The following is a 57,671-nucleotide window of genomic DNA, read 5'->3' on the forward strand; positions in this document are numbered from 1 at the left end:
CCGTGCTAAAAGAAGAAAAAACAGCAGAATAGGGCTTGTTCTAAATGTCCCGCCTGTCACATACAATGCAGTAACAATGCAAGTATGAGATATGGGGGATGTATAAATGAATCAATATTATAATCAACCTCAAGGCACGAAGTTGTCATCAGAAGCCGAGCATCATGTCACAATGCGCAACAGAAAGCATTTAGATATTACCGGGGTCAAACAAGTCGAGAGCTTTGATAATGAAGAATTTCTGCTTGAGACTGTCATGGGAGTCCTCGCCATTCGCGGAGAAAATCTGCAAATGAAAAATTTAGATGTAGAAAAGGGCGTTGTGTCCATTAAAGGGCGTGTCTTTGACTTAATCTATGTAGATGAGCAGCACGGGGAGAAAGCTAAAGGATTTTTTAGCAAGCTGTTTAAATGACACTGACGGTCCAGTTTTATACGATGCTTTCGATGGCGGCGATGGGCATCTGGCTGGGCGCATCGCTGGATACGTACAAGCTGTTTGTGAACCGGGAAAAAACAGCAAAATGGCTGCTGGTCATTCACGACCTCCTTTTTTGGGTAGTGCAGGGTCTCTTATTCTTTTATGTCCTGCTACTGACCAATGAGGGAGAATTCAGGCTTTATATTTTTCTAGCTGTTGCTTTAGGTTTCTCGATGTATCAGGCATTGATGAAACAGCTGTATATGAACATCCTCAAGTTTGTGATGAGGTGTATTTATCAGACTGTTCTCTTCCTGAAAAGGCTGATCATGTCGATGGTTTTCCAGCCCATTCGCTGGATCGTCGGTTTGATCATAAGTGCTCTTCTGTTCTTGTTCCACTCGCTCTTACGCCTTGTTCGTTTTGCGTTTCGACTCGTGTGGAAGGTGCTGTATATTGTTTGTTATCCGCTTATTTGGTTACTCAATGTGACCATTATTCATCGAATTCCCGAAAAATGGCGAACATCAATGAGGTTGTTTTTCTCAAAAGGAGCAGGAATTTTACAAGGGATCAAGAAATTATCTCGTACCATGAAAACGAAATGGAAACAATTCTGGACAAAGTAAGAGAGGAGGCCTTCATCCTTGAACGAGAGAAAAAGAAATATCGCACAAATTCAAAATGATTATCAAAAACAAATGGAACAGCAAGCGCAGCGCCTAAAACGCAAACGCCGGGGACTCCTTAGAAGGCTTACCGTGTTTGGAGTCATTGTGCTCATGTTTGCTGTTTTGGTAACAAGTGCCCTATGGTCGCAATCGTCTGCATTGAAAGAAAAAGAAGAGAAGAAGGTTGCGCTTGAAAAAGAATTGAAGCAATTACAAACAAAGCAGGAAGATATTTCTGATGAAATCAAAAAGCTGAAAAGCAAAGAATACGTACTCGAACTGGCACGACGGGACTATTATATGTCTAAAAAAGGCGAAAAAATCTTTGATGTGGGCAATAAGAGCGATTAGCCTTGTTGACACTTAAAATTCAGTTTATGTATAATTGAACAAATGAGATTTTTTTATAAGTCTAAGGAGGAGCACTTTTTTTATGTCGATTGAAGTTGGCAGCAAGTTACAAGGGAAAGTTACGGGCATTACAAATTTTGGAGCTTTTGTGGAGTTGCCAGGCGGTTCAACTGGTCTCGTTCATATCAGTGAGGTAGCCGATAACTATGTAAAAGATATTAATGAGCATTTAAAAGTCGGTGAACAAGTTGAAGTGAAAGTGATTAACGTTGAAAAAGACGGTAAAATCGGCTTGTCCATTAAAAAAGCAAAAGATCGTCCTCAACAACAACAATCAAGACCGAGCAGAAATGATTTCCGTCCGAAGGAATCGTTTGAGCAAAAAATGAACAAATTCTTAAAAGATAGCGAAGATCGCTTAACATCTTTAAAACGTAACACGGAATCAAAACGTGGGGGGCGCGGAGCAAGAAGAGGTTAACTTGTTGCTGCTTTCTATACATTTTTCACAACAAAGCATCTGCTGTTTAGCGGGTGCTTTTTTTAATACAAATTCAACGTTTTTTGTGCATTTGCCATTTAATTTAAAACTTTCTATTGACGGACAAGCGAATCCTTTGTATTATAGTTCTTGTGCTTCTTAGCGCATTTTATATTATGGCGGTGTAGCTCAGCTGGCTAGAGCGTACGGTTCATACCCGTGAGGTCGGGGGTTCGATCCCCTCCGCCGCTATCCTTTTAAAAAGAACAATAAGCAAGGCCCGTTGGTCAAGCGGTTAAGACACCGCCCTTTCACGGCGGTAACACGGGTTCGAATCCCGTACGGGTCATCTTCAAAACAGCTTTCTATAGGAAAGCTGTTTTTTTGTGCTTTCGTAAAACTCTGATGAAAGATATCGACTTTCAAGAAAGTATGCCTTTTTGGCAAATAAAGCGTCGAACGTTTTATGGAAACGACAACTTCTTTTGACAAAATTTCTTTTTCACCTTCGCTATAATGACAAGCAACGAATATCAGGTGGGGGATGAAAAGATGGAAAAACTAGAAAGAAGAACTGATTTAACGGGAGCCGGGTTTGAAAGAATCAGTGCAGGGTTAAAAAAGATGAAAAACCTGTTTCTTCATCATACGCATTCTCTTTTTTTCTATAAAGGGTTTATTTATGTTGTTTTAGGCTTTTTATTGGGACGAGCCTTTATCTTATCTGAAATTATGCCGTTTGCATTGCCATTCTTTGGGTCTATGCTGCTCATTAAAAGGGATAAGGCGATGCTTGCTTGTCTTGCTTTACTCGCTGGAGCGATGACGATATCACCTCAAAATGCATTATTCGTATTTGCGTCATTGATCGTGTTCCTCCTCATGTCAAAGGTCGTTTCATTTATCATCAAAGACCCAGTGAAAACATTACCAGTTGTGATTGTGCTCTCAATGCTGATAACCAGGGGAGCTTTTGTATACCGCGAGCAGGGTGTGGTTCAAAGCTATGACTATGTGATGGCAGGGGTTGAAGCTGGACTTGCCTTCATTTTGACACTGATTTTTCTTCAAAGTTTGCCGATTTTTACAGTCAGGAAAATCAAACACTCCTTAAAGGTTGAAGAAATTATTTGCTTTATGATATTAATCGCTTCAGTTTTAACAGGTCTGGCTGGGATCACATTTCAAGGAATGCAGGCAGAGCATATTTTGTCACGATATGTAGTGCTGAGCTTTGCCTTTATTGGAGGAGCGAGTATTGGTTGTACAGTGGGTGTTGTAACTGGATTAATTCTTGGTCTCGCCAACATCGGCAACCTTTATCAGATGAGTCTGCTTGCCTTTTCGGGCTTATTAGGCGGATTACTAAAAGAGGGGAAAAAAGCAGGAGCAGCCATCGGCTTGATTGTGGGTTCTTTACTAATCTCCCTCTACGGTGAAGGGTCAGCAGGGCTAATGACAACGCTATATGAATCACTCATCGCAGTTGCACTGTTTTTGCTCACGCCACAGTCAGTAACGTCCAAGGTGGCAAAATATATTCCTGGTACGGTAGAGCATGTACAGGAACAGCAGCAATATGCCAGAAAAGTACGAGACGTGACAGCAAAAAAGGTAGATCAATTCTCTAATGTATTTCATGCGCTGTCTGAGAGTTTTGCGACATTTTACGAATCCATTCCTGAGGAGAAGAAGCAGGAAGAGGATGTAGATCTTTTTTTAAGTACGATCACAGAACGTTCCTGTCAAACGTGCTATAAGAAAAATAAATGCTGGGTGCAGAACTTTGATACAACCTATGAACTCATGAAACAAGTTATGCATGAATCTGATGAAAAAACGTACGAGCATAACCGGAAGTTGAAAAAGAAATTCAGTCAGCACTGCTCAAAATCAAAGCATGTAGAAGAATTGATTGAAGAGGAGATAGCTTACTATAAAGCAAATCAGACCTTAAAGAAAAAGGTCCAAGACAGCAGGCGCCTTGTGGCCGAACAACTTATGGGTGTCTCACAAGTCATGGAGGATTTTTCCCGGGAAATAAAACGAGAAAGAGAGCAGCATTTTATTCAGGAAGAGCAGATGATAGAAGCACTTCAGAACTTTGGAATTGAAATTCAGCAAGTTGAAATTTATAGCTTAGAACAGGGAAATGTTGATATAGAGATGAGAATTCCCTATTGCCAAGGTCATGGGGAATGCGAAAAAATCATCGCTCCAATGCTCTCAGATATTTTAGAAGAACAGGTTTTAGTCAAAGCAGAGCAGTGTGCGGAGCATCCAACAGGTTATTGTCATGTTGTATTCGGTTCTGCAAAATCGTATCGAGTGTCTACAGGTGTAGCACATGCAGCGAAAGGTGGAGGATTAGTATCTGGAGACAGCTACAGCATGATGGAACTGGGTGCAGGTAAATATGCCGCAGCTATTAGTGATGGAATGGGAAATGGAGCAAGAGCCCATTTTGAAAGCAATGAAACGATCAAGCTGTTAGAAAAAATCTTGGCATCTGGTATTGATGAAAAAGTAGCGATTAAAACGATTAATAGCATTTTATCTTTACGGACAACAGATGAAGTCTACTCCACATTAGACTTATCCATTATTGATTTACAGGATGCGAGTTGTAAGTTCCTCAAGATTGGCTCCACCCCAAGTTTTATTAAACGTGGTGATCAAGTGATGAAAGTACAGGCCAGCAATTTGCCTATTGGCATTATTGATGAATTTGAAGTAGAAGTGGTGAGTGAACAGATGAAGGCAGGAGACCTCCTTATCATGATGAGCGACGGTATCTTTGAAGGTCCAAAACATATCGAAAATCATGATTTGTGGGTCAAACGAAAAATGAAGAGCTTTAAAACAGAAGATCCGCAAGAGATTGCTGATTTATTAATGGAGGAGGTCATTCGCACAAGAGCAGGTCAAATTGATGACGATATGACGGTTGTTGTCATTAGGCTCGACCACAATACACCAAAATGGGCATCCATTCCGACAGGTACATTTTATCTTCAGAAACAAGAGATTTCTTGAAATATCGTATAATATGAATTTCTTCTGGCGATGATGAGGATATAAGCATTCAGTTACAATCCCAGGAGGAATGAAGATGCGAAAAGGTCACGTAAACCAAATCTTACTGATTACAGATGGCTGCTCAAATCATGGGGAAGACCCACTTGCGATTGCCGCATTGGCAAAGGAGCAAGGAATCACAGTCAATGTCATTGGCATTATGGAAGAGAACAGACACGATCATGAAGCGATGAAAGAAGTAGAGGGGATTGCTCTAGCAGGCGGAGGCATTCATCAGGTTGTCTATGTTCAGCAATTGTCTCAAACCGTACAAATGGTGACAAAAAAGGCGATGACGCAAACGTTACAAGGTGTTGTGAATAAAGAATTGCAGCAAATTCTTGGCAAAGATACTGAAATTGAAGAACTTTCCCCAGATAAGCGTGGAGAAGTGATGGAGGTTGTGGACGAGCTAGGTGAGACGGTTCACCTTCAAGTGCTTGTGCTTGTGGATACAAGTGCAAGTATGAAACCGAAGCTGCCAACCGTCAAAGAAGCACTTATCGATCTCTCTATTAGTCTAAATTCGAGAATTGGTGAAAATCAGTTTGGGATGTGTGTATTTCCCGGGAAAAACTCAGATGCAGAAATTGTGTTGAACTGGACGCCTCGGTTTGATTCGTTATCATCAATTTTCCCGAAGTTAACAACAGGAGGAATTACACCAACTGGACCAGCAATTCGAGAAGCACTCCAGCATTTCAAATCAGTTCGTTCACGAAAAGGGCTGCTTGAAGCGAAGGAAGAACATGATGAATTCGGCTTCTAACATCCCATTAGGTACAATGATAAAAGGAAAATGGCATCACCAACATTACCGCATTGTAAAAGAGCTGGGAAAAGGGGCGAACGGTGTGGTCTATCTGGCCGAATCGCCAAAGGGGCAAGTGGCCCTTAAAGTGAGTGATGACAGTATGCTCATTGCATCTGAAGTCAATGTATTAAAATCCTTTTCAAAGGCTCCTGTGAAAACCATGGGGCCTTCTTTTTATGATATGGATGATGCTCTTTATCCTGGTATGTCAGAGAAACGGTCGTTTTATGTCATGGAGTATGTCAGAGGACCATTGCTGCTTGAATTTGTGAAACAAAAAGGCGATGAATGGATCGTCGTTCTCATGATTCAACTGTTGTCTAACCTTGCTCACTTACATAAGGAATGCTGGATCTTCGGTGACTTGAAGCCTGATAATCTCATCGTTTCAGGTCCCCCAGCTACGATTCGATGTATTGATGTTGGAGGAACAACGAAGGCAGGAAGGGCGATTAAGGAATACACCGAGTTTTTTGACCGTGGCTACTGGGGCTTTGGTACAAGAAAAGCAGAACCTTCTTATGATTTATTTGCTTTAAGTATGGTCATGGTGAACTGTGCCTATAAAAAAGAATTTAAAAAAGGGGCAGAACCAGAAAAGCAGCTTTATCGAGCGATTGAAGGACATCCTTTATTAAAGCGATATGAGAGGGTGTTAAAAGCGGCTCTCCAAGGCAAATATCAATCAGCGGCAGACATGAAAAGCGCGATGCTGAAAGAAGGACAATTGCTTGCTTCAAGAAAATCACGACAAAAGAAGCCATCACAGCAAAATAGGCAAAAGCCAGCTGTTCCCCAACATCAACAGGCCGCACCTTCACGATCAAGAGTTGTTGCTGCGAAAAGAACATCAGTACGCAAAAAATCAGGCGGGCTTTTTGAAACCATTCTCATCTTATGCAGTGTGCTCGCTCTTTACTGTGCCTATGTGGTTTTATTCCTATTATAGAGCTGTAAAAAAGCAGGCTTCTTCTTTGCTTGGAGCTAATGAAAGTGATAGGATATGTATATCTTTAAATTACCTGCTCTTTGTGAGGAGGAAGTTGTGAATAGAATTGAATCTTTTTTGAAAAAACATGATGTTTTCCTTGAAAATACGACAGTCATTGTCGGGGTTTCTGGCGGACCAGATTCTATGCTCTTGCTGCATGAACTAAACAAACGTCGAAAAGGTTCCTTTCAGCTGATTGCAGCCCATGTAGATCACATGTTCAGAGGAGAAGAATCCTTTGCTGATTTGGCATTTGTTGAAGCGTACTGTAAAGAGCATGAGATCCTTTTTGAATCGGCTCGTATACAGGTCACCCAATATGCAAAAGAAAACCGCTTAAACAAACAGGCAGCTGCAAGAGAGTGCAGATATGCTTTCTTTCGTCAATTGATGGAACAGTACAACGCTCAATTTATAGCGCTTGCACATCATGGAGACGATCAAGTAGAAACAATGGTGATGAGGCTGACAAGAGGGACTGTTGGAATAGGACTCGCAGGTATGCAAGCAAAGCGCCCTTTTCAAGAAGGGTGGCTGATTCGTCCGCTGATTGGATATTCTAAGGATGATGTACTCACTGCTTGCGAAAAAGAACAAGTTCCTTATGTCATTGATCAAAGCAATCACACCGATGACTACTTGAGAAACCGGATCAGAAGACACGTTCTTCCCGTGTTAAAAGAAGAGGCACCTCATGTGCATGAAAGCTTTCAGTTTGTAAGTGACATGCTGACTGAGGATGAGCAGTACTTGCAGGCATTAACAAAGGATCAAATGCATCAAGTCATTACGAATCAAACGCCTAAGCAAATTGAGATCAAAACGAAGCCTTTGCTTGACCTGCCTTTGCCTTTACAAAGAAGAGGCATTCAACTAATATTAAACTATCTTTATGAAAACACTCAATCAGCGTTTTCAAACCAGCATATTCTAGGGACTTTGGACTGGTTATCTCATACTGATCAACCGTCTGGATCATTAGATTTGCCAAAAGGTTTACAAGCTGTCAAATCTTATGATCACTGTATGTTTACCTTTGAACGATCGTTTGTCATAGATCAGTCATATACTCATCATTTAAAAGGTGAGCTTGGCGAGGAACTTTTTCTCCCAAATGGACAGTCTATCTTGGTATCAAATCATGTTCCGAAGGATGCACGGAACGGAAACCATTTTTTCTTGCTTCAAAAAGATCATGTTCGTCTTCCTTTGATCATTCGCTCACGAAAAAACGGTGATCGAATCAAACTTAAAGGGATGAATGGATCAAAAAAGGTGAAAGATATATTTATTGATAAAAAAGTGCCTCTTGCAGAAAGAGACAGCTGGCCGATCGTCACTGACTCGGATCATCAAATCATCTGGATCCCAGGTCTGAAAAAATCCGTTTTTGAAGAAATTGATATGACAAACAGCGATCTCATTGTATTACAATATAGACAGCACGAAAATTTGTAGGGGGCAAGCAAAAGCATGAAACAAGATATTGAAAAGATTTTGATCTCAGAAGAAGAGATCCAGCTAAAAGTGAAGGAACTGGGTGCAACATTAACCAGCGATTATGATGGTAAATTTCCCCTGGCTATTGGTGTTTTGAAAGGGGCTCTTCCATTCATGGCAGACCTGATCAAACACATTGATACATATTTAGAGCTTGATTTTATGGATGTATCTAGCTACGGAAAGTCTACCGTATCTTCTGGAGAAGTGAAGATCATCAAAGATCTAGATACTTCTGTTGAAGGAAGAGATATTCTAATTATGGAAGATATCATCGACAGTGGGTTAACTTTGAGTTATCTGGTAGAGCTTTTCCGATACCGTAAAGCAAACTCCATTAAAATTGTGACATTGCTTGATAAACCAAGCGGCCGCAAAGCAGACATCAAAGCAGATTATGTTGGGTTTGAAGTACCAGATGCATTTGTTGTTGGCTATGGATTGGATTTTGCCGAACGTTACCGAAACCTCCCGTATATTGGAGTGTTAAAACCATCTGTTTACGAAGGCTAATGAGCACACGTTTACATGAGGTTATTGGTTGTATTGGAATGATTTTCTATGATACTATTGAACATAGTTGTGCTTACTGTGGGAGGAGGTAAGGAATGAATCGGGTTTTTCGTAATACGATTTTTTATATACTTATTTTATTACTTGTGATAGGGGTTGTCAGTTGGTTAGGATCCCCTAATCAAAAGCCTGAGAACATGTCTTACAGCAAATTTTCGCAAAATTTAAGTGCGGGAAAAGTGGAGAGTATCTCCATCCAGCCTGTAAGAGGGGTTTATGAAATTCGTGGTCAATTAGATGGCGCGAAGAAAGATGAATACTTCATTACCCACGTTCCAGACGGTCAAGGAGTTGACCAAATTTACAGTGCACTGAAGAATACAGATGTAAAAGTAGAACCAGCACCTGAAACAAATGGATGGCTGCAAGTTTTGACAACCATCATTCCATTCATCATCATCTTTATCCTGTTCTTCTTCTTATTGAACCAAGCTCAAGGCGGTGGAAGCCGTGTCATGAACTTTGGTAAGAGTAAGGCGAAGCTTTACACAGAAGAGAAGAAACGTGTGAAATTTAAAGATGTTGCCGGTGCTGATGAAGAAAAACAAGAGCTCGTAGAAGTGGTTGAATTCTTAAAAGATCCACGGAAATTTGCGGAGCTTGGCGCAAGAATCCCTAAAGGGGTTTTACTAGTAGGACCTCCAGGTACAGGTAAAACATTGCTTGCGAGAGCATCTGCAGGAGAAGCAGGCGTTCCTTTCTTCAGCATCAGTGGTTCTGACTTCGTCGAGATGTTCGTCGGTGTCGGTGCATCACGTGTACGTGATTTGTTTGAAAATGCGAAAAAGAATGCACCTTGCTTAATCTTTATTGATGAGATTGATGCAGTGGGTCGTCAGCGTGGAGCAGGTCTTGGCGGTGGTCATGATGAGCGTGAACAAACGCTTAACCAGCTTCTTGTTGAAATGGATGGTTTTAGTGCCAACGAAGGGATTATCATCATTGCTGCAACGAACCGTGCAGATATTCTAGATCCTGCATTGCTGCGTCCGGGACGTTTTGACCGTCAAATTACGGTTGACCGCCCAGATGTCATTGGCCGTGAAGAAGTACTGAAGGTTCATGCGAAAAACAAACCGCTTGATGATACAGTCAACTTGAAAGCCATTGCAAGCAGAACACCAGGTTTCTCTGGGGCAGATCTTGAGAACTTACTAAACGAAGCAGCACTTGTTGCTGCCCGTCAAAACAAAAAGAAAATTGATATGCGTGATATCGACGAAGCAACTGACCGTGTCATTGCTGGACCGGCTAAGAAAAGCCGTGTCATTTCGAAGAAAGAACGCAATATCGTGGCGTACCATGAAGCAGGTCATACCGTCATTGGGCTTATCCTTGACGAAGCAGACATGGTGCATAAAGTAACGATCGTTCCTCGTGGTCAGGCAGGCGGATATGCGGTCATGCTTCCAAGAGAAGATCGTTACTTCCAAACGAAGCCAGAGCTTCTTGATAAAATCGTCGGCTTGCTCGGCGGTCGTGTTGCAGAGGAAATTACGTTTGGTGAAGTAAGTACAGGCGCTCACAACGACTTCCAGCGTGCAACAGGTATTGCAAGAAGAATGGTCACAGAGTTCGGTATGTCTGAAAAACTTGGTCCGCTTCAATTCGGTCAAGCACAAGGAGGTCAAGTATTCCTTGGCCGTGATTTCAACAATGAGCCGAATTATAGTGAAGCGATCGCTTACGAAATTGACCAAGAAGTTCAGCGTTTCATTAAAGAGAGCTATGAACGTGCGAAACAAATTCTCACTGAGAATAAAGATAAGCTAGAAATCATCGCACAAGCTCTTCTAGAAGTGGAAACATTAGACGCTGAACAAATTAAATCTCTTTACGAAACTGGAAAGCTTCCAGAGCGTGTATACGCAGATGACGAAGAGAAAAACGATGATGTGAAAGTGAACATCAAGAAAAAAGAAGAAGATGAGGAGATCTAATCTCCCTCTAAAGCTGTCGGGCTCACCGGCAGCTTTTTTTATTTCGATTCATGAATGGATCGGTTTCGAATTGTTTACAAATGGAACTCAATTCGTGTATGGTATGATAGAAAGTCGAAAAATGCTCTTTTTGAGACACTATTCAAAGTGGTGATGAAGTTGTTACTCGTGATAGATGTAGGAAACACAAATACCGTTTTAGGTGTTTATCATAATGGCGATTTGAACTACCATTGGCGGATTGAAACAAGCCGTCATAAAACAGAAGATGAGTTTGGTATGGCAATCCGATCCTTATTTGACTATGTAGGGCTGATGTTTGACCAGATAGAAGGGATTATCATTTCCTCTGTTGTCCCGCCAATGATGTTTGCTCTGGAAAGAATGTGCGAAAAGTATTTTCACATTAGTCCTCAAATCGTTGGGCCTGGCATGAAGACTGGACTAAACATTATGTGTGACAATCCAAAGGAAGTCGGCGCTGATCGAATTGTGAACGCAGTGGCGGCCATTCACCTGTATGGGGCGCCTCTCATTGTGGTAGACTTTGGAACAGCCACAACCTACTGCTATATCAATGAACAAAAACAGTACATGGGTGGCGCAATTGCACCGGGTATTACCATCTCAACAGAGGCTTTATATACAAGAGCGGCTAAGCTGCCAAGGATTGAAATCGTTCGTCCGGATCATATCGTAGGGAAAAACACGATTAGTGCGATGCAATCAGGTATTCTGTATGGATATGTTGGCCAAGTCGAGGGAATAGTGAAACGGATGAAGCAGCAAGCCAAACAAACACCGAAAGTCATTGCAACAGGCGGTTTGTCTACATTAATTGGTAATGAATCAGACTGTATTGATATTGTCGATCCGTTCCTCACATTAAAAGGACTCCAATTAATTTATGAACGCAATCGTGTCGGTGTATTATAGGAGGGTTTAATCAAAATGGATTATTTAGTTAAAGCGTTAGCATATGACGGGAAAGTCCGTGCGTATGCTGCGAACACAACAGATACAATCAACGAAGCGCAGAGAAGACACCATACGTGGCCAACTGCTTCAGCTGCAATCGGCAGAACCATGACAGCGACTGTCATGATGGGAGCCATGCTGAAAGGCGAGAATAAATTAACTGTTAAAATTGAAGGCGGTGGGCCGATCGGAGCCATCATTGCGGATGGAAACGCAAAAGGTCAGGTGCGCGGATATGTCTCAAACCCACAAGTTCACTTTGATTTAAATGAACATGGGAAGCTGGACGTTAGACGTGCTGTTGGAACATCTGGAACGTTAAGTGTTGTCAAAGATATCGGACTGAAAGACCATTTTACAGGGCAAACAGAAATTGTCTCAGGTGAAATTGGAGATGACTTTACTTATTACCTCGTCTCTTCTGAACAAGTGCCATCTTCTGTAGGTGTGGGTGTTCTTGTCAATCCAGATAACTCGATCCTTGCAGCAGGCGGTTTCATCATTCAATTGCTGCCTGGAACAGAAGATGCAGTCATCGAAAGACTCGAAAAGAGATTATCAACCATTGAACCGATCTCTAAACTGATTGAAAAAGGGATGACTCCTGAAGAAATTTTAGAAGAAGTGCTCGGTGAAAAACCTCAAATCTTAGAAACTGTTCCTGTCGAATTTTCTTGTAACTGCTCAAAAGAACGGTTTGCCAATGGCATTATCAGCCTAGGGAAAGCCGAAATTGAGGATATGATTGAACAAGACGGACAAGCAGAAGCTCAATGCCATTTTTGTAACGAAACGTATGTATTTACAAAAGAAGAGCTAGAAGAGCTACGTGAAGAAATAACCCGCTAAGCTCTAAGCAGCGGGTTTTCTTTTTAGAATGGAAAGGAGACGAAAGATGAGACTGAAAGCAAGAGTGGTATGGACATTTATCCTCGTTCTGCTCATGATTAATGCCGTTGTCATTGCATATGTATTAACAAAGTCACAAATGTCGCAGGCTTCTTCAAATGGGAAGAGCGGTGAAGAAATTGCGTCCATTGGGAAAGAGAAAGTCACACGTCAAGAATGGTTAAAGAAAATGGAGGACCGCTACGGAAAGGCAACACTTGAACAAATGATCAATCAGAAGGTAGTCAACCAGCTTGCGAAAAAAAACAAGCTGGAGGTGTCTTCAAAAGAGATCAATCGTGAACTGCTGATGCTGAAAGCGGTATCTAATAATTTCTACGAAGACGGTCATACAAGTGAAAAGGAATGGAAAGAGCAGATACGTTATCAAATTTTATTAGAACAGCTCCTAACGAGAGATGCGGTCGTTTCTGAAAAAGAAGCCAAATCCTTTTATGAAAAAAACAAAGACTTGTATCAATATGATGACTCATACCGAATTCGCCACATTGTTGTGAAAACAAAAGACGAGGCACAAAGTGTATTAAAAGATTTAAAGGGCGGATCTAGTTTCGAAGCTGTAGCAGCGGAACGATCCATCGACCGATATACCTCTCCTTACGGCGGAGATCTTGGATTTGTCACAGAAGAACAAGAAAGCATCCCAGCCCTATACATACAAGAAGCCCAAAAGCTTCAGCCAGATGAATGGACGAAAGAGCCGATCGAGGTCAAAAACGGTTATGCCATCATACAATTAAAAGAAAAATTAAATGGCCGTTCCTTCTCTTATGAAGAAGTCAAAGATCAGATCAAAAGGCAGATCGCCATGGAGGACTTAGGTGAAAAGGCGAATGTCAAAACCCTGTGGAAAGAAGCAAAAGTCACATGGTTTTACGATGGAGAGCAGGACTAAAAGCATTGACAAAATTTTTCGAAATTGATAATTTAATATTAATACAATAAAATTACTCGGAGATAGAGGTGTTAGTGATGGCTCGTATTGCAAATTCAGTTTTTGAACTAATAGGAAATACACCAGTCGTTAAATTAAACCGTTTAGTAGATGAAGACAGTGCGGATGTCTACTTGAAACTTGAATATATGAACCCAGGCAGCAGTGTAAAGGATCGTATTGCGTTAGCGATGATCGAAGATGCTGAAGCAAAGGGTACATTAAAAGCTGGCGACACACTCATTGAGCCAACAAGCGGAAACACAGGAATCGGTCTTGCGATGGTCGCGGCTGCAAAAGGAATCAATGCAATTTTAGTTATGCCGGATACAATGAGTCAGGAGCGCCGCAACCTTTTACGCGCTTACGGTGCAGAGCTTGTATTAACACCGGGTACAGAAGGAATGAAAGGTGCCATCAAAAAAGCAGAAGAATTAGCAGAAGAGCACGGATACTTCATGCCTCAGCAGTTCAGCAATGAAGCCAATGCTGAAATTCACCGCCGCACAACGGGGAAAGAGATTCTTGAACAGTTTGACGGTGATCTTGATGCATTTATTGCAGGAGTTGGTACGGGCGGTACGATTACAGGTGCTGGTGAAGTCCTGAAAGAAGCCATCCCATCTATTCAGCTTTATGCGGTAGAGCCAACAGATTCTCCTGTACTATCAGGCGGGAAACCAGGTCCGCATAAAATTCAAGGCATCGGAGCAGGATTTGTTCCATCTATCTTGAACACAGAAGTATATGACGGCATTATCCAAGTGAAAAACGAAGATGCATTTGAGCTTGCAAGAAGGGCAGCGAAAGAAGAAGGAATCCTTGGTGGTATATCTTCAGGAGCAGCCATTTATGCAGCGCTTCAAACAGCGAAGAAGCTTGGTAAAGGGAAAAAGGTTCTAGCGATTATTCCAAGTAACGGTGAACGTTACCTTAGTACGCCGCTTTATCAATTTGATTAAACAATACACCCCAGCATTTGCTGGGGTTTTTTCATGAATTCTGAAGATGGAAAGCAAATACTATTTTCTAATTAAAATGGATTGCATTACAATAAGATTAATGAAAATAAAAAAGGATGATTACATGACACAACGCAGGCCGATGGGCATCAAAATTCCTTTTACAAAAGATGCATTCTTGAAACGATACGAACAATTAACGGCTCATGAATCACATCACGTCCTTCTTGAAAGTGCACGTGGCGGCGAATACAGTATTGCCGGCATTCATCCGATCGCTAAAGCGAAAGGGAAGGACGGGATGACCACCATCCATTATCAGGGGGAGGTTCTGTTCAAAGAGGGAGATCCTTTCAGGGCATTTGCTGATTGGTTTCAAACCCTTCAAACCGAAACGAACGAGGAATATCCTGACTTTCAAGGTGGAGCGATTGGATTTTTAAGCTATGATTACGCTAGATATATTGAGCATTTTAAAATGCTGTCCATTGATGATTTGAAGACACCCGATTTGTATTTCCTCGTATTCAATGATGTCGCTGTCTTTGATCATAAAGAAGGCGTCCTCTGGCTGATGACTCATACAGAAGGAGACGAACCTGTCAGTGAAGTTCATCAAAGACTCGAAGAATTAAGGCAAAGCTGGACAAGCACATCAGAAGAATCAGCACATTCACCAGTCAACGTATCTTCTTCGGAATGTGTACCTGCTGCACCTTTTACTGAAGAAGCTTTCGGGGAAGCTGTAGAAACGATTAAACAATATATTGCAAACGGTGACGTGTTCCAAGTGAACCTATCCATTAGACAAGATGAACAGCTTCATACCCACCCATATCATTTATACAAAACTTTACGTCACGTGAATCCATCTCCATATATGTCATATCTGCACACGCCAGATTTCCAAATTGTCTGTGGATCTCCAGAGCTGCTGATTAAGAAAAAAGGCATTCAGCTCGAAACAAGACCGATCGCTGGCACAAGATCAAGAGGCAAGGATGACGCTGAGGATCAAGCGTTGGCAAAAGAACTCATTGAAGATGAAAAAGAACGTGCAGAACATGTGATGCTCGTTGATCTTGAGCGTAATGATCTTGGACGAGTGTCTACTTACGGCTCAGTCAAGGTGAACGAGTTTATGGCCATTGAGAAATATTCACACGTGATGCACATTGTATCGAATGTCCAAGGGGAGCTGCGTGATGATTGTGATGCGGTAGATGTCATGAGAGCTGTATTCCCAGGCGGAACGATTACAGGTGCGCCAAAAGTGAGAACAATGGAAATCATAGAAGAACTTGAGCCAACAAGACGTGGGCTTTATACTGGATCTATAGGCTGGTTTGGATTCAATCAAGATATGCATTTTAATATCGTCATTCGTACGGCTTATTGTACAGGGGGCAGAGCCTTCATGCAGTCAGGTGCAGGCATTGTCATCGATTCTGTACCAAAGCACGAATACAAAGAATCGATTAAAAAAGCCTATGCAGTGAAAAAAGCATTACAGTTGAGCAAAGAAGAGACTATTTTGAGTTAGAGGTGAGCAGAGTATGATATTAATGATTGATAATTACGATTCATTCACGTACAACCTGGTCCAGTATTTAGGTGAGCTTGGGGAAGAACTGATTGTAAAACGAAACGATCAAGTCACTATTCAAGAAATTGAAGAACTTAAGCCAGACTTTCTGATGATTTCTCCAGGACCTTGCAGTCCGGATGAAGCAGGAATTAGTATGGAAGCGATCCAACAATTTGCTGGGAAGATTCCGATCTTTGGTGTCTGTTTAGGTCATCAATCCATTGCACAAGTATTTGGCGGAGATGTCATTCGTGCGGAGCGGTTAATGCATGGGAAAACATCAGAAATTGAACATGACGGCAAAGGTTTCTTCACGGGACTCCAAAATCCGCTCGTCGCAACGAGATATCATTCATTAATTGTCAAAGACGAGACGCTGCCGGAGTGCTTTGTCAGAACAGCGAGCACAAAGGAAGGCGAACTCATGGCCATTCGCCATAAAGAACTTCCGATTGAAAGTGTTCAATTCCATCCAGAATCGATTATGACGTCCTTCGGTAAAGAAATGCTCAGAAATTTCATTGAAACCTATCGTAAAAAGGGGAATGAAGTAAACGCATGATCATTTACCTGAACGGTCAGTATATAGAGGAGAAAGACGCGACTCTTTCTCCTTTTGATCATGGTTTTCTATATGGCATCGGTGTATTCGAAACATTTACCTCTCTAGCAGGACAAGTCTTCTTGTTAGATTGGCATCTTGAAAGGCTCAATCAATCATTGCGTGACCTTTGCATCGAATCCACAATAGAGAAACCATTTGTACTCGACATCATTCATACATTATTCAATCAAAACCAAATAACGGGCGGACATGCGAGGATCCGCTTCAATGTTTCTGCGGGCAGAGGCAATGGATTTTCTGCAGACCCTTATGAGGAGCCTGTTGTTTTTGTGATGATCTCCCCATTCCGGCCCGAATCAATAGTAGATGAAAAACAGGGAATCATTCTTGATATAAGAAGAAACACACCGGAAGGTCCAAGACGGCTCAAGTCGCATCATTACATGAACAACCTGCTGGCGAAAAGAGAAATAGGGAACGATCCGTCGGTAGAAGGGATCTTCTTAACAAAAGAAGACGATGTGGCAGAAGGAATTACGTCAAATCTATTTTGGCGAAAAAAAGATGTGATCTATACACCTTCACTTGATACAGGCATTTTAAACGGGGTTACCCGTCGATATTGTATCGAAACGCTACATGCTTTGGGGATCTCACTAATAGAGGGGAGATATCCACTCTCACACTTGCTCTCAGCTGATGAGGCGTGGATGACCAATTCGGTTCAGGGAATTGTTCCTTTTAAAAATATCGGAGACACCGTCCTACAAAACAACAACCGAACGATTTCGACCAAGCTGAGAACAGAATATACAAAAGAACGTCTAGAACATAAAGAGTAGGTGGACACAATGACACAACAATTGATAAAACAGCCTAAAATCATACAAGCCAAGCACCATACCCTTAGTTATGAAGAAAAGACATTGGTCATGGGCATTTTAAATGTCACACCGGACTCTTTTTCAGATGGAGGAAAATTCAATCAAATGGATAAAGCGCTGGCTCATGCAGCGCAGCTCATAGAAGATGGGGCGCATATTATTGATATTGGCGGTGAATCGACTCGGCCGGGAGCGGAATTTGTCTCAGAGCAAGATGAGCTGTCAAGGGTCATTCCTGTCATTGAGAAGATCACAAAAGAATTGGACATACCTATTTCTATTGATACGTATAAAGCCCATGTCGCAGATGAGGCAGTGAAAGCAGGAGCCTCAATCATTAATGATGTATGGGGGGCGAAAGCTGATCCTCAAATGGCGCATGTGGCAGCGGAGCACAACGTGCCAATCATCTTAATGCACAATCGTCCAGAGCGGAACTACACCCATCTGATTTCAGATATGATTGCAGATCTGAAAGAAAGTGTTCAAATTGTAAAACAAGCGGGTGTCCGTGATGACATGATTATATTAGATCCTGGTGTAGGATTTGCGAAAAATAAAACTGACAACCTCATGATCATGAATGAACTTGAACATTTTTGCCACCTTGGGTATCCGCTGCTACTAGCAACATCCCGCAAACGATTCATCGGTGCAGTTTTAGACCTGCCGCCTGAAGAACGTACTGAAGGAACAGGTGCGACGGTCTGTCTTGGGATTCAAAAGGGTAGCGCGATGGTCCGAGTGCATGATGTAAAAGAAATCGCTAGAATGGCAAAAATGATGGATGCCATGCTGAATAAGGGAGGCGCTTATCATCGATAAAGTATATGTGAACGGAATGGAATTTTACGGCTATCACGGTGTATTTGCAGAAGAGAATAAACTAGGCCAGCGCTTTCGTGTGGACCTAACAGCTTCACTTGATTTAAGTAAGGCAGGACAAACGGATGACCTAAATGAGACCATCAACTATGCTGAGCTCTACAACGTCTGCAAAAATATTGTAGAAGGCAATCCAGTGAACCTCGTTGAAACGCTGACAGAAAGAATTGCAAACCAAGTGCTAAAGGACTTTCCGACAGTTCAGGAATGTACAGTAAAGGTAATCAAGCCGGATCCGCCAATTCCAGGACACTATCAGTCCGTTGCTATTGAAATGACGAGATCACGCGCATGAACAATACAGCATATATCGCTTTAGGCTCAAACATAGGAAAAAAGGAAACCTACTTAAAAGAAGCTGTCAAAAAACTTCACGAACATCCCGGTGTTCATGTTGAATCCATTTCATCTATATATGAGACAACACCTGTAGGCTACGAGAATCAGGATGACTTCTTGAACATGGCTGTGAAGATTTCCACTTCGCTTCATCCTGAAGAACTTCTATCACTGACTCAGAACATTGAGCAAGAGTTAGGCAGAACAAGAGAAGTGAGGTGGGGTCCGCGGACAGCTGACCTTGACATTTTACTTTATAATCGTGAAAATATTGAAACAGAACAACTTGTAGTGCCGCATCCTAGAATGTACGAACGTTTATTCGTTCTTGTTCCGATGAGTGAGATTTGCCCAGAAATCGGCGAAGCCCAGATAAACGCCGTAACAGACCAAGAAGGTGTAAGCATATGGAAAAAGACATGTGGGGTAGAAGAATTCGTGCATACCGAAAGCTAAAAGGGTATACTCAGGAAGGGTTCGCCAAAAGACTAGGCATCTCTGTCTCTGTCTTAGGGGAAATTGAGCGAGGCAATCGATTACCAACAAACCAAATGGTTGGTCAAATAGCAAATGCTTTAAATATAACGGTGGAAGAACTTTCACCAATACTTGAAGAGGAAAGGAGGGGACTAGATGTTTAAAATCGGAGATATCGAAATTAAAAACAAAGTAGTGCTCGCACCAATGGCTGGTGTATGTAACTCGGCTTTTAGACTCACTGTGAAAGAATTTGGAGCGGGCTTAGTCTGCGCTGAAATGGTCAGTGACAAAGCGATCTTGATTAATAATGCCAGAACGATGGGCATGCTGTACATTGATGAACGTGAAAAACCGTTGAGCCTTCAGATATTTGGGGGAGAAAAGGATACGCTCGTCGAAGCGGCCAAGTTTGTAGACCAGAATACAACGGCGGACATTATTGATATTAATATGGGATGTCCTGTACCAAAGATCACGAAATGTGATGCAGGAGCGAAATGGCTGCTTGATCCAAACAAGATTTATGAAATGGTATCTGCCGTCGTAGAAGCTGTAGATAAACCTGTTACTGTGAAAATGAGAATGGGTTGGGACGAAGATCATATTTTCGCTATCGAAAATGCCCGTGCTGTTGAAAGGGCAGGCGGACAAGCCGTTGCGCTTCACGGACGGACCCGTGTACAGATGTACGAAGGAACGGCGAATTGGGATATCATGAAAGAAGTGAAACAATCTGTATCAATTCCTGTCATCGGGAATGGAGATGTCAAAACCCCTCAAGATGCAAAACGTATGCTTGATGAAACAGGTGTGGATGCTGTAATGATCGGAAGAGCCGCGCTAGGAAACCCGTGGATGATTTACCGGACGGTTCATTATTTAGAAACGGGTGAACTAAAAGAAGAGCCAAATGTGCGTGAGAAAATGTCTGTGTGCAAACTTCACTTAGACAGACTCATAGATCTGAAAGGCGAGCATGTGGCTGTCAGAGAAATGAGAAAACATGCAGCATGGTACTTAAAAGGTGTCCGAGGCAATGCAGATGTAAGAAACCAAATCAATCAAAGTGAAACGAGAGCGGAGCTTGTAAAAATTCTAGATGACTTTACGATCGAAGCCGAGGCAAAAGAGCTTCAAAGAATAAAAGTAGGATAAGACTATCTTTCTTTTTGTAGCTCACTGCTAGTGCACGTACTGGCAGTTTTTCTGCTTTTCTCTGCAAAATACATTATTGGAGTGATATAAATGAGTAATGAAGGGCTTAATAACGAAGAATTAAATGATCAATTCCAAGTAAGACGTGACAAAATGAATAAAATGAGAGAAGAGGGTATCGATCCATTCGGTGAACGATATGACCGTTCTCATCAATCTGCACAAATTATTGCTGAATACGACGAGTTTTCAAAAGAAGACTTAGAAGAAAAAGCAGCTCAAGTAACAATTGCTGGCCGTATGATGACAAAGCGTGGAAAAGGGAAAGCTGGCTTTGCACACATTCAAGACTTAGAAGGACAAATTCAAATCTATGTGCGTAAAGATAGCGTAGGAGAAGAAGCTTACGAATTATTCAAAAGCTCAGACCTAGGCGATATTATCGGTGTGACGGGAACCGTATTCAAAACGAATGTAGGAGAACTTTCAATTAAAGCGACTAGCTTTGAGGTTCTTACAAAAGCACTTCGCCCGCTCCCTGATAAATATCACGGACTAAAAGATGTAGAACAGCGCTATCGTCAGCGTTACCTTGACCTGATTGTCAATCCAGAAAGTAAGCAGACGTTCATCATGCGAAGCAAAATCATTCAATCAATGAGAAGATACTTAGATTCAAAAGGATACCTAGAAGTTGAAACACCAACAATGCATAGCATCCCTGGTGGTGCATCAGCTCGTCCTTTCATTACTCATCACAATGCACTTGATATGCCGCTTTATATGCGTATTGCGATCGAGCTGCATTTAAAACGTCTAATTGTCGGCGGTCTAGAGAAAGTATACGAGATTGGTCGCGTATTCCGTAATGAAGGAGTCTCAACTCGTCATAACCCGGAATTTACTATGATTGAGCTGTATGAAGCATATGCAGACTATAAAGATATCATGAACCTAACGGAAAACTTGATTGCTCATATTGCCCAAGAGGTACTAGGAACAACAACGATTCAATATGGAGAAGATGAAATTGATCTAAAACCTGAATGGAAAAGACTCCATATGGTTGAAGCAGTCAAAGAAGCGACAGGTGTAGACTTCTGGCAGGAGATGTCTGTAGAAGAAGCAAAACAGCATGCTGCTGATCACGGTGTTGAAATCACAAAAAACATGACAGTAGGTCATATTATCAATGAGTTCTTCGAGCAAAAAGTAGAAGAAACACTGGTTCAGCCTACCTTTATTTACGGGCACCCAGTCGAGATTTCTCCATTAGCTAAGAAAAATCCTGAAGACCCGCGCTTCACGGACCGCTTTGAGCTATTCATCGTGCGCCGCGAGCATGCAAATGCATTCACCGAGCTGAATGATCCAATCGACCAAAGAGAACGCTTTGAAGCTCAATTAAAAGAACGTGAAGAAGGAAATGACGAAGCGCATCTCATGGATGACGATTTTGTTGAAGCATTAGAATATGGAATGCCGCCAACAGGTGGTCTAGGAATCGGTATCGACCGATTAATCATGCTGCTAACAAATTCTCCATCAATCAGAGATGTACTGCTTTTCCCGCAAATGAGAAACCGTTAATACATCTACAAAAGCGCCATTTTAGCTATGGCGCTTTTTATTTTTCATAAAATGAAACTTTTTTTTAAAAAACTATTGCAAGAAAAGAAACCAGGTGGTATATTATTATTCGTTGCCGCAAAACAGCAACGAGGTTAAAAAAAGAAAATGAAAAAAGTTCTTGACTTCAACCGAAGCGAAATGTTAAGATATTAAAGTCGCTTCTGAGCGATAACGAAGATGATCTTTGAAAACTAAACAAGACAAAACGTACCTGTTAATTCGAGTTTTTATAAAAAAATCCTATGATACATCATAGGTAGTCAGTCAAACTGGCGAAAAGCAAAACTTCGGTTTTGTACTTTTTCGGAGAGTTTGATCCTGGCTCAGGACGAACGCTGGCGGCGTGCCTAATACATGCAAGTCGAGCGGACAGAAGGGAGCTTGCTCCTGGATGTTAGCGGCGGACGGGTGAGTAACACGTGGGTAACCTGCCTGTAAGACTGGGATAACTCCGGGAAACCGGAGCTAATACCGGATAGTTCCTTGAACCGCATGGTTCAAGGATGAAAGACGGTTTCGGCTGTCACTTACAGATGGACCCGCGGCGCATTAGCTAGTTGGTGAGGTAACGGCTCACCAAGGCGACGATGCGTAGCCGACCTGAGAGGGTGATCGGCCACACTGGGACTGAGACACGGCCCAGACTCCTACGGGAGGCAGCAGTAGGGAATCTTCCGCAATGGACGAAAGTCTGACGGAGCAACGCCGCGTGAGTGATGAAGGTTTTCGGATCGTAAAGCTCTGTTGTTAGGGAAGAACAAGTGCAAGAGTAACTGCTTGCACCTTGACGGTACCTAACCAGAAAGCCACGGCTAACTACGTGCCAGCAGCCGCGGTAATACGTAGGTGGCAAGCGTTGTCCGGAATTATTGGGCGTAAAGGGCTCGCAGGCGGTTTCTTAAGTCTGATGTGAAAGCCCCCGGCTCAACCGGGGAGGGTCATTGGAAACTGGGAAACTTGAGTGCAGAAGAGGAGAGTGGAATTCCACGTGTAGCGGTGAAATGCGTAGAGATGTGGAGGAACACCAGTGGCGAAGGCGACTCTCTGGTCTGTAACTGACGCTGAGGAGCGAAAGCGTGGGGAGCGAACAGGATTAGATACCCTGGTAGTCCACGCCGTAAACGATGAGTGCTAAGTGTTAGGGGGTTTCCGCCCCTTAGTGCTGCAGCTAACGCATTAAGCACTCCGCCTGGGGAGTACGGTCGCAAGACTGAAACTCAAAGGAATTGACGGGGGCCCGCACAAGCGGTGGAGCATGTGGTTTAATTCGAAGCAACGCGAAGAACCTTACCAGGTCTTGACATCCTCTGACAACCCTAGAGATAGGGCTTTCCCTTCGGGGACAGAGTGACAGGTGGTGCATGGTTGTCGTCAGCTCGTGTCGTGAGATGTTGGGTTAAGTCCCGCAACGAGCGCAACCCTTGATCTTAGTTGCCAGCATTTAGTTGGGCACTCTAAGGTGACTGCCGGTGACAAACCGGAGGAAGGTGGGGATGACGTCAAATCATCATGCCCCTTATGACCTGGGCTACACACGTGCTACAATGGACAGAACAAAGGGCTGCGAGACCGCAAGGTTTAGCCAATCCCACAAATCTGTTCTCAGTTCGGATCGCAGTCTGCAACTCGACTGCGTGAAGCTGGAATCGCTAGTAATCGCGGATCAGCATGCCGCGGTGAATACGTTCCCGGGCCTTGTACACACCGCCCGTCACACCACGAGAGTTTGTAACACCCGAAGTCGGTGAGGTAACCTTTATGGAGCCAGCCGCCGAAGGTGGGACAGATGATTGGGGTGAAGTCGTAACAAGGTAGCCGTATCGGAAGGTGCGGCTGGATCACCTCCTTTCTAAGGATATATGGAGCAGCGTACGTTTTTCGTCTTGTTTAGTTTTGAAGGATCAACCCTTCAAAACATGTCTCTAGCGAGACAGGATTGTTCTTTGAAAACTAGATAACAATAAGTAATACATTCACATTGAATGCAATGCAAAGTTCATCACACATAGTGATTCTTTCTAAAGTAAGAAATGGTTAAGTTAGAAAGGGCGCACGGTGGATGCCTTGGCACTAGGAGCCGATGAAGGACGGGACGAACACCGATATGCTTCGGGGAGCTGTAAGCAAGCTTTGATCCGGAGATTTCCGAATGGGGAAACCCACTGCTCGTAATGGAGTAGTATCCATACTTGAATACATAGAGTATGAGAAGGCATACCCGGGGAACTGAAACATCTAAGTACCCGGAGGAAGAGAAAGCAAATGCGATTCCCTGAGTAGCGGCGAGCGAAACGGGAACAGCCCAAACCAAGAGGCTTGCCTCTTGGGGTTGTAGGACACTCTATACGGAGTTACAAAGGAACGATATAAGCGAAGAGGTCTGGAAAGGCCCGCCAAAGAAGGTAACAGCCCTGTAACTGAAATGTTGTTCTCTCCAGAGTGGATCCTGAGTACGGCGGAACACGTGAAATTCCGTCGGAATCCGGGAGGACCATCTCCCAAGGCTAAATACTCCCTAGTGACCGATAGTGAACCAGTACCGTGAGGGAAAGGTGAAAAGCACCCCGGAAGGGGAGTGAAATAGATCCTGAAACCGTGTGCCTACAAGTAGTCAGAGCCCGTTAACGGGTGATGGCGTGCCTTTTGTAGAATGAACCGGCGAGTTACGATCCCGTGCAAGGTTAAGCAGAAGATGCGGAGCCGCAGCGAAAGCGAGTCTGAATAGGGCGCATGAGTACGTGGTCGTAGACCCGAAACCAGGTGATCTACCCATGTCCAGGGTGAAGTTCAGGTAACACTGAATGGAGGCCCGAACCCACGCACGTTGAAAAGTGCGGGGATGAGGTGTGGGTAGGGGTGAAATGCCAATCGAACCTGGAGATAGCTGGTTCTCTCCGAAATAGCTTTAGGGCTAGCCTCAAGGTAAGAGTCTCGGAGGTAGAGCACTGATTGGACTAGGGGCCCCTACCGGGTTACCGAATTCAGTCAAACTCCGAATGCCGATGACTTATCCTTGGGAGTCAGACTGCGAGTGATAAGATCCGTAGTCGAAAGGGAAACAGCCCAGACCGCCAGCTAAGGTCCCAAAGTATACGTTAAGTGGAAAAGGATGTGGAGTTGCTTAGACAACCAGGATGTTGGCTTAGAAGCAGCCACCATTTAAAGAGTGCGTAATAGCTCACTGGTCGAGTGACTCTGCGCCGAAAATGTACCGGGGCTAAACGTATCACCGAAGCTGCGGACTGTTCTTACGAACAGTGGTAGGAGAGCGTTCTAAGTGCAGTGAAGTCAGACCGGAAGGACTGGTGGAGCGCTTAGAAGTGAGAATGCCGGTATGAGTAGCGAAAGACGGGTGAGAATCCCGTCCACCGAATGCCTAAGGTTTCCTGAGGAAGGCTCGTCCGCTCAGGGTTAGTCGGGACCTAAGCCGAGGCCGAAAGGCGTAGGCGATGGACAACAGGTTGATATTCCTGTACCACCTCCTCACCATTTGAGCAATGGGGGGACGCAGGAGGATAGGGTAAGCGCGGTATTGGATATCCGCGTCCAAGCAGTTAGGCTGGGAAATAGGCAAATCCGTTTCCCGTGAAGGCTGAGCTGTGATGGCGAGCGAAATTTAGTAGCGAAGTTCCTGATTCCACACTGCCAAGAAAAGCCTCTAGCGAGGTGAGAGGTGCCCGTACCGCAAACCGACACAGGTAGGCGAGGAGAGAATCCTAAGGTGATCGAGAGAACTCTCGTTAAGGAACTCGGCAAAATGACCCCGTAACTTCGGGAGAAGGGGTGCTTCTTAGGGTGTTAAAGCCCCGAGAAGCCGCAGTGAATAGGCCCAGGCGACTGTTTAGCAAAAACACAGGTCTCTGCGAAGCCGTAAGGCGAAGTATAGGGGCTGACGCCTGCCCGGTGCTGGAAGGTTAAGAGGAGCGCTTAGCGTAAGCGAAGGTGCGAATTGAAGCCCCAGTAAACGGCGGCCGTAACTATAACGGTCCTAAGGTAGCGAAATTCCTTGTCGGGTAAGTTCCGACCCGCACGAAAGGCGCAACGATCTGGGCACTGTCTCAACGAGAGACTCGGTGAAATTATAGTACCTGTGAAGATGCAGGTTACCCGCGACAGGACGGAAAGACCCCGTGGAGCTTTACTGCAGCCTGATATTGAATGTTGGTACAGCTTGTACAGGATAGGTAGGAGCCTTGGAAACCGGAGCGCTAGCTTCGGTGGAGGCATCGGTGGGATACTACCCTGGCTGTATTGACCTTCTAACCCGCTGCCCTTATCGGGCAGGGAGACAGTGTCAGGTGGGCAGTTTGACTGGGGCGGTCGCCTCCTAAAATGTAACGGAGGCGCCCAAAGGTTCCCTCAGAATGGTTGGAAATCATTCGCAGAGTGTAAAGGCACAAGGGAGCTTGACTGCGAGACCTACAAGTCGAGCAGGGACGAAAGTCGGGCTTAGTGATCCGGTGGTTCCGCATGGAAGGGCCATCGCTCAACGGATAAAAGCTACCCCGGGGATAACAGGCTTATCTCCCCCAAGAGTCCACATCGACGGGGAGGTTTGGCACCTCGATGTCGGCTCATCGCATCCTGGGGCTGTAGTCGGTCCCAAGGGTTGGGCTGTTCGCCCATTAAAGCGGTACGCGAGCTGGGTTCAGAACGTCGTGAGACAGTTCGGTCCCTATCCGTCGCGGGCGCAGGAAATTTGAGAGGAGCTGTCCTTAGTACGAGAGGACCGGGATGGACGCACCGCTGGTGTACCAGTTGTTCTGCCAAGGGCATCGCTGGGTAGCTATGTGCGGACGGGATAAGTGCTGAAAGCATCTAAGCATGAAGCCCCCCTCAAGATGAGATTTCCCATTCCGCAAGGAAGTAAGATCCCTGAAAGATGATCAGGTTGATAGGTCTGAGGTGGAAGCGTGGTGACACGTGGAGCTGACAGATACTAATAGATCGAGGACTTAACCTATATTCTAATGTGAAAATTGAACATTGTTATCTAGTTTTGAGAGAACATTCTCTCCATCAGGTTTGGTGGCGATAGCGAAGAGGTCACACCCGTTCCCATACCGAACACGGAAGTTAAGCTCTTCAGCGCCGATGGTAGTTGGGGGTTTCCCCCTGTGAGAGTAGGACGCCGCCAAGCTTTTCAAAGGATCAGTTCCAGTCGGAACTGGTCTTTTTTGTGTTTCAATAAATCATATATATTTATATTGAAAATAGTGGTCTTTCACTACATTCTCAATAACCCATTCATTTCATCCTCTTCGCTGGAATTCTAGACATTCTATAATATTCTTATCATCCAATCTCGTCGCTCATCTTGCTAAGAGGCAACATCAAAAGAGTAAACATGTCTAAAAAGGATCCTTTCCTCTGGCAACCATATGTAGCGAACTGCGCTTGCTGCTAGATCATTGAAACCTACATAAGAGAGCAAAGGGCTTCTTGGATTGCTAATGAGAGAGGAGAAAAATTTGAGTTGAGCACTACAATGTTTGATGAGGTAAGGGAACTTTGAGACGAGTTTTTGAAAAATGACCAAAAATGGTTTCTCGGAAAAATAAAATAATAAAAAAATTCGTTTCTAAATGCACTTTATCTGAGGATATAAGGAATGAAACAAACATTTTTCAGCTTTCAAAGAGCTGTTTTTCACATTGGAAAAGCGCTATTAATGCCCTTTTTAACAAAAAAACATAAAAAAACGAAAAAAAGACTTTTAAAATGAAGAGACAAGTGGTAAACTTCTTTAGGTGCCTTAACGAAAAGATGCCGAAAAACAGCTTTAAAATAAATTCAAAAATTATTTTAAAAAAGTCTTTACAAACAATATCTTATCGTTATATAATACTATTTGTCAGATCGAGAGACATTCGAAACGACACAATATGGAGGATTAGCTCAGCTGGGAGAGCATCTGCCTTACAAGCAGAGGGTCGGCGGTTCGAGCCCGTCATCCTCCACCATATTTATTCTTACATAATGTTAGGATAGATAAAGCCGGTGTAGCTCAACTGGTAGAGCAACTGACTTGTAATCAGTAGGTTGGGGGTTCAAGTCCTCTTGCCGGCACCACTTTCATATGGTAAGATAGACAAGTCGCTTTAAAAGCGAGCCATTAGCTCAGTTGGTAGAGCATCTGACTTTTAATCAGAGGGTCGAAGGTTCGAGTCCTTCATGGCTCACCATTTTCATGCGGGTGTGGCGGAATTGGCAGACGCGCTAGACTTAGGATCTAGTGTCTTTATGACGTGGGGGTTCAAGTCCCTTCACCCGCATTGCCAAACAACATAAAGAAATCCTGTAATGCGGAAGTAGTTCAGTGGTAGAACACCACCTTGCCAAGGTGGGGGTCGCGGGTTCGAATCCCGTCTTCCGCTTATACCATCCACGCCGGGGTGGTGGAATTGGCAGACACACAGGACTTAAAATCCTGCGGTAGGTGACTACCGTGCCGGTTCAAGTCCGGCCCTCGGCATTATAAAATAAGCGCCCGTAGCTCAATTGGATAGAGCGTTTGACTACGGATCAAAAGGTTAGGGGTTCGACTCCTCTCGGGCGCGCCATTAAGATCGGGAAGTAGCTCAGCTTGGTAGAGCACTTGGTTTGGGACCAAGGGGTCGCAGGTTCGAATCCTGTCTTCCCGACCATCTTTTATGGGGCCTTAGCTCAGCTGGGAGAGCGCCTGCCTTGCACGCAGGAGGTCAGCGGTTCGATCCCGCTAGGCTCCACCAATATGATCTTTGAAAACTAAACAAGACAAAACGTACCTGTTAATTCGAGTTTTTATAAAAAAATCCTATGATACTTCATAGGTAGTCAGTCAAACTGGCGAGGCAGGAAATGATCACATGCTAAGTTCGCTACATCGTGTAGCAACGCATGTGTGATATGCATCCTGCATACCTCGGAGAGTTTGATCCTGGCTCAGGACGAACGCTGGCGGCGTGCCTAATACATGCAAGTCGAGCGGACAGAAGGGAGCTTGCTCCCGGATGTTAGCGGCGGACGGGTGAGTAACACGTGGGTAACCTGCCTGTAAGACTGGGATAACTCCGGGAAACCGGAGCTAATACCGGATAGTTCCTTGAACCGCATGGTTCAAGGATGAAAGACGGTTTCGGCTGTCACTTACAGATGGACCCGCGGCGCATTAGCTAGTTGGTGAGGTAACGGCTCACCAAGGCGACGATGCGTAGCCGACCTGAGAGGGTGATCGGCCACACTGGGACTGAGACACGGCCCAGACTCCTACGGGAGGCAGCAGTAGGGAATCTTCCGCAATGGACGAAAGTCTGACGGAGCAACGCCGCGTGAGTGATGAAGGTTTTCGGATCGTAAAGCTCTGTTGTTAGGGAAGAACAAGTGCAAGAGTAACTGCTTGCACCTTGACGGTACCTAACCAGAAAGCCACGGCTAACTACGTGCCAGCAGCCGCGGTAATACGTAGGTGGCAAGCGTTGTCCGGAATTATTGGGCGTAAAGGGCTCGCAGGCGGTTTCTTAAGTCTGATGTGAAAGCCCCCGGCTCAACCGGGGAGGGTCATTGGAAACTGGGAAACTTGAGTGCAGAAGAGGAGAGTGGAATTCCACGTGTAGCGGTGAAATGCGTAGAGATGTGGAGGAACACCAGTGGCGAAGGCGACTCTCTGGTCTGTAACTGACGCTGAGGAGCGAAAGCGTGGGGAGCGAACAGGATTAGATACCCTGGTAGTCCACGCCGTAAACGATGAGTGCTAAGTGTTAGGGGGTTTCCGCCCCTTAGTGCTGCAGCTAACGCATTAAGCACTCCGCCTGGGGAGTACGGTCGCAAGACTGAAACTCAAAGGAATTGACGGGGGCCCGCACAAGCGGTGGAGCATGTGGTTTAATTCGAAGCAACGCGAAGAACCTTACCAGGTCTTGACATCCTCTGACAACCCTAGAGATAGGGCTTTCCCTTCGGGGACAGAGTGACAGGTGGTGCATGGTTGTCGTCAGCTCGTGTCGTGAGATGTTGGGTTAAGTCCCGCAACGAGCGCAACCCTTGATCTTAGTTGCCAGCATTTAGTTGGGCACTCTAAGGTGACTGCCGGTGACAAACCGGAGGAAGGTGGGGATGACGTCAAATCATCATGCCCCTTATGACCTGGGCTACACACGTGCTACAATGGACAGAACAAAGGGCTGCGAGACCGCAAGGTTTAGCCAATCCCACAAATCTGTTCTCAGTTCGGATCGCAGTCTGCAACTCGACTGCGTGAAGCTGGAATCGCTAGTAATCGCGGATCAGCATGCCGCGGTGAATACGTTCCCGGGCCTTGTACACACCGCCCGTCACACCACGAGAGTTTGTAACACCCGAAGTCGGTGAGGTAACCTTTATGGAGCCAGCCGCCGAAGGTGGGACAGATGATTGGGGTGAAGTCGTAACAAGGTAGCCGTATCGGAAGGTGCGGCTGGATCACCTCCTTTCTAAGGATATATGGAGCAGCGTACGTTTTTCGTCTTGTTTAGTTTTGAAGGATCAACCCTTCAAAACATGTCTCTAGCGAGACAGGATTGTTCTTTGAAAACTAGATAACAATAAGTAATACATTCACATTGAATGCAATGCAAAGTTCATCACACATAGTGATTCTTTCTAAAGTAAGAAATGGTTAAGTTAGAAAGGGCGCACGGTGGATGCCTTGGCACTAGGAGCCGATGAAGGACGGGACGAACACCGATATGCTTCGGGGAGCTGTAAGCAAGCTTTGATCCGGAGATTTCCGAATGGGGAAACCCACTGCTCGTAATGGAGTAGTATCCATACTTGAATACATAGAGTATGAGAAGGCATACCCGGGGAACTGAAACATCTAAGTACCCGGAGGAAGAGAAAGCAAATGCGATTCCCTGAGTAGCGGCGAGCGAAACGGGAACAGCCCAAACCAAGAGGCTTGCCTCTTGGGGTTGTAGGACACTCTATACGGAGTTACAAAGGAACGATATAAGCGAAGAGGTCTGGAAAGGCCCGCCAAAGAAGGTAACAGCCCTGTAACTGAAATGTTGTTCTCTCCAGAGTGGATCCTGAGTACGGCGGAACACGTGAAATTCCGTCGGAATCCGGGAGGACCATCTCCCAAGGCTAAATACTCCCTAGTGACCGATAGTGAACCAGTACCGTGAGGGAAAGGTGAAAAGCACCCCGGAAGGGGAGTGAAATAGATCCTGAAACCGTGTGCCTACAAGTAGTCAGAGCCCGTTAACGGGTGATGGCGTGCCTTTTGTAGAATGAACCGGCGAGTTACGATCCCGTGCAAGGTTAAGCAGAAGATGCGGAGCCGCAGCGAAAGCGAGTCTGAATAGGGCGCATGAGTACGTGGTCGTAGACCCGAAACCAGGTGATCTACCCATGTCCAGGGTGAAGTTCAGGTAACACTGAATGGAGGCCCGAACCCACGCACGTTGAAAAGTGCGGGGATGAGGTGTGGGTAGGGGTGAAATGCCAATCGAACCTGGAGATAGCTGGTTCTCTCCGAAATAGCTTTAGGGCTAGCCTCAAGGTAAGAGTCTCGGAGGTAGAGCACTGATTGGACTAGGGGCCCCTACCGGGTTACCGAATTCAGTCAAACTCCGAATGCCGATGACTTATCCTTGGGAGTCAGACTGCGAGTGATAAGATCCGTAGTCGAAAGGGAAACAGCCCAGACCGCCAGCTAAGGTCCCAAAGTATACGTTAAGTGGAAAAGGATGTGGAGTTGCTTAGACAACCAGGATGTTGGCTTAGAAGCAGCCACCATTTAAAGAGTGCGTAATAGCTCACTGGTCGAGTGACTCTGCGCCGAAAATGTACCGGGGCTAAACGTATCACCGAAGCTGCGGACTGTTCTTACGAACAGTGGTAGGAGAGCGTTCTAAGTGCAGTGAAGTCAGACCGGAAGGACTGGTGGAGCGCTTAGAAGTGAGAATGCCGGTATGAGTAGCGAAAGACGGGTGAGAATCCCGTCCACCGAATGCCTAAGGTTTCCTGAGGAAGGCTCGTCCGCTCAGGGTTAGTCGGGACCTAAGCCGAGGCCGAAAGGCGTAGGCGATGGACAACAGGTTGATATTCCTGTACCACCTCCTCACCATTTGAGCAATGGGGGGACGCAGGAGGATAGGGTAAGCGCGGTATTGGATATCCGCGTCCAAGCAGTTAGGCTGGGAAATAGGCAAATCCGTTTCCCGTGAAGGCTGAGCTGTGATGGCGAGCGAAATTTAGTAGCGAAGTTCCTGATTCCACACTGCCAAGAAAAGCCTCTAGCGAGGTGAGAGGTGCCCGTACCGCAAACCGACACAGGTAGGCGAGGAGAGAATCCTAAGGTGATCGAGAGAACTCTCGTTAAGGAACTCGGCAAAATGACCCCGTAACTTCGGGAGAAGGGGTGCTTCTTAGGGTGTTAAAGCCCCGAGAAGCCGCAGTGAATAGGCCCAGGCGACTGTTTAGCAAAAACACAGGTCTCTGCGAAGCCGTAAGGCGAAGTATAGGGGCTGACGCCTGCCCGGTGCTGGAAGGTTAAGAGGAGCGCTTAGCGTAAGCGAAGGTGCGAATTGAAGCCCCAGTAAACGGCGGCCGTAACTATAACGGTCCTAAGGTAGCGAAATTCCTTGTCGGGTAAGTTCCGACCCGCACGAAAGGCGCAACGATCTGGGCACTGTCTCAACGAGAGACTCGGTGAAATTATAGTACCTGTGAAGATGCAGGTTACCCGCGACAGGACGGAAAGACCCCGTGGAGCTTTACTGCAGCCTGATATTGAATGTTGGTACAGCTTGTACAGGATAGGTAGGAGCCTTGGAAACCGGAGCGCTAGCTTCGGTGGAGGCATCGGTGGGATACTACCCTGGCTGTATTGACCTTCTAACCCGCTGCCCTTATCGGGCAGGGAGACAGTGTCAGGTGGGCAGTTTGACTGGGGCGGTCGCCTCCTAAAATGTAACGGAGGCGCCCAAAGGTTCCCTCAGAATGGTTGGAAATCATTCGCAGAGTGTAAAGGCACAAGGGAGCTTGACTGCGAGACCTACAAGTCGAGCAGGGACGAAAGTCGGGCTTAGTGATCCGGTGGTTCCGCATGGAAGGGCCATCGCTCAACGGATAAAAGCTACCCCGGGGATAACAGGCTTATCTCCCCCAAGAGTCCACATCGACGGGGAGGTTTGGCACCTCGATGTCGGCTCATCGCATCCTGGGGCTGTAGTCGGTCCCAAGGGTTGGGCTGTTCGCCCATTAAAGCGGTACGCGAGCTGGGTTCAGAACGTCGTGAGACAGTTCGGTCCCTATCCGTCGCGGGCGCAGGAAATTTGAGAGGAGCTGTCCTTAGTACGAGAGGACCGGGATGGACGCACCGCTGGTGTACCAGTTGTTCTGCCAAGGGCATCGCTGGGTAGCTATGTGCGGACGGGATAAGTGCTGAAAGCATCTAAGCATGAAGCCCCCCTCAAGATGAGATTTCCCATTCCGCAAGGAAGTAAGATCCCTGAAAGATGATCAGGTTGATAGGTCTGAGGTGGAAGCGTGGTGACACGTGGAGCTGACAGATACTAATAGATCGAGGACTTAACCTATATTCTAATGTGAAAATTGAACATTGTTATCTAGTTTTGAGAGAACATTCTCTCCATCAGGTTTGGTGGCGATAGCGAAGAGGTCACACCCGTTCCCATACCGAACACGGAAGTTAAGCTCTTCAGCGCCGATGGTAGTTGGGGGTTTCCCCCTGTGAGAGTAGGACGCCGCCAAGCTTTTCAAAGGATCAGTTCCAGTCGGAACTGGTCTTTTTTGTGTTTTTGTGAGGTTTGGCACCAGATAAATGTGGAAATAATATTGTTAGTTGAGCGATTATCTTGAAAAATCGATCGAAAAAATTTATAGTAAGATTAAAGTCAAATATAGTCAAAGTCAATGGAGGAGGAGGCGGAGTGGCACAAAATATTTCTGATATCATCGAGCAGTATTTGAAGGAAGTCTTGGATCAGAATGGTCGAGAAATATTAGAAATTAAACGCAATGAGATTGCAGATAAGTTTCAATGCGTACCTTCACAAATTAACTATGTTATCAATACACGCTTTACGAGCGAAAGAGGTTATATCGTCGAAAGTAAGCGTGGCGGCGGTGGCTATATCCGAATCATTAAAGTCAAAATGAATGATGAAGTCGATTTATTGAACAACATTATTTCCCAAATATATCATCGTTTATCACAGGCTGCATCTGATCATATCATCATGCGTCTTGTTGAGAACAACATTTTATCTGAAAGAGAAGCAAAGATGATGATTAGTGTCATGGACCGTTCTGTTTTACACATTGATTTACCTGAACGAGATGAACTGCGGGCTCGGATGATGAAAGCGATGTTAAATGCTTTGAAATTAAAGTAAGGCGGGTGAAAAGATTGATTTGTCAAGAATGCAATGAGAGACCAGCCACTTTTCACTTTACGAAAGTAATAAATGGAGAAAAACAAGAAATGCACATATGTGAACAATGTGCAAAAGAAAACAGTGATTCATATGCTATGAGTGGAAACCAAGGTTTCTCGATTCACAACTTATTATCAGGCTTATTGAATATTGATCCTAGCTTTACCACAAGTGCGAATAAAGGATCATCTATTTTTCAAGAGGCAAGAGAAGTGGATCAATGTCCTAAGTGTGGCTTAACTTTTCAGCAATTCAGGAAAACAGGCCGTTTTGGCTGTGCAGAATGTTATCGAACCTTTGATCAGTATTTAAATCCTGTTTTAAGGAAAGTCCATAGTGGAAATACAGTCCATAATGGAAAAGTCCCTAAACGGATTGCCGGCAGTCTGCATGTTCGCCGGAAACTTGAGTTAATGCAGCAAGAACTAAAGCAGCTGATTGAACAGGAAGAATTTGAAAAAGCAGCGGAAGTTCGAGATCAAATTCGTGCATTAGAGCATGAGCAATCTCAGCAGAGGGAGGGAGATTAACGACATGTCGCTCCAGCATTTTATTCAAGACGCATTAAGTCAATGGATGAAACAGAAAGGACCAGAAAGTGACATTGTTCTAAGCAGTCGTATTCGGTTGGCACGCAACCTAGAGCATGTTCGTTTCCCAACTCAGTTTTCTCAAGAGGAGGCTGAAGCTGTTCTTCAGCAATTCGAGCAAAAGTTTGTGAGCCAGGAAGTGAAGGACATTGGAAGCTTTGTTCTGATTCGAATGAATGAAACGCAGCCTTTGGCTAAAAGGGTACTTGTTGAAAAGCATTTGATTAGCCCCAATTTAGCAGAATCAAGATTTGGAGGCTGTTTGCTTTCAGAAAATGAAGAAATCAGTGTCATGCTGAATGAGGAAGACCATATTCGTATTCAATGCTTGTTCCCAGGATTTCAGCTGGCCAATGCACTAAAAGCAGCTAACCAAATAGATGACTGGATTGAAGAGCAAGTGGATTATGCGTTTTCTGAAAAGCGAGGATACTTAACGAGCTGTCCGACCAATGTAGGTACAGGTATTAGGGCTTCAGTCATGATGCACTTACCAGCATTAGCCCTGACAAGACAAATGAATCGCATTATTCCTGCAATTAATCAATTAGGTCTTGTGGTCAGAGGAATTTATGGTGAGGGTAGCGAAGCAATAGGAAACATCTTTCAAATTTCAAATCAAATGACACTGGGTCAATCAGAAGAAGATATTGTAGATGATTTGAATAGTGTGACGGCACAGCTCATTGAACAAGAGCGATCTGCACGTAAGGCATTATATCAGACGTCTAAAATTGAACTTGAAGACAGAGTGTACCGTTCCTTGGGGATTTTGGCTAATTGCCGCATGATTGAGTCTAAGGAAACGGCTAAGTGTTTGTCAGATGTGCGACTTGGAATTGATTTAGGTATCATTAAGGGGCTTTCAAGTAATATACTGAATGAACTCATGATTTTGACACAGCCTGGCTTCCTTCAGCAATATTCAGGAGGAGCCTTGGAACCAAATGAGAGAGATATAAAACGAGCAGCGATTATTAGAGAAAGGCTGCGCTTAGAAATGCATAGGAATGGACAGGAGGATGAAACGATATGATGTTTGGAAGATTCACTGAAAGAGCTCAAAAGGTATTAGCACTTGCACAAGAAGAAGCCATTCGCCTAGGCCATAAGAATATCGGAACTGAGCACATTTTACTTGGTCTTGTACGTGAAGGTGAGGGAATCGCCGCAAAAGCATTAGAAGCACTGGGCCTTGTTTCAGATAAAATCCAAAAAGAAGTCGAGAGCTTGATTGGAAGAGGGCAAGAGGTGTCTCAAGCTATTCCTCATTACACACCTAGAGCGAAGAAAGTTACGGAGCTTTCTATGGATGAAGCGAGGAAGCTGGGTCATTCCTATGTAGGGACAGAACATATTCTTTTAGGTCTTATTCGTGAGGGAGAGGGTGTAGCTGCCCGTGTCTTAAATAACCTCGGAGTGAGCTTAAATAAAGCACGCCAGCAAGTATTGCAGCTTCTAGGCAGCAATGAAACGGGTGCATCTGCGGCAGGATCTAATAGCAATGCCAATACACCAACTTTAGATAGCCTTGCAAGAGACTTAACGGCTATTGCAAAAGAGGACAGCTTGGACCCTGTGATTGGCCGCAGCAAAGAAATCCAACGTGTCATTGAGGTTTTAAGTAGAAGAACAAAGAATAACCCTGTGCTGATTGGAGAGCCTGGTGTTGGTAAAACTGCGATCGCAGAAGGCCTCGCACAGCAAATTATTCACAACGAAGTGCCTGAAATTCTTCGTGATAAACGAGTCATGACACTTGATATGGGAACCGTTGTAGCGGGAACGAAATATCGTGGTGAATTCGAGGATCGTTTGAAAAAAGTCATGGACGAAATCCGTCAGGCTGGAAATATCATTCTCTTCATTGATGAGCTTCATACACTGATTGGTGCAGGAGGAGCAGAGGGTGCGATTGATGCCTCTAATATTCTAAAACCATCTTTAGCACGTGGTGAGCTTCAATGTATCGGGGCAACAACGTTAGATGAGTACCGTAAATATATTGAAAAAGATGCTGCGCTTGAACGCCGATTCCAGCCAATTCAAGTGGATCAGCCGTCTGTTGATGAAAGCATTCAAATTTTAAGAGGGCTTAGAGACCGTTATGAAGCACATCACCGTGTATCTATTACAGATGAGGCCATTGAGGCGGCGGTAAAGCTTTCTGATCGTTATATCTCCGATCGTTTCCTTCCAGATAAGGCGATCGACTTAATTGATGAGGCAGGTTCAAAAGTTCGCTTACGTTCTTTCACAACACCACCTAACCTAAAGGAACTTGAGCAAAAGCTGGATGAAGTACGCAAAGAAAAGGATGCAGCTGTTCAAAGTCAAGAATTTGAAAAAGCCGCTTCTCTTCGTGATACGGAGCAACGTTTGCGCGAAAAGGTAGAAGTGACGAAGAAATCTTGGAAAGAAAAGCAGGGACAAGAGAATTCAGAGGTATCTGTTGATGATATCGCAATGGTTGTTTCTAGCTGGACGGGAGTACCTGTTTCAAAAATTGCACAAACAGAAACAGATAAGCTTCTGAACATGGAACAATTGCTCCACTCTCGCGTCATTGGACAGGATGAAGCAGTTGTTGCTGTTGCAAAAGCTGTAAGACGTGCCCGTGCTGGACTAAAAGATCCGAAACGTCCAATTGGTTCCTTTATTTTCTTAGGGCCAACAGGTGTTGGTAAGACTGAGCTTGCAAGAGCACTCGCTGAGTCTATCTTCGGTGATGAAGAAGCGATGATTCGTATTGATATGTCTGAGTACATGGAAAAACACTCGACTTCAAGACTTGTTGGATCACCCCCAGGCTATGTGGGCTATGAAGAAGGCGGACAACTGACTGAAAAAGTGAGAAGAAAACCTTATTCTGTTGTGCTTTTAGACGAGATTGAAAAGGCGCACCCAGATGTATTCAACATCTTACTTCAAGTATTAGAAGATGGTCGTCTGACTGATTCTAAAGGGCGTACTGTTGACTTTAGAAATACGATTTTGATCATGACATCCAACGTTGGAGCTAGTGAGCTGAAGCGCAATAAATATGTTGGTTTTAACGTGCAGGATGAAGGTCAAAATTACAAGGATATGAAAGGCAAAGTGATGGGCGAGTTGAAACGTGCGTTTAGACCGGAGTTCATCAACCGTATTGATGAAATTATTGTCTTCCACTCACTCGAAAAGAAACATCTAAAAGAGATTGTTTCTCTCATGTCTGATCAATTGACAAAACGACTAAAAGAGCAGGACCTTTCAATTGAATTGACAGAAGCAGCAAAAGCCAAGATTGCCGACGAAGGCGTAGATCTTGAGTATGGTGCTCGTCCGTTAAGAAGAGCGATTCAAAAGCACGTCGAGGATCGACTTTCTGAGGAATTGCTGAAAGGCAATATTGAAAAGGGTCAACATATCGTATTAGATGTAGAAGATGGAGAAATTGTCGTAAAAGCAACGGCTGCTACGAACTAATATAGTAAGAAAAAAGTGTGAGGCATACCAGTAAGTTGGATGCCTCCCTTTACTTATTTTCTGACCAGTATAAGGAGTTGTATTGTTCAATCTATGGCTAAGACAAAATCAAAATTTATATGCCAATCGTGCGGTTATGAGTCAGCCAAATGGATGGGGAAATGTCCCGGCTGCGGCACTTGGAACAGTATGACAGAAGAGGTCGTTCGTAAAGAACCGGCAAATCGTCGAAGTGCGTTTAATCATTCTGTTCAAACCATTCAAAAACCTTCACCTATATCTGCAATTGAAACATCCGAAGAACCCCGAATTAAAACGAATTTAGAAGAATTTAACCGAGTATTAGGAAGTGGAATTGTCAAAGGCTCACTTGTTCTTATTGGCGGTGATCCTGGGATTGGGAAGTCCACACTATTATTACAAGTTTCAGCACAGCTATCAGATCAGAATCAGAATGTGTTATACATATCTGGTGAGGAATCAATAAAACAAACGAAGCTTAGAGCAGACCGTCTCGGTATTGAAAGTGCCTCTTTACATGTTTTGGCTGAAACCGATATGGAGTATATAACGTCTGCTATACAAGAGATGAAACCCGCTTTTGTTGTGGTGGATTCGATTCAAACCGTTTATCAAAGCGATATCACGTCAGCTCCTGGATCTGTTTCTCAGGTGAGGGAATGCACTGCGCAGCTGATGAAAATTGCCAAGACGAATGGTATTCCTATTTTTATTGTTGGTCACGTGACCAAGGAAGGCTCGATTGCTGGGCCGCGCCTTTTAGAGCATATGGTGGATACAGTTCTTTATTTTGAAGGGGAGCGCCATCATACGTTTCGTATTTTACGGGCAGTGAAAAACCGTTTTGGTTCAACGAATGAATTAGGGATTTTTGAAATGAGAGAGGAAGGGCTCTCAGAGGTATTAAACCCATCAGAAATCTTCTTAGAAGAGCGGTCAGCAGGTGTATCTGGATCGTGTGTTGTTGCCTCAATGGAAGGAACAAGACCTGTTCTAGTGGAGATACAAGCACTTATTTCACCGACGAGCTTTGGGAATCCACGGAGAATGGCTACTGGCCTTGATCATAACCGAGTGTCATTGCTTATGGCCGTTTTAGAAAAACGGGTAGGGCTGCTGCTACAAAACCAAGATGCCTATTTAAAGGTCGCAGGTGGTGTGAAACTTGACGAACCAGCGATTGACTTGGCTATTGCCGTCAGTATTGCATCAAGCTTTAAAGATGCAGCGCCGCATCAAGCAGATTGCTTTATAGGAGAAGTGGGTCTGACGGGAGAAGTCAGAAGAGTATCAAGAATTGAACAGCGTGTGCAGGAAGCTGCTAAACTAGGATTTAAACGAATGTTTATTCCTCAGGCGAATATAGATGGATGGAAAAAGCCGAGAGGGATTGAGTTAGTCGGTGTAGAAAATGTAGCAGAGGCACTTCGCATTTCACTAGGGGGATCATAGAAATGGAAAAAGAGAAAAAAGGAGCGAGAGAAGTCGATCTCTTAGATATTGTCCAGTTTGTGGCACCTGGGACACCCCTGCGGGCAGGGATTGAAAACGTCCTAAGAGCCAATACTGGAGGGCTCATTGTTGTTGGTTATAACGATAAAGTGAAAAGTGTGGTAGATGGAGGATTTCATATTAATTCTGCTTTCTCCCCAGCACATTTATATGAATTGGCGAAGATGGATGGAGCGATTATTTTAAGTGACTCTGGTCAAAAAATCTTGTATGCGAATACACAGCTCATGCCAGATGCAACCATTCATTCATCAGAAACAGGCATGAGACACCGAACGGCTGAACGTGTAGCAAAGCAGACAGGTTGCTTAATTATTGCCATTTCTGAACGCCGGAACGTCATTACCTTATACCAAGGGAATCGACGATATACGCTGAAAGATATTGGTTTTATTTTGACGAAGGCCAACCAAGCGATACAAACACTTGAGAAATATAAAACCATTTTAGATCATGCCATTTCTGCATTAAGTGCCTTAGAATTTGAAGAACTTGTGACCTTTGGGGATGTATTATCCGTGCTGCATCGCTATGAAATGGTACTTAGAATCAAAAATGAAATCAATATGTATATCAAAGAGCTTGGGACAGAAGGACACTTGATCCGTCTGCAAGTCAATGAGCTGATAACAGATATGGAGCAGGAAGCGGCTTTATTTATTAAAGATTACGTGAAAGAAAAGATCAAAGATCCATATGTGCTGCTGAAACAGCTCCAAGATATGTCGAGCTTTGAACTTTTAGATGACTCTATTTTGTACAAGTTACTCGGCTATCCAGCATCTACAAATATTGACGAATATGTGTACACAAGAGGATACAGGTTACTTCATAAAATCCCTAGACTGCCTATGCCGATCGTTGAAAACGTGGTCGAAGCATTTGGTGTGCTAGATCGAATTATGGAAGCGGATGTACAAGATTTGGATGAAGTAGAAGGAATTGGAGAAGTAAGAGCGAAAAAGATAAAAAAAGGATTAAAGAGACTGCAAGAAAAACATTATATCGACCGTCAGCTATAAAAAGAGAAATTTTTCTTAAATACGGTTGAAAATGGATGAGTATGGGTATATTAATGATGGTTTTGTTTTCTGTTCATGATGATAGGAAACTTAAGCATATATCAATGTCAGATGAAGGTGGATTGACAGATGAAAAATAAAGGAGGTGAAGGTATGTTAAAAAGAATCGTTCAGGCGTTTTTTATCATTTTCGGTGCAGTTGTAGGGATTTTTATCATTCCAGAGTTATTTCTGCTGTTAAATGTGAAGGACATACCTTTCATAACAAATGCTTACTCTTCAGCACTAATAGGAGCCGCGGTGTTCTTTATCATTGGTAAATGGTGCACAGGCTATGTGGTTAATTGGGTGAAATGGATCGAGGATTCTCTATTGAAGGCGCCTCTTCCTGATCTTATATCTGGAAGTTTCGGTTTAGTATTTGGACTTATTCTAGCATATCTTATTGTAAACGTGATCCCGCTAAACAATATCCCATATCATATTTTTGGTACCATTATTCCGATTTTCCTGGCTTTCTTTTTAGGATACCTTGGATTTCAGGTAGGGTTTAAGAAGAAGGATGAAATGATGGGGCTGTTCTCTCGATCTGCAAAGGTCACAAAGAAAAAAGGAGCAGCTGATGATGAACCTGAAATAGAAGATAAAAAGCTGAAAATTTTAGACACAAGTGTTATCATTGATGGAAGAATCGCAGATATTTGCCAAACTGGATTCCTAGAAGGTGTGATGGTCATTCCTCAATTTGTACTCGAGGAATTACAGCATATTGCAGACTCTTCTGATGTATTAAAGAGAAATAGAGGCCGAAGAGGTCTTGATATTTTAAATCGTATCCAAAAAGAACTGGATATTAAAGTTGAAATTTACGAAGGTGACTTCGAAGATATTCAAGAGGTTGACAGCAAGCTTGTGAAGCTCGCTAAGTTAACTTCAGGTGTTGTTGTGACAAATGATTTTAATTTAAATAAAGTATGCGAACTTCAAAAAGTAGCAGTGTTAAACATCAATGATCTAGCCAATGCAGTCAAACCGGTTGTACTGCCTGGGGAAGAAATGAAGGTACAGGTCATCAAAGACGGGAAAGAGCATAACCAAGGTGTTGCTTACTTAGATGACGGTACGATGATTGTGGTCGAAGAAGGACGCAATTATATTGGAAAAGACATTGATGTGCTCGTCACAAGTGTGCTGCAAACTGCTGCTGGAAGAATGATTTTTGCGAAGCCAAAACTTCTGGAGAAGGCGCTCTAAAGGGAGAACGAACATGTATTATGAAGTAGTTATTCCGGCTGCGGGGCAGGGGAAGCGAATGAAGGCCGGCCGCAATAAACTTTTTATTGAATTGAAAAGAATGCCGGTCATCATCCACACACTGAAGGTGTTTGACGCTCATTCACAATGCAGACGCATGATCTTAGCGATCAATGAAGAAGAGCGTCGTGACTTTGAAAGGCTACTGAAGGTACACGCTTTTCAAACGCCTGTTTCACTTGTCACTGGCGGTGAAGAACGGCAGCAAAGTGTATACGAAGGATTGAAGGCTGTGCAAGATGCGGACATCGTGCTTGTTCATGATGGCGCAAGGCCTTTTATTAAGCATACACAGATTGACTTGCTCGTTAAAGCAGCGATTGAAAAAGGCTCCGCAGTCGTAGCGGTACCAGTGAAAGACACAATCAAACGCGTTCAAGAAGGCAAAGTGGAACAAACCATTGAACGTCAGAGCTTGTGGGCAGTCCAGACCCCACAAGCTTTTCGTCATTCTATTTTAAAAGAAGCACATGAACATGCGGAGCGGACAGGCTTTCTTGGAACAGATGACGCCAGTCTTGTGGAACAATTACACGGTGAGAGTGTGTATATTGTCCAAGGAGACTATACCAATATTAAACTGACAACACCGGATGATTTATTGGTTGCCAAGGCAATTATGGATGCGGAAAGAGGGTACTAGAACATGTTTAGAATAGGACAAGGTTTTGATGTGCATCAATTAACAGAGGGAAGACCTCTTATTATTGGCGGTGTGACGATCCCTTACGAAAAGGGTCTACTTGGGCATTCAGATGCGGATGTACTGCTTCATACTGTGGCGGATGCCTGTCTAGGTGCGATTGCTGAAGGAGATATCGGCAGACATTTCCCAGACACGGATCCGGAGTTTAAAGATGCAGACTCTTTTAAATTACTTCAGCACGTGTGGGCGCTTGTAAAAGAAAAAGGCTATACACTGGTGAATATCGATTGCACCATCATGGCGCAAAAACCAAAGATGGCACCATACATTCAGCCAATGTGTGAGAAAATCGCAGAAGCCCTTGAGGCAGATGTCACACAGGTGAATGTCAAAGCAACAACGACAGAGAAACTTGGATTTACAGGAAGAGGCGAAGGAATTGCCTCTCAGGCGACAGTGCTTCTTCAGAAAAAGTAAAATCCGTTTTGATGAGAATGGGTTTTGATGATAAAATACGTTTATAAAAAATTGGTGTCAGACAACATGATGCAGATGAAAGGAAGTTAAACTCATGGGAAATGAAGTGCGTGTTCGTTATGCACCGAGTCCAACTGGTCATTTACATATTGGGAATGCTAGAACGGCTCTTTTCAACTATTTGTTCGCACGCAGTCAAGGCGGCAAATTTATTATTCGAATCGAGGATACGGATCAAAAGCGTAATGTAGAAGGTGGAGAAGAAAGCCAGCTTCGTCATTTGCAGTGGCTCGGGATTGATTGGGACGAGAGCATTGATAAAGATGGCGGCTACGGTCCTTACAGACAATCAGAGCGTAATGATATTTACAAAAAATATTATGACGAGCTGCTAGCGAAAGACTTGGCGTATAAGTGCTATTGTACGGCTGAAGAACTAGAAGAAGAGCGTGAAGCACAAATTGCCCGCAGTGAAATGCCTCGATATTCTGGTAAATGTAGTCATTTATCTAAAGAAGAAGAGGACAAGCTGATTGCTGAAGGAAGAGAGCCAAGCATTCGCTTCCGTGTGCCAATAGGAGAAATCATCAAATTTGATGATATGGTCAAAGGTGATATTTCATTTGAAACAGACGGCATCGGTGACTTTGTCATTGTGAAGAAAGATGGTACGCCAACGTATAACTTCGCTGTAGCAGTAGATGATCATTTGATGGAAATGACCCACATTCTTCGCGGTGAGGATCACATCTCGAATACACCTAAACAAATTATGGTCTTCAATGCATTTGGCTGGGATGTTCCGCTGTTCGGACATATGACGCTGATTGTAAACGAGAACCGCAAGAAATTAAGCAAGCGTGATGAATCAATTATCCAGTTCATCGAACAGTATAAGAACTTGGGCTATTTACCAGAAGCTTTGTTTAACTTCATTGCACTACTTGGGTGGTCTCCAGTTGGCGAAGAGGAACTATTTACAAAAGAGCAGTTCATCGATATTTTCGATGTCAATCGACTTTCTAAGTCACCAGCTCTCTTCGATATGCATAAACTAAAATGGGTGAATAACCAATACGTAAAAGCACTTGATCTTGATCAAGTTGTGGCACTTACACTTCCACATCTTCAAAAGGCAGGCAAGGTAAGCGAGCAGCTGACAGAAGAAGAAAACACGTGGGTGCGCAAACTCATTTCTCTATACCACGAGCAATTGAGCTACGGAGCAGAAATTGTTGAGTTAACAGAGTTGTTCTTTAAGGAGCAAATTGAGTATAATCAAGAGGCAAAGGAAGTTCTTGCAGAAGAGCAAGTACCAGAAGTGATGGTTTCGTTTGCAGGTCAGCTTGAACGTCTTGAGTCTTTCACACCTGATGAAATCAAGGCTGCCATTAAAGCGGTACAAAAAGAAACAGGGCATAAAGGCAAGAAACTATTCATGCCAATTCGTGTGGCTGTCACAGGACAAACGCATGGCCCAGAGCTTCCGCAAAGTATTGAACTGCTAGGTAAAGAGACGGTATTAAACCGCATTAAACAAATATAAGGAAAATCGTTGCGAGGGAGAAGTACAATGTTTTCGCCTATCACAGAAAGAGTCTTCACCGGCTGAAAGAGACTTATAGGCAGACGTTGGAAATGCACCCTCAAGACCCTTGAGGAACACGTATGTTAGTATGCAAGGGCGGTACCCTCCGTTATGGGATGAAGTTGAGAAGGCTTGCAATAAGAGGCTTTCTAAACAGAGTGGAACCGCGTTTTTCAAAACGTCTCTGTCATATGGCAGAGGCGTTTTTTATTTGTCCAAAAAGAGAGTAAGTCCTAAGAGAGATTGATGGGGAAGAACGGGGGGGAGCATGTGTTTTTCAAAATGCTGAAAGAAGATATTGATACTGTGTTTGATCAAGATCCTGCTGCTAGAAGCTACCTTGAAGTAGTGCTAACCTATTCAGGGCTTCATGCGATTTGGGCTCATCGTGTTGCGCATGCATTTTACAAGCGTAAGCTGTATTTTCTTGCGCGGATCATTTCTCAGGTCAGCCGGTTTTTCACAGGGGTTGAGATTCACCCAGCAGCAACCATCGGCCGGCGGTTCTTTATTGATCACGGCATGGGCGTCGTGATTGGGGAAACATGTGAAATTGGCGATAACGTCACTGTTTTCCAAGGCGTGACATTAGGGGGAACAGGGAAAGAAAAGGGAAAGCGGCATCCAACTATTTTGGACGATGCCCTGATTGCGACTGGTGCTAAGGTGCTCGGTTCTATTACAGTAGGAAAAGGGTCCAAGATTGGTGCGGGGTCTGTTGTGTTAAAAGACGTACCAGACCATTCCACTGTTGTAGGTATACCTGGGCGAGTGGTCGTTCAAAATGGAAAGAAAATCAATCGTGATCTCAATCATCAAGATTTGCCAGATCCAGTTTCTGATCGTTTCAAAGAATTGGAGCGAGAAATGGAAAAGCTAAAACGTGAGCTGGCTTCATTGAGCAGAAAGGAAGAACAATCATGACAATCAATATTTATAATACATTGACACGTAAGAAGGAAGAGTTTGTCCCGCTTGAACCAGGAAAGGTCAAAATGTATGTATGCGGACCAACCGTGTATAACTACATTCATATCGGGAATGCAAGACCGGCCATTGTATATGACACGGTACGTAAGTATTTAGAATATAGCGGCTATGATGTGAATTTCGTATCCAACTTTACTGATGTGGATGATAAACTCATCAAAGCAGCAAATGAATTAGGCGAGGATGTCCCAACGATTGCTGATCGATTTATCCAAGCATACTTTGAGGACGTCAGTGCATTAGGCTGCAAAAAAGCAGACCTTCACCCGCGAGTGACAGAAAATATGGATGATATCATTGCGTTTATCGCCACATTGATTGAAAAAGGCTACGCCTATGAAGCAGATGGTGACGTGTATTACAGCACACGCTCATTTGAAGGCTACGGAAAACTGTCTCACCAATCGATTGATGAATTAAAGACAGGTGCCCGTATTCGTGTAGGTGAAAAGAAAAGGGATGCACTCGACTTTGCATTATGGAAGGCTGCAAAGGATCAGGAGATTTCTTGGGATAGCCCGTGGGGAGAAGGGCGTCCAGGCTGGCACATCGAGTGCTCTGCGATGGTCAAAAAGTATTTAGGCGATACGATTGACATTCATGCTGGCGGACAGGATTTAACGTTCCCTCATCACGAGAATGAGATTGCTCAATCTGAGGCTTTGACAGGAAAACCTTTTGCGAAGTATTGGATGCATAACGGGTATATTAATATTGAGAATGAAAAAATGTCAAAATCACTTGGGAACTTTGTGCTCGTACATGACATTATTAAAGAACAAGATCCAGATGTGCTTCGTTTCTTTATGCTGTCGGTTCACTATCGTCATCCAATCAATTACTCCATTGACTTATTGGAAAGTACAAAGAGTGCATTTAACAGACTCAAAACATCTTATTCAAATCTACATCATCGCCTTGAGAGCAGTACCAATTTAACAGAGGATAACACTGAATGGCTGACAAAGATTGAAGAGCAGCGAGCGACATTTATTTCTGAAATGAATGATGACTTCAATACGGCAAATGCCATCTCTGTTTTATTTGAACTAGCGAAACAAGCGAATTACTATATGGAAAATGATCATACTTCCGAGGAAGTGATCAAGGCATTTATTGGCTTGTTCCAAGAAATCACATCCGTCCTAGGCTTCTCACTAGAAGAAAAGCACACGCTTGACGAAGAGGTAGAAGCATTAATTGAGAAGCGGAATGAAGCTAGAAGGAATCGTGACTTCGCATTGTCTGATCAAATTCGTGACCAGCTAAAGAGCATGAATATTGTATTGGAGGACACTCCTCAAGGTACGCGCTGGAAAAGAGGAGAATAGGTCATGTTGAATTTTGAAAAGCTGAAAGACGGAAAACAATTGAACGGACTTGCGCTTGCTTATATGGGTGATGCCATTTTTGAAGTATACGTGAGGCATCACCTCCTCCAAACGGGGGCGACCAAACCAAATGAGCTTCATAAACGTGCAAGTAAGATCGTTTCAGCTAAATCTCAAGCAGCTATTTTATTTGAGCTTCAGCAGAAGGGCTTTTTCACAGAAGCGGAAGAAGCGGTGTTGAAAAGAGGAAGAAATGCAAAATCAGGCACAGTGCCTAAAAACACAGACGTTCAAACGTATCGTTATAGTACAGCGTTTGAAGCGCTCATGGGTTATTTATTTATCGAGAAGCAGGACGAACGCTTAGAAGAGTTGATTAGTCAGGCGATTGAAATCGGAACGTCAGGGAGGAAGACAAATGAGTCAGCAACATGATTATGTGATTGGGAAAAATGCAGTGATTGAAACACTGAAGTCAGATCGGGAGTTATACAAGCTCTGGATGGCAGAAAACACTGTAAAAGGACAAGCCCAGCAGGTCATTGAACTCGCGAAAAAGCAAAATATCACCATTCAGTATGTTCCGAGGAAAAAGCTTGATCAGATGGTAACAGGTCAGCACCAGGGAATCGTTGCACAAGTAGCAGCATATGAATATGCAGAATTGGACGATCTGTATCAAATTGCTGAAAAGCGGAATGAACAACCATTTTTCATCATCTTAGATGAAATTGAAGATCCGCACAATTTAGGGTCGATCATGCGTACGGCAGATGCTGTTGGTGCACATGGAATCGTCATTCCAAAACGACGAGCGGTAGGCTTGACGACAACTGTTGCGAAAGCATCTACGGGGGCCATTGAACATATCCCAGTCGCAAAAGTAACCAATCTTTCCAGAGCTCTTGATGAGATGAAAGAAAGAGGAATCTGGGTCGCAGGAACAGATGCGTCTGCGAAGCAGGACTATAGACAATTTGACGGCACGATGCCTCTCGCTCTTGTCATCGGCAGTGAAGGAAAAGGAATTGGCCGGTTGATTAAGGAAAAATGCGATTTCTTGATTAAATTGCCAATGGCCGGGAAGGTCACTTCATTAAATGCATCAGTCGCCGCTAGTCTATTGATGTATGAAGTGTATCGAAAACGTTATCCGTTAGGAGAATAGAGATGGACATCCTCTTAGTCGATGGATACAACATGATAGGTGCATGGCCTCGTTTGCAGCACTTAAAAGAAAACAGCTTTGAAGAAGCCAGAGACGTGCTGATTCAACATTTAGCAGAATATCAAGCATATACAGGGTATCGAGTCATTGTCGTATTCGATGCCCATATGGTCAAAGGAATCGAAAAGAAGCGGACAAACCACCGAGTAGAGGTCATCTTTACAAGAGAAAATGAAACGGCTGATGAGCGGATTGAAAAACTGGCACAAGACTTGAATAACATTCGGACGCAAATTCATGTGGCGACCTCTGATTATACAGAACAATGGGCGATTTTTGGACAGGGTGCACTTCGTAAGTCAGCACGAGAGCTCTTAAGAGAGATAGAAGTGATTGAACGAAAGATTGAAACACGTGTTAAAAAGATTACTTCTGATAAACCAGCATCCAAAATTGAATTGTCAGAAGATGTATTGAAAACGTTTGAAAAATGGCGGCGGGGAAACTTGGAATAGCTTGACGATATTTCAACCATTATTGTATAATATTTCTATCTAGGTGCGGTCGGGGGGATCGAAGTGAATCTAAACAACAGCAAGGGTAATTCCATCAGAGAGCAATTTTGCCAGTTGGAAGATGAACAAGTCATTGAAAGGGTTCATGTCGGAGATAGTGATGCGCTAGATTATTTAATAACGAAATACCGCAATTTTGTACGTGCCAAAGCAAGATCTTATTTCTTGATTGGAGCGGATCGAGAGGACATTGTCCAAGAGGGGATGATCGGACTTTATAAGTCTATCCGCGATTTCAGAGAGGACAAGCTTACTTCATTTAAGGCTTTTGCAGAATTATGTATTACCCGCCAAATTATCACCGCAATTAAAACAGCTACTCGCCAAAAACATATCCCGTTAAATTCCTATGTATCATTAGACAAGCCGATATACGATGAAGAATCGGACAGAACATTATTGGACGTCATTTCCGGTGCTAAAGCGCTTAACCCAGAAGATTTAATCATTAGCAAAGAAGAATTTGATGATATTGAAATGAAAATGGGTGAATTACTAAGCGAGCTGGAAAGAAAGGTACTTGTGCTTTATCTTGATGGCAGGTCCTATCAGGAGATTTCTGAAGATTTAAACCGTCATGTGAAATCAATTGATAACGCACTCCAAAGAGTGAAGAGAAAATTAGAGAAATATTTAGAGCTGCGCGAGATCAGTCTCTAATCAAACCTATATTGACAGCTTTTTCGACACTGTGATAAGGTACTAAGGAAATGATGTCGAGAAAATAGGTGTAAATATGAGGAAAAAGATTACTCTAGCCTGTAAAGACTGCGGAAGCCGCAATTATACGACAATGAAAAGTGTTGCTTCAGCAGCTGAAAGATTAGAAGTTAAGAAATATTGCAAGACTTGTAATTCACATAAAACACATTTAGAAACGAAGTAGGATTTGCGTTCTTTAATCTGTGGAGGTCTTTTACATGCGTATTATCAGTTTCTTAAAAAGTGTCGGGAAAGAAATGAAAAAGGTCAGCTGGCCAAAGAAAAACGAAATGGTCCGCTACACGATCACTGTTATTTTAACAGTCGTATTTTTTGCCATCTTTTTCTCTTTTCTTGATATAGGAATCTCACAATTAATCGAATTAATTCATTAATACTTGAATAATGGTCTGCTGAACGTGCTATAATAGATCATAATATGACTTGCCAAAAAACCCGTTTTACGGGTTTTTTCAATTGCTTGAAAATATTTACCGGTACTCGAGATTCGTCAAATAGACATTACGAAATGTGGGGAGGGAAGGACTAAATAGTCCTGAACGAAAATGGAAAAGAATTGGTATGTTGTGCATACGTACTCTGGCTATGAAAACAAAGTGAAAGCGAATTTGGAAAAGCGTGTTGAATCAATGGGCATGCAGGATAAAATTTTCCGCGTTGTTGTACCAGAAGAAGAAGAAACGGACATTAAAAACGGTAAGAAAAAAGTAGTGAAAAAGAAAGTATTCCCTGGATATGTACTAGTAGAAATCGTCATGACTGACGATTCTTGGTATGTCGTTCGTAATACACCAGGTGTGACAGGATTCGTTGGATCAGCTGGTTCAGGCTCTAAGCCGACAGCGTTATTACCTGGCGAAGCGGAAACCATTCTGAAGAGAATGGGACTTGAAGAGCGCAAGACAGAAATCGACTTTGAACTAAAAGAAACAGTCAAGGTCATCGATGGACCATTTGCTAACTTCACAGGCTCTATCGAAGAGATTGATTATGATAAAAGCAAAGTCAAAGTATTCGTTAATATGTTTGGTAGAGAAACACCAGTTGAACTTGAGTTCACGCAGATCGATAAATTGTAATTTAAAAGAGCTTGAAATGAGTGTTTAGAAGTGGTAATATAGCAAAGGTACGTCTTGAGTTCGCTCAAGATCGCTAGCTAGTTATTTCGTCATTCATATAAAGAATGAAGTTGTTGAGTGGGAGGGGGATTCCCCTATTACCACATCACGGACTTTAAGGAGGTGTGTCTCGTGGCTAAAAAAGTAGTTAAAGTTGTTAAATTGCAAATTCCTGCTGGAAAAGCTAACCCAGCTCCACCAGTTGGACCTGCACTAGGTCAAGCCGGTGTTAATATCATGGGATTCTGTAAGGAGTTTAACGCTCGTACAGCTGACCAAGCTGGTCTTATCATTCCTGTTGAAATTTCGGTTTTTGAAGACCGTTCATTTACATTTATTACTAAAACTCCACCTGCTGCAGTTTTACTTAAAAAAGCAGCTGGTATTGAGTCTGGTTCTGGTGAACCTAACCGTAATAAAGTGGCAACTGTTAAGCGTGATAAAGTACGCGAAATCGCGGAAACAAAAATGCCTGACTTAAACGCTGCTAGCGTTGAATCAGCTATGCGCATGGTTGAAGGTACTGCACGCAGTATGGGTATTGTCATCGAAGATTAATTTTTTGTCTTGTTGGGTTGCGAGTTTGGTTTTGACAAGTTCGCAACCCTTATTCGTGGGAGGTTATTCCGCTAAAACCACATAAGGAGGATTTTTATAATGGCTAAAAAAGGTAAAAAGTATGTAGAAGCTGCTAAGCTAATCGAACGTACTAAAGCGTATGATGTAGCTGAAGCTGTTGCTCTTACAAAAAAAGCAAATACAGCGAAATTTGATGCGACTGTAGAAGTTGCTTTTCGTTTGGGCGTAGACCCTCGTAAAAACGATCAACAAATCCGCGGTGCAGTTGTACTTCCTAACGGAACTGGTAAAACTCAACGCGTTCTTGTATTCGCTAAAGGCGAAAAAGCAAAAGAAGCAGAAGCTGCTGGAGCAGACTACGTTGGAGATTCTGATTACATCACTAAAATCCAACAAGGCTGGTTCGATTTCGATGTAATCGTTGCGACACCTGACATGATGGGTGAAGTTGGTAAGATCGGTCGTGTACTTGGACCAAAAGGTCTTATGCCAAACCCTAAAACAGGAACTGTTACATTCGAAGTAGAAAAAGCAATCAATGAAATCAAAGCTGGTAAAGTTGAATACCGCGTTGATAAAGCTGGTAACATCCACGCGCCAATCGGAAAGGTTTCTTTCGAGGACGAAAAGCTTGTTGAGAACTTTGCAACAATCTATGACACAATCCTTAAAGCAAAACCTGCAGCGGCTAAAGGTGTATACGTGAAAAACGTTTCTGTTACATCTACTATGGGCCCTGGCGTGAAAGTGGATCCATCTTCTTTCTCTGCAAAATAATTCTTGACTTATCACAACCATTTTGATAATATCAAAATGTTGTAAAATAGAATAATCATTTATACCGTAGACAGCAGGGGCCTTATGGCTTAATTAACCCGCCGAGGTGTATATGTCACAGTCTTACGTTAACGTATGCTTGTATATACAGCCTCCATGTCTTAATGGAGGCTTTTTATATGGAGAACCGTTCGTTAGGAACGTGATGACCTGATCGGTATAAGTGTTACACAAAGAATGTACAGGAGGTGTAACCATGAGCAATGCAATCGATACTAAAAAAGTTGTCGTTGATGAAATTACTTCTAAATTTAAAGACAGTATGTCTACTGTAATTGTAGATTATCGCGGTCTTTCAGTTTCTGAAGTGACTGAACTTCGTAAACAGCTTCGTGATGCTGGCGTAGAATTCAAAGTTTACAAAAACACTTTGACTCGCCGTGCAGTTGAACAAGTTGAACTAACGGGTTTAAACGATTTCTTAACAGGTCCAAACGCTATCGCATTCAGTAACGAAGATGTTATCGCACCTGCGAAAATCATCAACGAATTTGCGAAAAGCCACGAAGCTTTAGAAATCAAAGCTGGTGTTATCGAAGGAAACGTAGCGACTGTAGAAGAAGTGAAGGCTCTTGCGGAACTTCCGTCTCGCGAAGGCTTACTTTCTATGTTGCTTAGCGTTCTTCAAGCTCCAGTTCGTAACCTTGCTCTTGCTACTAAAGCAGTTGCAGATCAAAAAGAAGAACAAGGCGCTTAATGCGTACTTGACGTAAAAAAACTTAAAATGGAGGAATTACAAATGGCTTTAAATATCGAAGAAATCATTGCTTCAGTTAAAGAAGCAACTGTACTTGAGTTAAACGACTTAGTAAAAGCAATCGAAGAAGAATTTGGCGTAACTGCAGCTGCTCCTGTAGCTGTAGCTGCTGGTGGCGGTGCTGCTGCTGAAGAAAAAACTGATTTTGATCTAGTACTTGCTGGTGCTGGAGACCAAAAAATCAAAGTTATCAAAGTGGTTCGTGAAATCACTGGTCTTGGCTTGAAAGAAGCTAAAGAACTTGTTGACAACACTCCAAAACCACTTAAAGAAGGTATTGCTAAAGAAGAAGCTGAAGAACTTAAAGCTAAGCTTGAAGAAGTTGGCGCTTCTGTAGAAGTTAAGTAATCTTCGCCTAATCTTTTGGGAAAGCTCGCTTTTACTGGCGGGCTTTTTCTTTTCTATTCTCCTGAAACGATTGAATCCAGAGGAGGTCCATTCACCATGAGTGACCACTATTATACGGAAAAGCCATCAGTGAAAAGCAATAAACAGACATGGGACTTCACCTTGAGAAACCGTAGCTTTACTTTTACAAGTGACAGTGGAGTGTTTTCTAAGAAAGAAGTCGACTATGGTTCGAGGCTTTTAATTGAAGCTTTTGAAGAACCTGACTTGGATGGCGACGTCTTAGATGTCGGTTGCGGTTATGGACCGATCGGCTTATCGTTAGCAAACGAAATGACAGGCCGCACCATTCATATGATTGATGTGAACGAAAGAGCAGTCGAACTTTCAAAGGAAAACGCTAAGCATAATCGCATTGATAATGTCCGCATCTATCAAAGTGATTTGTTCTCGAATGTTCATTCATCAGCTGCTTTTGCCTCTATACTGACCAATCCCCCAATACGGGCAGGGAAGAAAGTAGTACATGCGATCTTTGAAAAAAGTGCTGATCATTTATTGCCGGAAGGTGAGTTGTGGGTGGTTATTCAGAAAAAACAAGGTGGACCATCTGCGATTGAGAAATTAGAGCAGCTTTTTGGAGAAGTGACGGTCGTTATGAAAAAAAGGGGCTACTATATTATCAAAGCTAAAAAAGTTTGACGCAGTTTCCTAGCTGTGTTAACATTATAAAATGCCAATGTGTATATTTTGCTTGATAGGCTTAAAAAACAACTATTTTGTATAAATTATGCATACTTGGGAAAACTAATAAAATCGGTATTTGTTTTTGGATGTGGTTTTCTTATTTTAGAAACCCTTTTTTCTTTTGTCTTGTAAAAGTATTTCTTTACTGACATTTGAAAGACAGAAATACTTTTTACACATATAATACGCATGATTTGAGGGGTGAATCAGTTGACAGGTCAACTAGTTCAGTATGGACGACACCGCCAGCGCAGAAGCTACGCACGCATAAGCGAAGTGTTAGAATTACCAAATCTCATTGAAATTCAAACCTCTTCTTATCAGTGGTTTCTTGATGAGGGTCTTAGAGAGATGTTTCAAGATATATCCCCAATTGAGGATTTTACTGGTAACCTTTCTCTTGAATTCATTGATTACAGCCTAGGGGATCCTAAGTATCCTGTAGCAGAATCAAAAGAACGTGATGTAACTTACTCTGCTCCACTAAGAGTAAAAGTTCGTTTAATTAACAAAGAAACTGGAGAAGTAAAAGACCAAGATGTGTTTATGGGTGATTTCCCAATCATGACAGACACAGGTACTTTTATCATTAACGGTGCGGAACGTGTAATCGTTTCTCAGTTAGTACGTTCTCCAAGTGTATATTTCAGTGGTAAAGTAGACAAAAACGGTAAAAAAGGTTTTACTGCGACTGTCATTCCAAACCGTGGCGCATGGTTAGAATACGAAACTGATGCGAAGGATGTAGTCTATGTACGCATCGATCGCACACGTAAGTTGCCGGTTACGGTTCTTTTGCGTGCTCTCGGCTTCAGCTCTGATCAAGAGATTCTTGACCTCATTGGCGAGAATGAATACTTACGCAACACGTTGGAAAAAGACAATACAGAGAATGCCGATAAAGCACTTCTCGAAATCTACGAGCGTCTTCGTCCTGGAGAGCCGCCAACTGTTGAAAATGCGAAAAGCTTGCTAGACTCTCGCTTCTTTGATCCGAAGAGATATGACCTAGCAAATGTTGGACGCTACAAGATTAATAAGAAGCTTCATATTAAAAATAGACTATTCAATCAAAAATTGGCTGAAACGCTAGTTGATCCTGAAACAGGTGAAATCCTAGCAGAAAAAGGTCAAATTTTAGATAGAAGAGTGCTTGATAAAGTTCTCCCATACTTAGAAAACGGCATCGGATTTAGAAAGCTTTATCCAAATGGTGGCGTAGTAGAGGATGAAGTAGAACTTCAATCTATCAAGATTTATGCACCAACTGATCAAGAAGGCGAGCAAGTGATCAACGTGATTGGTAATGCATATGTAGAGGAAGCTGTGAAGAACATCACGCCTTCTGACATCATTGCTTCAATCAGTTACTTCTTTAACCTGCTTCATGGAGTAGGTGACACAGATGATATCGATCACCTTGGTAACCGTCGTCTGCGTTCTGTAGGTGAACTTCTGCAAAACCAATTCCGTATTGGTTTAAGCAGAATGGAGCGTGTTGTTCGTGAAAGAATGTCGATTCAAGACACGAACACGATCACACCTCAGCAGCTGATCAACATCCGTCCTGTGATCGCTTCTATCAAAGAGTTCTTTGGTAGCTCTCAGCTTTCTCAGTTCATGGATCAAACAAACCCTCTTGCTGAATTGACGCACAAACGTCGTCTGTCAGCGCTTGGACCGGGTGGTTTGACACGTGAGCGTGCAGGAATGGAAGTTCGTGACGTTCACTACTCTCACTATGGGCGTATGTGTCCGATTGAAACACCAGAGGGTCCAAACATTGGTTTGATCAACTCTCTATCTTCATTTGCGAAAGTGAATCGCTTCGGATTTATCGAAACACCTTACCGCCGGGTTGATCCTGAAACAGGTAAAGTGACGCCGAGAATCGATTACTTAACGGCTGATGAAGAGGATAACTACGTTGTAGCACAAGCGAACGCTATATTAGGTGAAGATGGTTCGTTTATCGATGATAATATCATTGCTCGTTTTAGAGGGGAAAACACAGTTGTTCCTAGAAACCGCGTTGACTACATGGATGTTTCGCCAAAGCAGGTTGTTTCTGCGGCGACAGCATGTATCCCATTCTTAGAAAACGATGACTCTAACCGTGCTCTAATGGGAGCGAACATGCAACGTCAGGCTGTGCCTTTGATGCAGCCAGAATCACCGATTGTTGGTACAGGTATGGAGTATGTATCGGGTAAAGACTCTGGTGCTGCTGTGATCTGCCGCTACCCAGGTGTTGTAGAACGTGTTGAAGCGAAGAATATTTGGGTTCGCCGCTATGAAGACGTTGACGGACAACAAGTCAAAGGAAACCTAGACAAATACAGCTTGCTGAAATTTGTCCGCTCTAACCAAGGGACTTGCTACAACCAGCGTCCTATCGTAAGTGTTGGAGATGAAGTCGTCAAAGGAGAAATCCTTGCAGACGGTCCTTCTATGGAAAAAGGTGAATTGGCTCTAGGACGTAACGTCATGGTCGGCTTCATGACTTGGGACGGTTACAACTATGAGGATGCGATCATTATGAGTGAGCGCCTTGTAAAAGATGACGTCTACACTTCTATTCATATTGAAGAATATGAATCAGAAGCTCGTGATACAAAGCTTGGACCAGAAGAAATTACGCGTGATATTCCAAACGTTGGGGAAGATGCTTTACGCAACCTTGACGAGCGAGGAATCATCCGTATTGGTGCAGAAGTAAAAGACGGAGACCTTCTTGTAGGGAAAGTAACGCCTAAAGGTGTAACAGAACTAACAGCTGAAGAACGTCTATTACATGCAATTTTCGGTGAAAAGGCTCGTGAAGTGCGTGATACGTCTCTACGTGTACCACACGGCGGCGGCGGAATCATCCACGATGTCAAAGTCTTTAACCGTGAAGATGGAGATGAATTACCACCAGGTGTTAACCAGTTAGTCCGCGTATACATCGTTCAGAAGCGTAAAATTTCTGAAGGTGACAAAATGGCCGGACGACATGGTAACAAAGGGGTTATCTCTAAAATCCTCCCAGAAGAAGATATGCCGTATCTTCCAGACGGAACACCGATTGATATCATGTTAAACCCTCTAGGGGTACCATCTCGTATGAATATCGGTCAGGTACTTGAGCTTCATATGGGTATGGCTGCACGTTACCTAGGCATCCACATTGCGTCACCAGTATTTGATGGTGCTCGTGAGGAAGATGTTTGGGAAACGCTTGAAGAAGCAGGTATGTCCCGTGATGCGAAAACAGTCCTTTATGATGGTCGAACTGGTGAACCATTCGACAACCGTGTATCTG

48 protein-coding genes, 11 tRNA genes, 6 rRNA genes, 1 pseudogene and 2 other annotated features (2 of these 68 cut by a window edge) are annotated in these 57,671 nt (G+C 43.6%); all 66 genes and pseudogenes read left to right on the top strand.

The window, feature by feature from the left end:
* Positions 1-32: the 3' portion of an RNA-binding S4 domain-containing protein gene (locus tag NST57_RS00370; RefSeq protein WP_008341839.1), read on the top strand. 229 nt of this gene lie to the left of the window's left edge; 32 of the gene's 261 nt are visible here — the last part of the coding sequence; the start codon falls outside the window, past its left edge; its stop codon occupies positions 30-32.
* A gap of 74 nt (positions 33-106) precedes the next feature.
* Positions 107-415 (top strand): sporulation protein YabP, encoded by a 309-nt coding sequence (gene yabP / locus NST57_RS00375; RefSeq protein ID WP_007496190.1) that lies wholly within the window; start codon positions 107-109, stop codon positions 413-415.
* Entirely contained in the window at positions 412-1,050 is a 639-nt protein-coding gene (gene yabQ / locus NST57_RS00380) for a spore cortex biosynthesis protein YabQ (protein WP_007496188.1), read from the top strand. Before yabP ends, yabQ begins: the two co-directional genes overlap by 4 nt.
* Before the next feature lie 18 nt (positions 1,051-1,068).
* Positions 1,069-1,443, top strand: a complete 375-nt coding sequence (locus NST57_RS00385) for an FtsB family cell division protein (RefSeq protein ID WP_007496186.1) — start codon at positions 1,069-1,071, stop codon at positions 1,441-1,443.
* A gap of 82 nt (positions 1,444-1,525) precedes the next feature.
* Positions 1,526-1,924: a S1 domain-containing RNA-binding protein gene (locus NST57_RS00390; RefSeq protein WP_003217901.1), complete on the top strand. Its 399-nt coding sequence runs from the start codon at positions 1,526-1,528 to the stop codon at positions 1,922-1,924.
* A 178-nt stretch (positions 1,925-2,102) separates the two neighbouring features.
* Positions 2,103-2,176 (top strand) — tRNA-Met (locus tag NST57_RS00395).
* A 25-nt stretch (positions 2,177-2,201) separates the two neighbouring features.
* Positions 2,202-2,273 (top strand) — tRNA-Glu (locus NST57_RS00400).
* A gap of 203 nt (positions 2,274-2,476) precedes the next feature.
* Positions 2,477-4,960 carry a stage II sporulation protein E gene (gene spoIIE, locus NST57_RS00405; RefSeq protein WP_341297823.1) on the top strand — a complete coding sequence of 828 codons (2,484 nt, stop codon included), beginning with the start codon at positions 2,477-2,479 and terminating at the stop codon, positions 4,958-4,960.
* A gap of 76 nt (positions 4,961-5,036) precedes the next feature.
* Positions 5,037-5,771, top strand: coding sequence for a vWA domain-containing protein (locus NST57_RS00410; protein WP_341297824.1), 735 nt, complete (start codon positions 5,037-5,039; stop codon positions 5,769-5,771).
* Entirely contained in the window at positions 5,755-6,765 is a 1,011-nt protein-coding gene (locus tag NST57_RS00415) for a protein kinase domain-containing protein (protein WP_341297825.1), read from the top strand. Before NST57_RS00410 ends, NST57_RS00415 begins: the two co-directional genes overlap by 17 nt.
* 96 nt (positions 6,766-6,861) lie before the next feature.
* Positions 6,862-8,284: pseudogene (tilS, locus tag NST57_RS00420) on the top strand (tRNA lysidine(34) synthetase TilS).
* Positions 8,281-8,820 carry a hypoxanthine phosphoribosyltransferase gene (gene hpt / locus NST57_RS00425; RefSeq protein WP_007496175.1) on the top strand — a complete coding sequence of 180 codons (540 nt, stop codon included), beginning with the start codon at positions 8,281-8,283 and terminating at the stop codon, positions 8,818-8,820. Before tilS ends, hpt begins: the two are co-directional and overlap by 4 nt.
* Before the next feature lie 95 nt (positions 8,821-8,915).
* Positions 8,916-10,820, top strand: a complete 1,905-nt coding sequence (ftsH, locus tag NST57_RS00430) for an ATP-dependent zinc metalloprotease FtsH (protein WP_142153574.1) — start codon at positions 8,916-8,918, stop codon at positions 10,818-10,820.
* Positions 10,821-10,979: 159 nt separating this feature from the next.
* Positions 10,980-11,756 (top strand): type III pantothenate kinase, encoded by a 777-nt coding sequence (locus tag NST57_RS00435; protein WP_142153576.1) that lies wholly within the window; start codon positions 10,980-10,982, stop codon positions 11,754-11,756.
* Positions 11,757-11,771: 15 nt separating this feature from the next.
* Positions 11,772-12,647, top strand: coding sequence for an Hsp33 family molecular chaperone HslO (gene hslO, locus NST57_RS00440; RefSeq protein ID WP_007496169.1), 876 nt, complete (start codon positions 11,772-11,774; stop codon positions 12,645-12,647).
* 46 nt (positions 12,648-12,693) lie between these two features.
* Positions 12,694-13,602, top strand: coding sequence for a peptidyl-prolyl cis-trans isomerase (locus NST57_RS00445; RefSeq protein WP_142153580.1), 909 nt, complete (start codon positions 12,694-12,696; stop codon positions 13,600-13,602).
* Between the two features lie 77 nt (positions 13,603-13,679).
* Entirely contained in the window at positions 13,680-14,603 is a 924-nt protein-coding gene (cysK, locus tag NST57_RS00450; protein ID WP_142153582.1) for a cysteine synthase A, read from the top strand.
* A 124-nt stretch (positions 14,604-14,727) separates the two neighbouring features.
* Positions 14,728-16,146, top strand: coding sequence for a chorismate-binding protein (locus NST57_RS00455; RefSeq protein WP_142153584.1), 1,419 nt, complete (start codon positions 14,728-14,730; stop codon positions 16,144-16,146).
* Between the two features lie 13 nt (positions 16,147-16,159).
* On the top strand, positions 16,160-16,753 hold the full coding sequence (pabA, locus tag NST57_RS00460) for an aminodeoxychorismate/anthranilate synthase component II (RefSeq protein ID WP_341297827.1): 594 nt from the start codon (positions 16,160-16,162) through the stop codon (positions 16,751-16,753).
* A complete protein-coding gene (gene pabC, locus NST57_RS00465) occupies positions 16,750-17,598 on the top strand; it encodes an aminodeoxychorismate lyase (protein WP_142153588.1) in 849 nt (282 codons plus the stop codon). Before pabA ends, pabC begins: the two co-directional genes overlap by 4 nt.
* A 9-nt stretch (positions 17,599-17,607) precedes the next feature.
* A complete protein-coding gene (gene folP / locus NST57_RS00470) occupies positions 17,608-18,465 on the top strand; it encodes a dihydropteroate synthase (RefSeq protein ID WP_341297828.1) in 858 nt (285 codons plus the stop codon).
* A complete protein-coding gene (folB, locus tag NST57_RS00475) occupies positions 18,458-18,820 on the top strand; it encodes a dihydroneopterin aldolase (RefSeq protein ID WP_142153592.1) in 363 nt (120 codons plus the stop codon). Before folP ends, folB begins: the two co-directional genes overlap by 8 nt.
* On the top strand, positions 18,817-19,320 hold the full coding sequence (folK, locus tag NST57_RS00480; RefSeq protein ID WP_142153594.1) for a 2-amino-4-hydroxy-6-hydroxymethyldihydropteridine diphosphokinase: 504 nt from the start codon (positions 18,817-18,819) through the stop codon (positions 19,318-19,320). The genes folB and folK overlap by 4 nt, the downstream gene beginning before the upstream one ends.
* A complete protein-coding gene (locus tag NST57_RS00485; protein WP_142153596.1) occupies positions 19,272-19,505 on the top strand; it encodes a helix-turn-helix domain-containing protein in 234 nt (77 codons plus the stop codon). The genes folK and NST57_RS00485 overlap by 49 nt, the downstream gene beginning before the upstream one ends.
* Positions 19,498-20,499, top strand: coding sequence for a tRNA dihydrouridine synthase DusB (gene dusB, locus NST57_RS00490; protein ID WP_341297829.1), 1,002 nt, complete (start codon positions 19,498-19,500; stop codon positions 20,497-20,499). Before NST57_RS00485 ends, dusB begins: the two co-directional genes overlap by 8 nt.
* 90 nt (positions 20,500-20,589) lie before the next feature.
* Positions 20,590-22,089: a lysine--tRNA ligase gene (lysS, locus tag NST57_RS00495; protein WP_025206611.1), complete on the top strand. Its 1,500-nt coding sequence runs from the start codon at positions 20,590-20,592 to the stop codon at positions 22,087-22,089.
* A gap of 342 nt (positions 22,090-22,431) precedes the next feature.
* Positions 22,432-23,980: ribosomal RNA gene (locus NST57_RS00500) — 16S ribosomal RNA — on the top strand.
* Between the two features lie 183 nt (positions 23,981-24,163).
* A 23S ribosomal RNA gene (locus NST57_RS00505) occupies positions 24,164-27,094 on the top strand.
* 61 nt (positions 27,095-27,155) lie between these two features.
* Positions 27,156-27,271 (top strand): 5S ribosomal RNA (rrf, locus tag NST57_RS00510).
* Between the two features lie 747 nt (positions 27,272-28,018).
* A tRNA-Val gene (locus NST57_RS00515) sits at positions 28,019-28,094 on the top strand.
* A gap of 33 nt (positions 28,095-28,127) precedes the next feature.
* A tRNA-Thr gene (locus NST57_RS00520) sits at positions 28,128-28,203 on the top strand.
* Positions 28,204-28,240: 37 nt separating this feature from the next.
* Positions 28,241-28,316, top strand: a tRNA-Lys gene (locus NST57_RS00525).
* A gap of 7 nt (positions 28,317-28,323) precedes the next feature.
* A tRNA-Leu gene (locus NST57_RS00530) sits at positions 28,324-28,406 on the top strand.
* 30 nt (positions 28,407-28,436) lie between these two features.
* Positions 28,437-28,508, top strand: a tRNA-Gly gene (locus NST57_RS00535).
* A 12-nt stretch (positions 28,509-28,520) separates the two neighbouring features.
* A tRNA-Leu gene (locus NST57_RS00540) sits at positions 28,521-28,606 on the top strand.
* 11 nt (positions 28,607-28,617) lie between these two features.
* A tRNA-Arg gene (locus NST57_RS00545) sits at positions 28,618-28,694 on the top strand.
* A gap of 7 nt (positions 28,695-28,701) precedes the next feature.
* A tRNA-Pro gene (locus NST57_RS00550) sits at positions 28,702-28,778 on the top strand.
* A gap of 8 nt (positions 28,779-28,786) precedes the next feature.
* Positions 28,787-28,862: transfer RNA gene (locus tag NST57_RS00555), tRNA-Ala, on the top strand.
* Positions 28,863-29,032: 170 nt separating this feature from the next.
* Positions 29,033-30,581: ribosomal RNA gene (locus NST57_RS00560) — 16S ribosomal RNA — on the top strand.
* 183 nt (positions 30,582-30,764) lie between these two features.
* Positions 30,765-33,695: ribosomal RNA gene (locus NST57_RS00565) — 23S ribosomal RNA — on the top strand.
* A 61-nt stretch (positions 33,696-33,756) separates the two neighbouring features.
* Positions 33,757-33,872, top strand: a 5S ribosomal RNA gene (gene rrf, locus NST57_RS00570).
* The 16S, 23S and 5S rRNA genes sit together here with 9 tRNA genes alongside, the layout of an rRNA operon.
* Before the next feature lie 177 nt (positions 33,873-34,049).
* Entirely contained in the window at positions 34,050-34,514 is a 465-nt protein-coding gene (locus NST57_RS00575; protein WP_003217184.1) for a CtsR family transcriptional regulator, read from the top strand.
* Between the two features lie 14 nt (positions 34,515-34,528).
* Positions 34,529-35,086: a UvrB/UvrC motif-containing protein gene (locus NST57_RS00580; protein WP_007496258.1), complete on the top strand. Its 558-nt coding sequence runs from the start codon at positions 34,529-34,531 to the stop codon at positions 35,084-35,086.
* Between the two features lie 4 nt (positions 35,087-35,090).
* Entirely contained in the window at positions 35,091-36,182 is a 1,092-nt protein-coding gene (locus tag NST57_RS00585; protein WP_341297830.1) for a protein arginine kinase, read from the top strand.
* Positions 36,179-38,614 carry an ATP-dependent protease ATP-binding subunit ClpC gene (gene clpC / locus NST57_RS00590; RefSeq protein WP_142153602.1) on the top strand — a complete coding sequence of 812 codons (2,436 nt, stop codon included), beginning with the start codon at positions 36,179-36,181 and terminating at the stop codon, positions 38,612-38,614. Before NST57_RS00585 ends, clpC begins: the two co-directional genes overlap by 4 nt.
* A gap of 93 nt (positions 38,615-38,707) precedes the next feature.
* The gene (radA, locus tag NST57_RS00595; protein ID WP_142153604.1) at positions 38,708-40,087 is read left to right on the top strand and encodes a DNA repair protein RadA; all 1,380 of its coding nucleotides are present in this window, start codon (positions 38,708-38,710) and stop codon (positions 40,085-40,087) included.
* Between the two features lie 2 nt (positions 40,088-40,089).
* Positions 40,090-41,169: a DNA integrity scanning diadenylate cyclase DisA gene (gene disA, locus NST57_RS00600; RefSeq protein ID WP_007496267.1), complete on the top strand. Its 1,080-nt coding sequence runs from the start codon at positions 40,090-40,092 to the stop codon at positions 41,167-41,169.
* Positions 41,170-41,322: 153 nt separating this feature from the next.
* Positions 41,323-42,423: a PIN/TRAM domain-containing protein gene (locus tag NST57_RS00605; protein WP_003217214.1), complete on the top strand. Its 1,101-nt coding sequence runs from the start codon at positions 41,323-41,325 to the stop codon at positions 42,421-42,423.
* A 13-nt stretch (positions 42,424-42,436) separates the two neighbouring features.
* Entirely contained in the window at positions 42,437-43,126 is a 690-nt protein-coding gene (gene ispD, locus NST57_RS00610) for a 2-C-methyl-D-erythritol 4-phosphate cytidylyltransferase (protein WP_008345432.1), read from the top strand.
* A 3-nt stretch (positions 43,127-43,129) separates the two neighbouring features.
* Positions 43,130-43,606 carry a 2-C-methyl-D-erythritol 2,4-cyclodiphosphate synthase gene (gene ispF / locus NST57_RS00615; RefSeq protein ID WP_007496273.1) on the top strand — a complete coding sequence of 159 codons (477 nt, stop codon included), beginning with the start codon at positions 43,130-43,132 and terminating at the stop codon, positions 43,604-43,606.
* A 94-nt stretch (positions 43,607-43,700) separates the two neighbouring features.
* Entirely contained in the window at positions 43,701-45,152 is a 1,452-nt protein-coding gene (gene gltX / locus NST57_RS00620) for a glutamate--tRNA ligase (protein WP_341297831.1), read from the top strand.
* Positions 45,153-45,383, top strand: a binding site (T-box leader).
* A gap of 81 nt (positions 45,384-45,464) precedes the next feature.
* Positions 45,465-46,118: a serine O-acetyltransferase gene (cysE, locus tag NST57_RS00625; RefSeq protein ID WP_017366453.1), complete on the top strand. Its 654-nt coding sequence runs from the start codon at positions 45,465-45,467 to the stop codon at positions 46,116-46,118.
* Complete coding sequence (gene cysS, locus NST57_RS00630) at positions 46,115-47,515, top strand: cysteine--tRNA ligase (protein ID WP_008345429.1); 1,401 nt, start codon at positions 46,115-46,117, stop codon at positions 47,513-47,515. The genes cysE and cysS overlap by 4 nt, the downstream gene beginning before the upstream one ends.
* A gap of 3 nt (positions 47,516-47,518) precedes the next feature.
* On the top strand, positions 47,519-47,950 hold the full coding sequence (locus NST57_RS00635) for a Mini-ribonuclease 3 (RefSeq protein ID WP_008345428.1): 432 nt from the start codon (positions 47,519-47,521) through the stop codon (positions 47,948-47,950).
* On the top strand, positions 47,934-48,683 hold the full coding sequence (gene rlmB, locus NST57_RS00640) for a 23S rRNA (guanosine(2251)-2'-O)-methyltransferase RlmB (protein WP_017359163.1): 750 nt from the start codon (positions 47,934-47,936) through the stop codon (positions 48,681-48,683). Before NST57_RS00635 ends, rlmB begins: the two co-directional genes overlap by 17 nt.
* A 2-nt stretch (positions 48,684-48,685) precedes the next feature.
* A complete protein-coding gene (rae1, locus tag NST57_RS00645; RefSeq protein WP_007496285.1) occupies positions 48,686-49,198 on the top strand; it encodes a ribosome-dependent mRNA decay endonuclease Rae1/YacP in 513 nt (170 codons plus the stop codon).
* A 63-nt stretch (positions 49,199-49,261) separates the two neighbouring features.
* A complete protein-coding gene (gene sigH, locus NST57_RS00650) occupies positions 49,262-49,918 on the top strand; it encodes an RNA polymerase sporulation sigma factor SigH (protein ID WP_341083025.1) in 657 nt (218 codons plus the stop codon).
* A 76-nt stretch (positions 49,919-49,994) separates the two neighbouring features.
* Positions 49,995-50,144: a 50S ribosomal protein L33 gene (gene rpmG, locus NST57_RS00655; RefSeq protein ID WP_008356502.1), complete on the top strand. Its 150-nt coding sequence runs from the start codon at positions 49,995-49,997 to the stop codon at positions 50,142-50,144.
* 34 nt (positions 50,145-50,178) lie between these two features.
* Entirely contained in the window at positions 50,179-50,355 is a 177-nt protein-coding gene (gene secE, locus NST57_RS00660; RefSeq protein WP_008345422.1) for a preprotein translocase subunit SecE, read from the top strand.
* A gap of 171 nt (positions 50,356-50,526) precedes the next feature.
* Positions 50,527-51,060 carry a transcription termination/antitermination protein NusG gene (nusG, locus tag NST57_RS00665; RefSeq protein WP_003217197.1) on the top strand — a complete coding sequence of 178 codons (534 nt, stop codon included), beginning with the start codon at positions 50,527-50,529 and terminating at the stop codon, positions 51,058-51,060.
* Positions 51,061-51,231: 171 nt separating this feature from the next.
* Positions 51,232-51,657 (top strand): 50S ribosomal protein L11, encoded by a 426-nt coding sequence (gene rplK / locus NST57_RS00670; protein WP_003216956.1) that lies wholly within the window; start codon positions 51,232-51,234, stop codon positions 51,655-51,657.
* A gap of 99 nt (positions 51,658-51,756) precedes the next feature.
* Positions 51,757-52,455: a 50S ribosomal protein L1 gene (rplA, locus tag NST57_RS00675; RefSeq protein WP_061417646.1), complete on the top strand. Its 699-nt coding sequence runs from the start codon at positions 51,757-51,759 to the stop codon at positions 52,453-52,455.
* Between the two features lie 46 nt (positions 52,456-52,501).
* Positions 52,502-52,642: a sequence feature (ribosomal protein L10 leader region), on the top strand.
* Between the two features lie 69 nt (positions 52,643-52,711).
* Positions 52,712-53,212: a 50S ribosomal protein L10 gene (gene rplJ / locus NST57_RS00680; RefSeq protein WP_003217048.1), complete on the top strand. Its 501-nt coding sequence runs from the start codon at positions 52,712-52,714 to the stop codon at positions 53,210-53,212.
* 42 nt (positions 53,213-53,254) lie between these two features.
* Positions 53,255-53,620, top strand: a complete 366-nt coding sequence (gene rplL / locus NST57_RS00685; RefSeq protein ID WP_008345418.1) for a 50S ribosomal protein L7/L12 — start codon at positions 53,255-53,257, stop codon at positions 53,618-53,620.
* A gap of 96 nt (positions 53,621-53,716) precedes the next feature.
* Positions 53,717-54,322 (top strand): methyltransferase, encoded by a 606-nt coding sequence (locus tag NST57_RS00690; RefSeq protein WP_142153609.1) that lies wholly within the window; start codon positions 53,717-53,719, stop codon positions 54,320-54,322.
* A gap of 255 nt (positions 54,323-54,577) precedes the next feature.
* Positions 54,578-57,671: the 5' portion of a DNA-directed RNA polymerase subunit beta gene (rpoB, locus tag NST57_RS00695; protein ID WP_007496297.1), read on the top strand. 488 nt of this gene lie beyond the right edge of the window; only the first 3,094 of its 3,582 coding nucleotides appear in the window; its start codon is at positions 54,578-54,580; the stop codon falls past the right edge of the window.

The organism is Bacillus sp. FSL M8-0077 (assembly GCF_038050255.1).
GTDB lineage: Bacteria > Bacillota > Bacilli > Bacillales > Bacillaceae > Bacillus > Bacillus altitudinis.

Bases quoted from the DNA above. Each gene is read 5' to 3' on its own strand.
- folK (WP_142153594.1), top strand. From the start codon at position 18,817: ATGAACAATACAGCATATATCGCTTTAGGCTCAAACATAGGAAAAAAG.
- lysS (WP_025206611.1), top strand. From the start codon at position 20,590: ATGAGTAATGAAGGGCTTAATAACGAAGAATTAAATGATCAATTCCAA.
- NST57_RS00415 (WP_341297825.1), top strand. From the start codon at position 5,755: ATGAATTCGGCTTCTAACATCCCATTAGGTACAATGATAAAAGGAAAA.
- pabA (WP_341297827.1), top strand. From the start codon at position 16,160: ATGATATTAATGATTGATAATTACGATTCATTCACGTACAACCTGGTC.
- hslO (WP_007496169.1), top strand. From the start codon at position 11,772: ATGGATTATTTAGTTAAAGCGTTAGCATATGACGGGAAAGTCCGTGCG.
- cysK (WP_142153582.1), top strand. From the start codon at position 13,680: ATGGCTCGTATTGCAAATTCAGTTTTTGAACTAATAGGAAATACACCA.
- folP (WP_341297828.1), top strand. From the start codon at position 17,608: ATGACACAACAATTGATAAAACAGCCTAAAATCATACAAGCCAAGCAC.
- NST57_RS00485 (WP_142153596.1), top strand. From the start codon at position 19,272: ATGGAAAAAGACATGTGGGGTAGAAGAATTCGTGCATACCGAAAGCTA.
- spoIIE (WP_341297823.1), top strand. From the start codon at position 2,477: ATGGAAAAACTAGAAAGAAGAACTGATTTAACGGGAGCCGGGTTTGAA.
- NST57_RS00455 (WP_142153584.1), top strand. From the start codon at position 14,728: ATGACACAACGCAGGCCGATGGGCATCAAAATTCCTTTTACAAAAGAT.
- rpmG (WP_008356502.1), top strand. From the start codon at position 49,995: ATGAGGAAAAAGATTACTCTAGCCTGTAAAGACTGCGGAAGCCGCAAT.
- rplL (WP_008345418.1), top strand. From the start codon at position 53,255: ATGGCTTTAAATATCGAAGAAATCATTGCTTCAGTTAAAGAAGCAACT.
- cysS (WP_008345429.1), top strand. From the start codon at position 46,115: ATGACAATCAATATTTATAATACATTGACACGTAAGAAGGAAGAGTTT.
- NST57_RS00390 (WP_003217901.1), top strand. From the start codon at position 1,526: ATGTCGATTGAAGTTGGCAGCAAGTTACAAGGGAAAGTTACGGGCATT.
- secE (WP_008345422.1), top strand. From the start codon at position 50,179: ATGCGTATTATCAGTTTCTTAAAAAGTGTCGGGAAAGAAATGAAAAAG.
- rplA (WP_061417646.1), top strand. From the start codon at position 51,757: ATGGCTAAAAAAGGTAAAAAGTATGTAGAAGCTGCTAAGCTAATCGAA.
- ispD (WP_008345432.1), top strand. From the start codon at position 42,437: ATGTATTATGAAGTAGTTATTCCGGCTGCGGGGCAGGGGAAGCGAATG.
- NST57_RS00585 (WP_341297830.1), top strand. From the start codon at position 35,091: ATGTCGCTCCAGCATTTTATTCAAGACGCATTAAGTCAATGGATGAAA.
- disA (WP_007496267.1), top strand. From the start codon at position 40,090: ATGGAAAAAGAGAAAAAAGGAGCGAGAGAAGTCGATCTCTTAGATATT.
- rae1 (WP_007496285.1), top strand. From the start codon at position 48,686: ATGGACATCCTCTTAGTCGATGGATACAACATGATAGGTGCATGGCCT.
- yabP (WP_007496190.1), top strand. From the start codon at position 107: ATGAATCAATATTATAATCAACCTCAAGGCACGAAGTTGTCATCAGAA.
- rlmB (WP_017359163.1), top strand. From the start codon at position 47,934: ATGAGTCAGCAACATGATTATGTGATTGGGAAAAATGCAGTGATTGAA.
- hpt (WP_007496175.1), top strand. From the start codon at position 8,281: ATGAAACAAGATATTGAAAAGATTTTGATCTCAGAAGAAGAGATCCAG.
- NST57_RS00445 (WP_142153580.1), top strand. From the start codon at position 12,694: ATGAGACTGAAAGCAAGAGTGGTATGGACATTTATCCTCGTTCTGCTC.
- nusG (WP_003217197.1), top strand. From the start codon at position 50,527: ATGGAAAAGAATTGGTATGTTGTGCATACGTACTCTGGCTATGAAAAC.
- NST57_RS00690 (WP_142153609.1), top strand. From the start codon at position 53,717: ATGAGTGACCACTATTATACGGAAAAGCCATCAGTGAAAAGCAATAAA.
- ftsH (WP_142153574.1), top strand. From the start codon at position 8,916: ATGAATCGGGTTTTTCGTAATACGATTTTTTATATACTTATTTTATTA.
- pabC (WP_142153588.1), top strand. From the start codon at position 16,750: ATGATCATTTACCTGAACGGTCAGTATATAGAGGAGAAAGACGCGACT.
- NST57_RS00635 (WP_008345428.1), top strand. From the start codon at position 47,519: ATGTTGAATTTTGAAAAGCTGAAAGACGGAAAACAATTGAACGGACTT.
- NST57_RS00410 (WP_341297824.1), top strand. From the start codon at position 5,037: ATGCGAAAAGGTCACGTAAACCAAATCTTACTGATTACAGATGGCTGC.
- gltX (WP_341297831.1), top strand. From the start codon at position 43,701: ATGGGAAATGAAGTGCGTGTTCGTTATGCACCGAGTCCAACTGGTCAT.
- ispF (WP_007496273.1), top strand. From the start codon at position 43,130: ATGTTTAGAATAGGACAAGGTTTTGATGTGCATCAATTAACAGAGGGA.
- radA (WP_142153604.1), top strand. From the start codon at position 38,708: ATGGCTAAGACAAAATCAAAATTTATATGCCAATCGTGCGGTTATGAG.
- rplJ (WP_003217048.1), top strand. From the start codon at position 52,712: ATGAGCAATGCAATCGATACTAAAAAAGTTGTCGTTGATGAAATTACT.
- NST57_RS00605 (WP_003217214.1), top strand. From the start codon at position 41,323: ATGTTAAAAAGAATCGTTCAGGCGTTTTTTATCATTTTCGGTGCAGTT.
- yabQ (WP_007496188.1), top strand. From the start codon at position 412: ATGACACTGACGGTCCAGTTTTATACGATGCTTTCGATGGCGGCGATG.
- clpC (WP_142153602.1), top strand. From the start codon at position 36,179: ATGATGTTTGGAAGATTCACTGAAAGAGCTCAAAAGGTATTAGCACTT.
- dusB (WP_341297829.1), top strand. From the start codon at position 19,498: ATGTTTAAAATCGGAGATATCGAAATTAAAAACAAAGTAGTGCTCGCA.